The sequence below is a fragment of the Streptomyces sp. NPDC058289 genome, from assembly GCF_042880975.1.
GTDB classification, from domain to species: Bacteria; Actinomycetota; Actinomycetes; order Streptomycetales; family Streptomycetaceae; genus Streptomyces; species Streptomyces stoeckheimensis.
Genome location: NZ_JBHVYI010000004.1, coordinates 113,052 through 168,998, shown reverse-complemented (window position 1 = coordinate 168,998; position 55,947 = coordinate 113,052). Strand labels below are relative to the sequence as shown.

The window sequence follows — 55,947 nt, the reverse complement described above, 5'->3', positions numbered from 1 at the left end:
CGTCCGGGACGCGCTCAGCGACTGGCGGCGGGACGCGGTGCTGATCGGCCTGCTGCCGGTGATGTGCTGGCCCGCGCTGATCGGGGCGCTGGTCACCCGCCCGGCGCTGTTGCAGGGCGTGCTCCTGGTGGTGCTGTGCCTGCCCGTGCTCGTCGCGCTCCGGGAGCTGTACGTGGTCCGGCGCGTGCGGGGCCTCCTGCGGGACCCGGAGCTGCGCTGGACCCCGTACGACGTCGAGGTGGTGCGCGGGCGCGGGCTGCCTCCGCTGCTCGCCCTGGGCGGGGCCGGCGCGGGAGAGGTGTTGACCCTGGGGCCACTGGGGCTGCGGGTGCTGGCGCCCAAGGCGTGGCACCGCTGCGACCCGGCCCTCCCGCACCCGCCCGCGGAGCCGGACGCTTCCGGCCCGCCGGGGGAGCGGTTCGTGTGGCTGGCCGGGGACCCGGGGCCGGGGGCCGTGGTGTGGGCGCCGTGCGCCCGGGAGCTGGGCCGGGCGCGCAGGCCGTGGCGGCGGGGTGGGCTCGGGCGGAGGCGGCCGGTCGTGGCCCCGGCTGCGGCTACGGCTGCGGCTGCGGCTACGGATGTGGATGCGGCTATGGCAGGTTCAGGGTGGCGCGGTGGGTGCGCCAGCGGTCCATCAGGTTCAGGAGTTCCGTCTGCATGAACTCGAAGAACGCCGCCGTCTCGGCGATCCGGGCGCCCGCGGGGGAGTCGGTGCCGAGGCTGGCCGCGCCGTCGCGGAGGGTCTTTTCCCAGAGGGTCAGGATCTGGTCGCGGCGGGTGAAGGTCTCGTACCAGAGCTCGTTGTGCAGCACGTACCGATCGCGCCGCGAACCCGGCTCGCGCTCCCGGCTGACCATGTTGACCTGGGACAGGTAGGAGACGGCTCCCGATACCGCGGCGGGGCTGATCCGAAGGGCCTCGCCCAGTTCCGCCGAGGTCATCGCGCCGCCGTCGCTCGCGAGCAGCCGAGCGAAGACGCGCGCCGCCATCCGCTGCATCCCCGCCTCGGTCAGCTGCGCGGCGAACCGCTCGACGAAGCGTGAGACCGCCTCCTCGTCTCGGGGGCCTCGCCGTTCCCGGGGTTCCGCCTCGTTCATCACGTCGTCGTTCACGTCTTCCGCCACCCTCCCGACTTTACGTGATTCCCTACCTTCACAAAATTGTGAAAGAAGCGTACGTTCGAAAGCATGACGAAGGCAATCAACGCCGCCGGACTCCACAAGGCGTTCGGTCGCACCCACGCACTGGACGGCCTCGACCTCGCGGTCGCCACCGGAGAGGTGCACGGATTCCTCGGCCCCAACGGCGCCGGCAAATCCACCACGATCCGGGTCCTGCTCGGTCTGCTGCGCGCCGACTCCGGCGTCGTCGAACTGCTCGGCGGCGATCCGTGGGCCGATGCCGTCGAGCTGCACCGCCGCATCGCCTACGTGCCCGGCGACGTCACCCTCTGGCGCAACCTCTCGGGCGGCGAGGTCATCGACCTCTACGGGCGCCTGCGCGGCGGCCGCGGCGGCCGCGGCGGCCGCGCAGGCGGAGGCGGCCTCGACCCGGCGCGCCGTGCCGAGCTGATCGAGCGGTTCGAACTCGACCCGACCAAGAAGGGGCGCACGTACTCGAAGGGCAACCGGCAGAAGGTCGCCCTCGTCGCCGCCTTCGCCGCCGACGTGGAGCTGCTCATCCTCGACGAGCCCACCTCCGGCCTCGACCCGCTGATGGAGGAGGTCTTCCGGAGCTGTGTCTCCGAGGCCCGGGCCGCCGGCCGCACCATCCTGCTCAGCTCGCACGTCCTCAGTGAGGTCGAGACCCTCTGTGACCGGGTCAGCATCATCCGCAAGGGGCGAACGGTCGAGACCGGCAGCCTCGCCGAACTGCGCCACCTGACCCGTACGTCGATCAGCGCCGAGCTCGCCGCACCACCCAACGGGCTCGCGCACCTGCCGGGCGTCCACGACGTGCAGGTGCAGGGGCAGAAGATCCGGCTCCAGGCCGACACGGACAAGCTGGACGCCGTACTGCGGTCCCTGGCCGCCTCGGGGGTGCGGTCCCTGACGGCGACCCCGCCGACCCTCGAAGAGCTCTTCCTGCGGCACTACGCCCGGGCCGAGGAGACGGAGGCGCTGCGATGAAGCACCGTCAACTGGCAGGGACCGGAGCCCTGCTGCGCCTCGCCCTGCGCCGCGACCGCGTCATGATGCCGGTCTGGATCCTGGCCGTGGCCGGCCTGGTGCTCAGCCTGCCCGCCTCCCTCGAGTCGGTGTACGGGACGCCGGCCGAACGGGCCCGCCTGCTCTCCACCATGAGCGCGAACGGCTCGCTCCGCGCCCTCTACGGCCCTGCCTTCGGTGATTCGATCGGCGCGCTGACCGCCTGGCGGGGCGGGGTCTTCGCCGGGCTGCTCGCCGGGGTCATGAGCCTGATCATCGTGGTCCGGCACACCCGCGAGGAAGAGGAGACGGGCCGTCAGGAGCTGTTGTCGGCGGCGATGGTGGGGCGCCGGGCCCCGCTGACGGCGGCCCTGCTGGCGGCCCTGGCCGCCAATGCCCTGGTCGCCCTCCTCGTCACGGCCGGCCTCGCCGGGCGGGGTGCGGGCGGAGCGCTCGCCCTCGGGCTCGGGATCGGCGCCACCGGGATGCTGTTCGCGTCGGCGGCCGCCGTCACGGCGCAGCTCACCGAGAGCGCACGGCTCGCCAAGGGGCTCGCCGGGGCGTTGCTCGGCGCGGCCTTCGTCCTGCGCGCCGCGGGCGACGCGGGCTCCGCGGACGGTTCGTCGGCGCTGACCTGGATCTCACCGCTGGGCTGGCTGGAGCACGTACGGGCCTTCGCGGCCGAACGCTGGTGGGTGCTCGCCCTGTTCGCGGCGGCCTTCGCCGTCCAGACGGCCGCGGCCTACCTGCTCGCCGGCCGTCGCGACCTCGGCATGAGCTTCCTGGCGGTCCGCCCGGGCCCGGCCGAGGGCCGGCTCGGCAGTGCCGGGGCGCTGGCGTGGCGGCTGCAGCGGGGTGGACTGCTCGGCTGGAGCCTCGGATTCCTGGTGGCCGGCGTGGTGTTCGGAGGAATGGCGGACGGGGCCACCGAGCTGGTCGGTGACAACGCCAAGACCCGGGAGATCATCGAGCGGATGGGCGGCGCGGGCGGAGGGGCGGGCCTCACCGACGCCTTCCTGGCGACGATGGCCGGGATGCTCGGGCTGGTGGCTTCCCTCTTCATCGTGTCGGCGGTACTGCGCCTGGGGGCCGAGGAGTCGGGGCAGCGTGCGGAGCCCGTACTGGCGCATGCCGTCGGTCGCCTGCGCTGGGCCTTCGGTCATCTGGCCGTCGCCTTCGGCGGCTCGGCGCTGATCCTGCTGCTGGGCGGGCTCGGCCTGGGCCTCGGCCATGGCGCGGGTCTCGCGCAGACCGTCGGGGGCTGCCTCGCGCAACTCCCCGCGGTGTGGGTGATCGGGGCCGTCGCGGCCCTCCTGTACGGCGCGGTCCCCGGCTACGCGTCGGCCGGCTGGGCGGTGGCCGGGGCTGCCCTGGCCCTCGGCTGGATCGGCCCCGCGCTGAACCTCCCCGGGGCGGTCCTCGACCTGTCCCCCTTCGCCCACCTGCCCCGGATCCCTGGCTCCGAGGCCCTGACCTGGGCTCCTCTGCTGACGCTGACGGCGTTGGCGGCGACTCTCCTGGCGGCTGCACTGACCACCCTGCGCCGCCGGGACCTGGCGGCCTGAGCCCCGATATTCCTTGATCCACGTCACTCCGAAAAGTTGTCCACAGCTGTGGACAACTTTTCGGAGTGACCTAAGCGGGGGTCACCAGCCGGGTCTCGTACGCGAACACCGCCGCCTGTGTGCGGTCCCGCAATCCCAGCTTGACCAGGATCCGGCTCACATGCGTCTTGATGGTGGACTCGGCGATGATCAGCCGATCCGCTATCTCCGCATTGGACAACCCCTGTGCGATCAGCACCAGCACCTCGGTCTCCCGCTCCGTCAGCTCCGTCACCGCCGCCGAGCCCACCTGCGACCGGGTCTCCGACAACTTCGAGAACTCCGTGATCAGCCGCTTGGTCACGGAGGGCGCCAACAGCGCCTCCCCGGCGGCCACCACCCGCACCCCATCGGCCAGTTGGCGGGCCGAGGCGTCCTTGAGGAGGAACCCGGACGCGCCCGCCCGTAGCGCCTGGTACACGTACTCGTCGAGGTCGAAGGTCGTCAGGACCAGCACCTTCGCGTCCGTGTCGGCGGCCACGATCTCCCGTGTCGCCTCCAGGCCGTTCATCTCCGGCATCCGGATGTCCATCAGCACCACATCCGGCTTCAGCGCCGCCACCTGGGCGATGGCCTCCCGCCCGTTCACCGCCTCCCCGGCCACTTCGATGCCGTCCATCGCGTTCAGCAGGACGGAGAAGCCCTCACGGACCATCATCTGGTCGTCGACGATGAGCACTCTGATCGTCATGCCGGATCCTTCGCCAGATCCGGACGGCTGCCGGCCACGGGTATGAACACCGCCACCTCGAACCCCCCGGAGGCCAGCTCCCCGGCGGTCATCTCCCCTTCCAGCATGGCCACCCGCTCGCGCATCCCGGTCACCCCCTGCCCCGCCCCCGGAGAGGGCCGCACATCCCCGGTGCCGGCCTCGTTGACGATGCGCAGTCCCAGCCCGCCCAGCACGTACGAGACCTCGACCGCGGCGCCGGCGCCCGGCGCGTGCCGCAGGGTGTTGCTCAGGGCCTCCTGGATGATCCGGTAGGCCGACAGCTCCACGCCCGGCGGCAGTTCGCGGACCGCGCCCGTCACGGTCTTGTCCACGCTCAGTCCGGCCTCCCGCACATTGGCCAACAGGCCGTCCAGCGAGGCCAGCGTCGGCTGCGGGGCGTCCGGCGCCTCGTAGTCCGCGGAGCGGACGACACCCAGCACCCGGCGCAGCTCGGTCAGGGCCGCCACCGCGTTCTCCCGGATGGTGACGAACGCGGCCTCCAGCTCCGGCGGCGGGTTCTTCACCCGGTAGGGCGCGGCCTCCGCCTGGATGGCCACCACCGACATGTGGTGGGCGACCACGTCGTGGAGCTCCCGCGCGATCGTGGTCCGCTCCTCCAGCAGGGTGCGCCGGTCCCGCTCGACGGCGGTGACCTCCTGTTGCGCGGTGACCTGCTGCTCCGCCTGCTTGCGGATGTTGCGGATGCTCACCGCCAGCAGGGCGATCGCCGAGGCGAAGGCCATCGGGCCGACGTTGATGGATTGGCCGCGGCCGAGCACGATGGACGTCCCGATGCCGATCGCCAGCGTGATCACCCACATCCAGCCGGCCGTCCGCGGACTGGTCCGCATCGCCACCAGGGTCACCGTCGCGAGGTACGAGAAGAAGGTGGCGGGGATCCAGGGCCAGTTGGGATCGGAGCCGCTGACGACCGAGAACACCATGGTGACCGCCACGGCGACCCAGAACGCCCCCAGCGGCCGCACCAGGGTCATGACGATCGGGGTGGCCGCGAGCAGCCCCATCACCAGGGAAGCGGCCTGGGGCAGGCCGGTGGTGATCGAGGTGAAGACCACCACGAAGAACGCCACCACGCAGACGGCCGCGTGCGGCAGGTGGGCGGCCTCGAGCCGTATCCGCTTCGGGAGCCGCCGGGTCAGCGGCCCGTCCGTGCGCATCGGGGGCAGGGGACGGTAGGCGAAGGCGTCGATGATCAGAGCCTGGCGCAGGCTCTGGATGAAGCCCGAAGCCAGCCGGATCTCTGGGGTCCGGGGGGTCGCCCCGTGGGTCGTCTCGGTCATGTTCCCCACGGTAGGCGGGCCCCGGCCTGGTCCGCGTCGCCGCTGAAGGGGATTTCCAGGGGTCCCTCTCAAGTACTACCGGGGCTGTTTCAGTAGCCCGTCGGACGGATCAGGCCCGTCTCGTACGCGAACACCGCGGCCTGGGTGCGGTCCCGCAGACCCAGCTTCACCAGGATCCTGCCCACGTGCGTTTTGACCGTCTGCTCGGCGAGGATCAGGTGCTCGGCGATCTCCGCGTTCGACATGCCCTGGGCGACCAGCGACAGGACCTCCGTCTCCCGCCCCGTCAGCTCGTCGATCCGCGCCTTCGACGGCGCCCTGGGAGCCCCCAGCCGGGAGAACTCGGTGATCAGCCGCTTCGTGATGTTCGGAGCGAGGAGCGCTTCGCCGGCCGCGATCACACGGACAGCCTCCGCCAGCTGATCGGCGGAGGCGTCCTTGAGGAGGAAGCCCGAGGCGCCGGCGCGCAGCGCCTCGTACACGTACTCGTCGAGGTCGAAGGTGGTCAGCACCAGCACCTTCACCGCGGAGCCCGGGACACCGGTGATGAGGGAGGTGGCCTCGATGCCGCCCATCCCGGGCATCCGGATGTCCATCAGCACCACGTCCGGCGCCAGTTCGGCGACCTTGGCCACGGCCTCGGCGCCGTCGACGGCCTGCCCGACGACCTCGATGTCGGGCTGGGCGTCGAGGAGCACGGTGAAGCCCTGGCGGACCATCATCTGGTCGTCGGCGATCATCACCTTGATCGGGGCAGCAGTCATGAGTCCTTCCTTTTCGTCTCAGGTCCGGCGGAGGCCACGCCGCTCGGGGACACGGGATCCATCGGGAGCACGGCGCTCACCTCGTACCCCCCGTCGGGGCGGGGGCCGGCGGCCAGCTCGCCCCCCAGCATGCCCGCTCGCTCCCGCATCCCCAGCAGTCCGTGCCCCGCTCCCATGGTCGGCGGGGCCGGCCGGGTGGGCGCCGTGTTGGCGACGCACAGGTGCACATCACGGGGCCCGTAGGCGATTCCCACCTCCACGCGGGAGCCGGGCGCGTGCCGCAGGCAGTTGCTCAGCGCTTCCTGCACGATCCGGTACGCCGTGAGCTCCACCCCCGGGGACAGCGGCCGTCGGATGCCCGCGATCTCGGTGGTGACCTCCAGCCCGGCCGCCCGCACGTTGTCCACGAGGCCGCCCAACTCGGCCAGGGTGGGCTGCGGATGGTGCAGCTCTGCGTCCTCGTCCGGGTGCTCGGAACGCAGCACCCCCAGGACGCGGCGCAGCTCCGTCAGGGCCTCCACGGCATTCGCGCGGATCCCGGCCAGGTTCTCCTTGAGCTCCTCCGACGGGTTCTCCACGAGATAAGGGGCCACCTGCGCCTGGATGGAGATCACCGACATGTGGTGCGCGACGACGTCGTGCAGTTCGCGGGCGATCCGGCTGCGCTCCTCCAGCAGGGTGCGCCGGGCGCGCTCCTCCTCGGTGAGGGTCTCCTGCTCGACGAGCTGGGTCCGGGCCAGCCGGGTCGCGCGCAGGGCGTAGCCGAGGAGGCCGGTGAAGGCGAACAGGAGGATGGCCCCGGGGGTGCCGGTACCGCTGTGTTCGGGCCTGAACAGTCCCTCCGCCAGCCCGGTGCACGCGACGCCGACGGTGACCGCCCCGACGGTCACCCGGGGCGGCACCCGCAGGGCCACCAGCAGCAGCACCGGGGCGAAGGCGAATATCCCGGCGGGCAGCCACGGCCAGCTCTGGCCCTGCCCGACGTGGTCGTGGATCTGCCAGGCGAGCAGTCCCGCGGCGGTCAGGCCGAGCCAGTACCCGGCCATCGGCCACCGCATCGCGATCACGATGGACCCGCCGACCAGGGTCGCCAGCAACGGCCGGACGGAACCGTGAACCTCGTAGTGGTTGCTGAGCTGCTCCGTGGTGACGGCGAAGAAGGCCACGGCCAGATAGAGGACCACCACGTGCGGGAGCCAGGCCAGCCAGCGCGGCTTGGACATCCTCGGGAGGGGATCGGTCTTCAGGTCCAGGAGCCCCAGGGCCACGCTCCGCAGCACGGCCGAAGCCCTGCCGGGAGTACCTCCCGGTTGCCCGCCGGCCGCGATCGCAGCCACGGCCGGGTGCTGTGCCGGCGCGGGGACCGGGGCCGGACTCGGGGGCTCGCTCTGCTCGTTCACGTCGTCCAGCCTAGGCACGGAGGGTCTCCTTGGAGCGGGCCGCCGGGCCGGTGACTGCGCTCTCGCCGACCGGAGTTGGGGCAGGGCGGGCACCAAGCGAGGAGTTCCCCCGGGTCGGGGCGGACGAGGCGACGATCAGCGAGGGGGTGGTCGGCGTCACGGAGGATCCGCGCCGGGGGCGGCCGCCGGCCTGCTCGTAGGTGTGGAAGGCGGCCCAGCAGACCGCCAGCGCGGCCGCGAACACGGGCAGCCAGAGCAGTCGCACGGCTATCCACTCCGCGGAGGCCGGCACGGTGTGCAGGCCGGGCAGATCGGTGGAGACCAGCAGTCCCACAGCGGTGACGGCCATCATCGCGGTCTGGTGCCACAGGAAGATCGTCATGGCGGACAGATTCACCAGCGCCACCTTCGCCCAGGCCCGCGGCCGGCTCATCATCCGGGCCAGCGGCTCCCGCAGCAGCAGTGCCAGCCCGCACTGGGCCAGGCCGAACGCGACGGCGGCCAGCGTCGGCGGGTTCAGATTCGAGATCGCGGCTCCGGGGACGCCGACCATGGAAGCGGGGTACCCGCCCCAGAGGATCAGTGCAGCCGTGGCGGCGATCCCGCCGCCCAGCAACAGGGCGGCCGGGGTGCGCCGGGTGAAGGCGCCCCGGGACCAGGCGGCGCCCAGGGTGTAGGGCACCAGCCAGCCGGCGGCCACATTGACCCAGCCGATCCATCCGGGCCCGCCGAACCCGAAGCGCCAGACATCGACCGAAGCCACCACCGCCAGTGGCCACAACGGGCTCAGCCGGGCGACGAGCGGGGTTGCGGCAGTGAGCGCGGCGAACACGAGGAGGAACCACAGGGGGGAGAGGACGAGCTTGAGCAGGGTCCGGACCGTGTCCGTCCCGACACCACCGAGCAGCATGGCGCCGGACGCCACGCTCCAGAGGACCAGGACGGCGGCGACCGGCCGGAACAGCCTGCCGAGCCGCTGCCCGACCCACCGCCCGTACGGGACTCCGCGGCCGCGCGCCGACTCGTACCCCTGGGCGGCGACGTGTCCGCCGACCAGGAAGAAGACGGCCAGGGTCTGGAACACCCAGGAGACCGGGGCCAGTCCGCTCATGTGGGCCAGCGGACTGGTGGTGCTGAGGCCGCCGTCGGCACTGGTGAGCGCGGTGACCAGCCAATGGCCCAACACCACGCCGAGGATGGCGAAGGCACGGAGCGCGTCCACGGCCCGGTCCCGGTGGGCGGGGGTTGCGGCGTCGATGCGGTCCGCGAGAACGGACCAGCGGGCAAGCGGTTCACGCACGCGCATGGGAGACCTCCGTGACAGCGAGGGTGGACGGGGCGAGGAGTGCGGTGAGGCCGGTCGAGCCGGAGGCGGCAGCGGCTGCGGCGGAGGCGGGAGCGGGGCCCGAGCCGGTCCGCGCCGCCGGGGAGGCGCCGAGCACGATCCCGGCCAGGCTGTTCAGGGACTCGGTGCCCGGCTTGAGGTAGTCGCTGTGGCCGCCGGAGCCGGCCGCGAAGGGCAGGGCTCCGAACGCGGGGTCCACGGGATCGGTGCCGAACCCGATCCCGCCGACACGGACGTGCGGGACGCTGGAGATCCAGTCGGCGCCGCCCCGGCCGGCCCAGACCCGGGCCCGGGTCGGCAGGTGCGCGGCGGAGTCGGCCCCCGTGCCCGGACTGCCGAACAGTGCCATGTCGGTGACCTCGGAGCCGGTCCCGGTGCGGGCGCAGACGACGGACCCGTAGGAGTGGCAGAGCAGCGAGAGGCGGGCCTGCGGGGCGGCCAGCCGGGCCAGCCGGGGCAGGAAGGAGCCCAGTTCGGCGGCGGCCTCGTCGGCGCGACCCGTGGTCAGGACGGCCGGGCTGACCGTGCCGGGGGTGTCGTACCCGAGCCAGGCGACCACGGCGGAGCGGGGGTGTTCGGCCCGCAGACGCTGCGCGAGGGCGACGGCTCCGGCGCGGAACCTCTGGTAGGTGTCCAGCGTCGTGTCCGACCCGGGGACCAGGACCGCGACCCGGTCGGCGCTTTCCAGATCGCCGAACACCTCTATCGCCCGGCCCTTGCCGCGCCCGTCGAAGACGAGGAACCGGGCACCGCCGCCCGCCTCCATCGCCCGGAGCTTCGCCGCGCGGCCGGTGCGGCCGGCGTTCTCGGCCGTACGGGCCGCCTCGGAGAGGTTGGCGAGGTTGGCGGCGAACCGGTCGGGAAGGGCGGCGCTCTCGCCGAGGACGGCCGGAGCCGGCGCGGGGACGTTCGGGGAAGCGGCGGCGGAAACGGGCAACACCACGGCAGCGGCGACGATCCCGGCCAGCAGCGTGCGGCGCAGACGACCGCTGCGGCGGCCGTCGGGACGTGCGGTGGGTCGGCGGGTCATGGGTCCGTTCCTTCGTTCGTGCCAGAGGGGCGATGCTGCGTTGTTCTCTGGTCACGAAGTTAGGAATCGGGAGCCCTCGTCGGCGTCCCACTGGAGAGCCCACTTCCCAAGTAGCTCTCAGGTATGACAGGGGCTACTCAGGGGTCAGTCCGGGCGAGTTGACCCCTGCCGGACCCGCTCAGTCGGCCGCCAGCGATTCGGCGAACGTCTCCGCGAGCGGTTCGACGAAACCGGCGCGCCAGCGCGGTGCCGGGTCCTGGCCCGGGCTGGTCCAGTACTCCCGCGCCCCGGCGATCTGCCCGTCCCGTACGGTCCACAGGGAGACGGCGCGGTAGACGACGTGGTCCTGGGGTATCTCCACCTCGGTCACGACGAGATCGCCGTCCGCGAGGATCCGGAGCACCTCGACGGATCTCTCGTCCGCGTAGTCGTCATCGCTGATGACGGCGATGAAGTTGGCGCGACCGACGATGCGTTCGCTGCTCACGGGCCACTCGATCACCGCATCCTCGGCGATCAGCAGGGCCACTCCGTCCCAGTCGCGTGCCTCGATCCGCTCCCACAGTCGTGCCACTACCCTCAACGGCTCCATGTGCCGCAGTGTGCGGGGTACCGGTGGTGGCAACAAGCTTTGCTTGCAGGCTTATTGACTTCGAAATAATCAGCGACGGCGGTACGTGAGCGGAGCTGCGGTGCTGCCGTCGAGCTCCCGCACCAGGGTCCCGTTGGCGAGCAGCCGCAGCGTGCTCCGGCCGCCCGGCGAACACGAGGGCGGCGTACCGGAGATCACCGTGGAGGGGTCGAGCCCGACGCTGTCGGCGGTGGCGGAGCGCAGCGGCGCGGTCCAGGCGCAGCTGAGTCCGGGGGCCTGGAGGGTCAGGGACATGACGTTGGCGCCGCTCGTGCCGGGGGTGAGGGTGAGCTTCCAGCTCTGCCCGCCGTAGACGGTGCGCCAGGTGCCGGCGTAGGCCTCGGGAAGCGTGGCCGGAGGGGCGGAAGGGGAGGGAGTGGCGACGGCGCCGGACGCGGTCGCGTCCCCGGTGGTCCGCGCGCCGGAGGAGGAGCCGGACGGGGACGATCCGGACGGCGAGGCGCCGGAGCCGGCGCGGGGCGCACCGTCGCCGGATCCGCTCATGACGGTGTACACCGTGCCTCCCGCCGCCACGGCGACGACCGCGGCGACGGCGACGAGCAGGGCCGTGGAGACGGACCGGGAGCGGGCGCCGCGCCGGGAGTCGGACCCGGACCCGGAGTCGGCGTCCGCCCCGGCGTCCGCCCCGGGCACGGGGGTCAGCGTGGGCGCAGGCGCAGGCGCAGGCGCAGGCGCAGGCGCAGGAGCGGGCGGGCTCGCGACCGACTGCCCCGCGGTGCGCTGGGCGGGCACGGTCACGGGCTCGGGCCGGTCCGGGCCCGCGTCCACGCGGTCCAGCAGGGCTATGGCGTGCTGCCCGAGCCGCGCGACGAGGGGCGCGGGCAGCCAGGGCTCCGGGGTGCCCTCCCGGTCCGCGGCGAGCCGTTCGAGCAGCTCGGCGGGGGTGGGCCGGGCGGCCGGGTCCTTGTGCAGGCAATCGCGTACTACGTCACGCAGTTCGGCCGGTACGCCCGCCAGGTCGGGTTCCGCTTCGGTCACGCGCATCAGGAGTGCGGCGATGCCTCCGGGCTGGTCCGGGTCCCCGAAGGGCAGCAGGCCGGTGGCGGCGTAGGCGAGTACCGCGCCGAGGCCGAACACGTCGCAGGCCGCGGTCACGGGCGTGCCGTTGATCTGCTCGGGGGCGAGGAAGCCGGGGGAGCCGAGGAGTTCGCCGGTCTGCGTGAGGGCGGGGTCGGCGGTGGCGCCCAGGGCCCGGGCGATGCCGAAGTCGATGACGCGGGGGCCGTCGGCGGTGAGCAGGATGTTGCCGGGCTTCAGGTCCCGGTGGACGAGGCCGGCGCGGTGGATGTCCTGGAGGGCGCACGAGAGCCCCTCGCCCAGGATCCGTACGGAGGCGGCCGGCAGCGGGCCGAAGTCGCGGCCGACGGCTTGGCGCAGGCTCGGCCCGGCGATGTAGGCGGTGGCCAGCCAGGGGATCTCCGCGTCGGGGTCGGCGTCGAGGACGGCGACGGTCCAGTCCCCGCCGACGAGGCGGGCGGCGTCGGCCTCGCGGCGGAAGCGGGTGCGGAAGTCGGGGTGGGCGGCCAGGTGGGGGTGGATCAGCTTCACGGCGGCGGTGCGGGTGCCCGTACGGGTCCGCGTGCCGGTGGGGGCTCCGGTTCCGCTTCCGTTTCCGGTGCCCGTGGCATTGCCCGTGCCGGGGTCGTGGTCCTCGGCGCGGCCGAGATAGACCTGACCCATGCCGCCGGTTCCGAGGCGGGCGAGCAGGCGGTACGGGCCGATGTGCTCTGCATCGCGCGGGTGCAGTTGTTCCATGACAGGTGGCCCTCCCCCTGGGACTCGCCGGAGCCCGACAATAGTGCGGCCGGGCGCGCTGCGGGTTGCGGGGGTGGGGTTGCCGCAGATAGGCCGCAGGGTCGGGGCTGCCCGTGGCCGGGGCACACCCGATGCGGAGACTCCACCAGGCTTACGGGCGGGGCGTGTTGGCATGCTGGACCGACGCGGGACCGCTCCGCGGGACAACGGCCGGGGCGGTGGGACGATCCAGGGAGCAGCCAGTGCAGTTGCGCAACGTCGAGATCGTGGACGTCGACGCCTACGTCAGGATGCGGTGCGATCCCGTCATGATGGCCGACCTCGGCGGACCTCTGCCACGCGAAGGCATGGAGGGCAAGGTCCGGCGAGACGTCCAGAAGGCGGTCGCGGATCTCGACTGGATCAAGATGATCATCCCTGATCCGGCCACGCCCGAAGTGGTGGCGGGAACGGTGACCCTGTGGTCCCACGACACCGAGGACGGGCCCATGTCGGAGATCGGCTGGATGGTCCTGCCCGAACACCAGGGGCGCGGACTGGCCAAACGGGCCGTCCGCACCCTGCTCGACCAGGCGCGGGACGAGGACCGTTGGGGACTCGTGCACGCATTTCCCGCAACGGGCAACGGCGCTTCGAACGGCATCTGCCGCTCTCTCGGCTTCCGCTTCATCGCCCGACGCGATGTCACGTTCGCGGACCGGGTCCTGTCGGCCAACCGCTGGGTCATCGACCCTCGCGCCACCCCGCCCGGACTGCTCCCGGCGGACAGGCCCTAGGCCGGGGCGTCGGGTGGGGCCGGGAGGGTGTCCAGGGCGGCCGACAGGCGTTCCAGGACGCGGACCGTTTCGGCGAAGCCGTCCTCGCCGAGGGCCTCCTCGAGCCGGGTGGCCAGGGCCGCGTGGCCCGGGCCGATCCTGGCGACGGCGGCGCGGCCCGCCTCCGTGGGGCGCAGCAGCTTCGCCCGGCGGTGGGCCGGGTTCGGGACGTACTCGGCGAGGCCCTTGGCGGCCAGCAGATCGGCGATGCGCTGCACGCTCTGACGGGTGATGCCCATGGCCCGGGCGATGCCGGCGACGGGCAGCGGCTCGCGGAGCACGGCCCCGATCACCTGCCACCAGGCTGCGGTCAGCCCCGCCGGGCGGGCCAGCTCCTCCGATACGGAGAGGAACTGGCCGTTGAGCCGGAACACCCCGAGGGCCGTGCGGCTCAGGAGGTCCTGCCGGGTGCGGAGGGAGTCCTCCCGCGGACCCCTGCCGCGCGAGGGCGCGGGGGGTGCAGCGGGCGCGGGAGGCGCAGCGGCCGCGCCTCCGGACGGAGGCGGGTCCGTCGGGGAGGGCTGCGCGGTGGGCCGCGGCGGGGGCTGGTTACGCATCGCTCGGTTCCCGCTCCTGCTCCGGCTCGGGCTGCGACGCCGCCATCAGGACCGGGTACGCGCTCTCGTCGGAGTCGTGGAACAGGCGGTACCAGGCGTCGAGCACGTGCGGCTCGTACACCCCGAGGCGGGCGAAGACCTCGCGCGCGAACGCCACCGGTTCCGTGGGGCCGGCCGTGATCAGGTCCCCGTCGGTGACCGCGTCGGCCTCGACGTAGCGCTCCGCGCCCGCGTAGCCCGGCTGGCCGCCGAGGTAGAAGGGGGCCGCGCTGGTGTGCGTACGTCCGTCCAGGACTCCGGCGCGGGCCAGGCCGGCCGTGGCTCCGCAGATCGCCGCGACCGGGACGCCGGCCGCGAGGAACTCCTCGGCCTTCGCCGCGAAGGGGGCCAGCTCGTCGCCCGCGTCCCACAGCCCGGCGCCGGTCAGGATGAGGAGTGCGGACTCTTCGGGGCGCAGGTCCGCCAGGGCCAGGTCGGGCTGGATGCGGAGGCCGCCCATCGTGGTGACGGGCCGTCCGGCGGCGACGCCGACCGTGCGGACCTCGTAGCCGTGCTGGGTCAGGTGCGCGGTGGTGTGGCCCGTCTCCCAGTCGGCGTAGGTGTCGTACACCGCCACGTGGACCGTGCGCACCGCGGCGCCCGCGGGCTGGGCCCCTGCCCCGGTCTGCGTCCCGGTCTGGGCCTGCATCTCCGCCTGCATCTCCGCCTGCATCTTCGTCTGGGTCTCGCTCATCGTGCTCGCCTCCAGTGTCGCCGTCACCGCTGCGTCCTATGACAGTATGCTGACATGACGACAGCATGCTGTCAATCATTCCCCAGACAGACTGCCGAGACCCGCCCCCCACCCGCATACAGACCGCCGATATCCCTCCCCACCTGCACACTTCTACGGTTGCGGCCATGACCCCTCACGTCACCTCGGGCGCCTCCGTCAAGGCCGCCGACCGCGCCCACGTCTTCCACTCCTGGTCCGCCCAGGCCCTGATCGACCCGCTCGCCGTGGCCAAAGCCGAGGGGTCGCACTTCTGGGACTACGACGGCAAGCGCTACCTCGACTTCGCCTCCCAGCTGGTCAACACCAACATCGGCCACCAGCACCCCAAGGTCGTCGCCGCCATCCAGGAGCAGGCGGCCAGGCTCTGCACCCTGGCCCCCGGTTTCGCCGTGGACGTCCGCTCCGAGGCCGCACGCCTCATCGCGCAGCGGACCCCCGGCGACCTCGACAAGATCTTCTTCACCAACGGCGGCGCCGAGGCCGTGGAGAACGCCGTCCGCATGGCCCGGCTCCACACCGGCCGGCAGAAGGTGATGTCCACCTACCGCTCGTACCACGGCGCCACCTCCGCCGCGATCAACCTGACCGGCGACCCGCGCCGCTGGCCCTCCGACGCGGCCGCCGCCGGCGTCGTGCACTTCTGGGGACCGTTCCTCTACCGCTCGCCCTTCCACGCGACCACCGAGGCCGAGGAGTGCGCGCGCGCCCTCACCCACCTCGCCGACACCATCGCCTTCGAGGGTCCGGCGACGATCGCCGCGATCATCCTGGAGTCGGTCCCCGGCACGGCCGGGATCATGACCCCGCCCCCCGGCTACCTGGCCGGCGTGCGTGAGCTCTGTGACCGCTACGGCATCGTCTTCATCCTGGACGAGGTCATGTCGGGCTTCGGCCGGACCGGCAAGTGGTTCGCCGCCGAGCACTTCGACGTCACCCCCGACCTGATCACCTTCGCCAAGGGCGTCAACAGCGGTTACGTCCCCCTGGGCGGCGTCGCGATCTCCGGCGCGATCGCCGAGACCTTCGCCACGCGCCCCTACCCGGGCGGGCTGACCTACTCCGGTCACCCCCTCGCCTGCGCCGCCGCCGTCGCGACGATGAACGCCATGGAGGAGGAGGGCATCGTCGAGCACTCCGCCCACCTCGGCGAGAACGTGATCGGCCCGGCCCTCGCCGAGCTCGCGGAGCGCCACCCCTCGGTCGGGGAGGTGCGCGGTCTGGGCACCTTCTGGGCCCTGGAACTCGTACGGGACAAGGAGACGCGCGAGCCGCTCGTTCCCTACAACGCGGCGGGCGCCGACAACGCGCCGATGGCCGAGTTCGCCGCGGCCTGCAAGGCGTCCGGGCTGTGGCCGTTCGTCAATATGAACCGCACCCACGTCGTCCCTCCGTGCAACATCACGGAAGCGGACGCGAAGGAGGGCCTGGCCCTGCTGGACGACGCGCTGACCGTCGCCGACCGGCACGTTTCGGCCTGACGGAGGCCTCGTCGACGCCTGACGGGGCTCGAGCGAGCCTGGCGGGCACCCCCGGGACCGAGGCAGGAGGGGAGTCCCGGACGGGCCGCGAACAGCCTCCGAACAGGCTCCGAGCAGCACGTACGACCCTGCGCGGGTGCCCCGAGCGGGCCCCGCGCAGGGGTAAATGATCAAGAAGGGAAGCGTGCCCCCGTCCGGATAACGGGCGCTAAATCCACATAGCGGCCACAAACCGATCGGTTTCAGCCGCACTGCCTGGCCTAAGGTGTCCGAAGCCCACAGATGGAGACGGACCCCTATGCCAGGCAGCGGCGCTGTCACCCGCAACACACTTCGCCAGCAGATCGCGGACGCGCTGCGTGACGAGGTGCTCGCGGGACGCCTGGCGGCCGGCAGCGAGTTCACCGTCAAACAGATCGCCGAGCAGTACGAAGTCTCCGCGACCCCCGTCCGCGAGGCCCTCGTCGATCTCTCCGCGCAGGGCCTGCTCGACTCGATCCAGCACCGCGGCTTCCGCGTCCGAGTCTTCTCCGTGGATGATTTCCGGGGCATGATCGAGGCTCGTACGTTGATCGTGGAAGGAATCTTCCGCAGGCTCGTGGAGCGCGGCACCGCCCCCGGCTCCGGGGAACGGCTGGTCTCGGTGCGCCGCCGGGCGGAAGAGGCGCGGCGGGCAGCGCTGAGCGGCTCGCTCGAAGTGCTGATCGGCTACGACCTGCGCTTCTGGAGGGAGCTGAGCGGGCTGGTCGGCAACATCTACATCTCCGAGTTCCTGCACCGGATCCGGGTGCAGTGCTGGGTGTTCTCCGTGCCCTACCTGAAGGCGGAGCCGGACCTGCGCGCCGACCTGTGGGCCGGCCACAACGAACTGATGGACGCGGTGACCCGCGCGGACGCCGAGGAGGTACGACGCCTCGTGCACGCGTACAACCAGCACGGCCTCGACTGGGCCGCGGGTCTGAAGGCGGCCGGCGCGTGAGCGGCGAGAGCGCCGTGGGCGCCGACCGGGAGAGCCGGGCCCATGCCGACGCCCATGCCGACGCCCAGGACGGTACGCGCTGGCTCGGCGCCGTCGGCCTGTCCGTCGTCATCCCCGCTCCCGTCCCGGAACACACCCTCACCGTCCTGCGCGAGCACCTCGACGCCCACTGCGGCACGGGCCCCGGCGCCTGGGAACTCATCCTGGTCACCGACGACGCGGCCGCCCCGGCGACGGCCGCCGCCGCGGAACCCCGGATCCGGCTGATCCGCCCCGACGACAGCGACAGCGACGTCGACAGCGACGACGGCGACGACAGCGCCGTCCGGGGACGCGGCAAGGGCGCAGCCCTCCGTGCCGGAGTGCTCGCCTCCGCGGGCGACCGGGTGCTGCTCACCGACGCCGCGCTCAGCGCCCCGCTCTACGAGCTGGCCCGCCTCGAAGAAGCCCTGGACCCGGGCACGCCGCAGGCGGACGACGCACCCCCCGCCGTGGTCCTCGGCCGTTCCCGGAACGGCCTGGTCCGCACTCTCGGCATCCCCGGCATACCGGGATTCCGCGCGGACACCTGCGCCTTCGCCCTCTTCGACGGCGACCGCGCCCGTGCCGCCTTCGGGGCCTCCACCCTCGACGGACCGGCCATCGACGCCGAGGTCCTGCGCTGGGTCCGCCGCCAGGGCTGGCACGTGGCGGAGGTCGAGCTCCCGGCACGCCGCGCCGACGCCCCGGCCCCGACAGAGGCCCAGACCCAGACCCCGACCCTGACCCCGCGCCCCGACCGCCGCCAGGCCCTCGCCGACCTGTTCCGCCTCAACGCCGGCGGCCTCGCCGTGGCCGGCGCCTTCCTCCTGCTCTCCCTCTACGTCTTCCAGGGCCTGTGGACGGACCTCGACGGCGCCTACCTCGCGGACGCGCTCCAGGACCAGAACCAGTGGGAGTGGTTCGTCGGCGTCACCACCGACAACATCACCCACCTCCGCAACCCGCTCTTCACCCTCTCCCAGGGCATGCCCGACGGCGTGAACCTGATGGCCAACGCCACGATGCTCGGCCTGAACGTCCCGCTGATCCCGGTCACGCTGCTGTTCGGCGAGACCGTCACCTTCGCGCTGGTCCTCACGCTCGGCATGGCCGCCAGCGCCTGGACCTGGTATTGGCTGATCCGCCGCCGGTTCGTGCGCAGCCGCTGGGCGGCCGCCGCGGGCGGGGCGCTCGCGGCCTTCGCGCCGCCGATGGTCTCGCACGCCAACGGCCATCCGAACTTCGTCGTCCTCTTCATGATCCCGCTGATCATCGACCGGGCCCTGCGCCTGTGCGAGGGCCACCGCGAAGGTCACAGCGTGACGCGTGACGGGGTACTGCTCGGGCTCTTCGCGACGTACCAGATCTTCATCGGCGAAGAGCCGCTGCTCATCGCCGCGCTCGGCATGCTGCTCTTCTGCCTGGCCTACCTCGTCGTCGACCGCCGCCGCGCCCTCGCGGCCGCGCGTCCGCTGGGATCCGGTCTGGTCGTCGCGCTCGCCGTGTGCCTGCCGCTGGTGGCCGTACCGCTGTACTGGCAGTTCTTCGGCCCGCAGAGCTACCACTCGGTCCTGCACGGGGACAACGCCGGGAACAGCCCGCGCGCCCTGATCGAGTACGCCTCCCGCTCCCTCTTCGGCGACCCCGAGACGGCCGGCAAGCTCTCCCTGAACACCACGGAGCAGAACGCCTTCTACGGCTGGCCCCTGCTCGCCTTCGGCGTCGCCGTGTGCGTGTGGCTGTGGCGGAGCAAGGCCGTACGGGCCCTCGCGCTCACCGGCTTCGCCGCGCTCCTGCTGTCCCTCGGGCCGTGGGTGCCCGTACCCCGCACGGAGATCGTGCTGCCGGGACCCTGGCGCCTGATGATCAAGCTGCCGCTCTTCGAGTCGGTGATCGAGGGACGCGTGGCGATGGTGTGCGCCCCCATCCTCGGCATCCTGCTGGCCCTCGCGCTCGACCGGATCCTCCGGCTGCGCACCCGCGAGCTGCGCACCCTGGGCCTGCTGGCGGCGGCGGCCGCGCTGATCCCGGTCCTGCCGCTGCCGCTGACCGTACGGGACCGCGCGCCGGTGCCCGCGTTCATCACCTCCGGGGACTGGAAGGGCTACGTCAAGGACGGGGAGGCACTCGTTCCGGTACCGCTGCCGGACCCGGGCCAGGCGGACGCGCTGCACTGGCAGGTGGAGGCGGACTTCGGCTTCCGGCTGGCCGGCGGCTACTTCAACGGCCCGTGGGGACCCGACCGGATCGGCATCTACGGGGCCACCCCGCGGCACCTCTCGAACCTCCTGCGCGACGTCCGCTACGGCGCGCAGCCGCCCGAGGTCACCGCCTCCTGGCGGCTCCAGGCCCGCCAGGACCTGGAGTACTGGAAGGCCGGCGCGGTCGTCCTGCCCTTCCAGGACCGGGACACCGAGCTGCGGGATCTGATCACCGGGCTGCTGGACCGGGAGCCGGAGCAGGTGCGCGACGTGTGGGTCTGGAGGGTGGGCCCGGGGGAGCCGTAGACGCGGATCCGGCGCGGATAGGGCTCGGATCGGGGACGGATCGAGCTCGGCTCGGGCTCGGATCCGGCGCCCTCGGCATCCCAAGGTTCTGCTCACCCCTTCGCTGAGCGTGTCCGGCGCACTACGCTGGCCCGATCGGCGACAACGACTGATCGGAGGCCGAGTGGCCTGTGACCTGTGGCTGGTCCCCCTTGTCGACGTGCTGTGCCACAGCCCCGACAACCCCTTCGCGGAAGAGATCGCCTCGTACGACAAGGCGCTGGGCGAGGCCGGACTGCCGTCCGTGCCGGTGTTCGCGTACATGCCGGGGCTTTCCGGAGACGTCGCCCCGGTGGCCGGTTTCGACTACGACGCCCTGCACTTCCTGCGGCGGGCGTACCTGCTCCAGATCTGCGGCCTGCCGGTGACCCCGGTGGACGAGCTGGGCGGGGACTACGAGCAACTGCTGGAGATGTTCGAGCCCACGGCGCAGCAGTCGCACCTGGTGTGGCACTACGACCACGCGGGGGCCTACGTCCCCGTGGACTTCGCGTACCCGCTGGCCAACGAGGAGCTGCTGGCCGGGGGCGGGCCGCTGGGGTCCGCGCAGGGCCTGCTGCGCGAGCTGTCGCTGGTGGCTCCCGCGATCGGGATAGATCCCCGGAACCCGCCGCTGGCCCCGGCGCCGCCGGGGCGGCCGACGTCGCTGGAGGAGCCGGCCGGGCCGATCCCGTACGACGACAGTCCCTTCGCGCGGGAGCGGCACGTGTGGCTGGGTCTGCACGCGGCGGCGACCCGGAGCCTCGGCCAGGGGTCGATGATCATCTTCAGCTGACGCGGTCCGTACGGGGCGGGGCATGTTCGGGCGGGTGCCCGGGGGGAGCGGGAAGCGGGCCGGCGGGACGTACGCGTCCGAGCGGGATCCGCCCGCGCCCAGGGACTGCATGACCAGCGGGGCGGGGCCGGAGCTGAACTCGACCATCCACTCCGCGGTCTCGGACCGCACGAGCTCGGTCACGTCCTCCGAGAAGCGGCGCAGCACGGTCAGACACCGCTCCGCGGCCTCGCTGGCGGTGCCCTCGGTCGGGCCCAGGATCTCGCGCACGTTCTCCGTGGCCCAGTCGAACTGCAGGGTCTGCAGTCGCCGCTGCACGGCCTGCGCCGTCGCCACGTCCCGCATCCAGCCCGAGGTCAGGCCGAAGAACCGGTCGCAGGCCAGGCAGGCCGCGCCCAGGAGCAGCGCGAGATAGCCGTACGAGGCCGCTCCGGGCACCGAGCCGGTCAGCTCCAGCAGCGGCATCGAGGCGCCCGTGACCGCGCCGACGGCGGCCCCGATCCGCAGGATCCGGGCCCCGCGGCGCTTCCACGCCCGGTCCGACAGGTACCACTCGGCGGTGCGCAGCGCGTCGGCCTCGACCCGTCGGTAGAGCTCGTCGAGCCGCTCCGCGGGCTCGCCCCAGTCCCCGAGAGGGAACGGCCGGCCGGTAAGGTCGCCGTCCTCAGCGGGATCCCGGGGTGGCCCCTCGGGCTGCATCTCCGGCTGACTCACCCGGGCACTCCCTCTGCCTGCGCTGAACGTGTGGTGGTGCGCGTGTGCGCAATGGTGCGCATGCTCTTCCTACCTTCGAATGAGACGCGATGGGCAACGATTCCCGGGATTTCCGCCCGCAAGGGGGGCGTCATCAGGTACGCGCACGCCCCGTCTCTCACTCGAAAGAGTTGGTCCTCACGGCGTAGGGCGCAGCGCCCGGGGAGCACGTAGGCTCGGATTGACCAAGCCGCCGGCGCTTGGCCCGACGCTACGGAGTGAGTGACCTGTGATTCCCGGTGGTGGTCAGCCCAACATGCAGCAGCTGCTCCAGCAGGCCCAGAAGATGCAGCAGGACCTTGCCGTGGCGCAGGAGGAGCTGGCGCAGGCCGAGGTCGAGGGTCAGGCCGGCGGCGGCCTGGTGAAGGCGACCGTCACCGGTTCCGGTGAACTGCGTGCACTGGTGATCGACCCGAAGGCCGTGGACCCCGAGGACACCGAGACGCTCGCGGACCTGGTGGTCGCGGCGGTCCAGGCGGCCAACGAGAATGCGCAGGCGCTCCAGCAGCAGAAGCTGGGCCCGCTGGCGCAGGGGCTGGGCGGCGGCAGCGGCATCCCCGGCCTTCCGTTCTAGTCCCTTCCCGAGCCTCCCCGGCTCGGTAGCCCTCCCGTACCGAAAGAAGGCAGTCCGTTGTACGAAGGCGTGGTCCAGGACCTGATCGACGAACTGGGCAGGCTGCCCGGCGTCGGGCCCAAGAGCGCGCAGCGGATCGCCTTCCACATCCTGCAGGCCGAGCCCACCGACGTCCGCCGCCTCGCGCACGCGCTGCTCGAGGTCAAGGACAAGGTCCGGTTCTGTGCGGTGTGCGGGAACGTGGCGCAGGAGGAGCGGTGCAACATCTGCCGCGATCCGCGCCGCGATCTGACGGTCATCTGCGTGGTCGAGGAGTCGAAGGACGTCGTCGCGATCGAGCGGACGCGTGAGTTCCGGGGTCGGTACCACGTCCTCGGCGGCGCGATCAGCCCGATCGAGGGCGTCGGCCCGGACGATCTGCGCATCCGGGAGCTGCTGGCGCGGCTCGCGGACGGCTCGGTCACCGAGCTGATCATCGCGACCGACCCGAATCTGGAGGGCGAGGCGACCGCCACCTACCTCGCCCGCATGATGAAGCCCATGGGCCTGAAGGTCACCCGCCTGGCCAGCGGGCTCCCCGTCGGGGGAGATCTGGAGTACGCGGACGAGGTCACGCTCGGGCGGGCCTTTGAAGGAAGGCGACTTCTCGATGTCTGACGCAACCCTGCACGCCCTGGGACTGGATCCGGACGATTTCGCGGCTTCGATCGCGGATCAGATCGAGTCCTTCATCGTCGCGGTCACCGAGGTGGCCAAGGGCGAGGACCCGGACAGCGCGGTGCCCTTCCTCCTCCTGGAGGTGTCCCAGCTGCTGCTGGCGGGCGGCCGGCTGGGCGCGTACCAGGACGTCCTGCCCGACGAGCGCTACGAGCCCGACCTGGGCCCGGAGCCGGACGTCGACGACCTGCGCGAGCGGTTCGCCGTGATGCTGGAGCCGGTCGACGTCTACTCGGAGGTCTTCGACCCCTACGAGCCGCGCAAGGCCCCGGTCCCGCACCGGATCTCCGACGACCTCGCCGACGTGGTCGCAGACCTGCGGCACGGGCTCATCCACCACCAGGCCGGCCGGATCACCGAAGCGCTGTGGTGGTGGCAGTTCTCGTACTTCACCAACTGGGGCCCCACGGCATCGGCCACGCTGCGCGCCCTCCAGTCGCTGATCGCGCACGTCCGCCTCGACCAGCCGCTGGCCGCGCTGGACGGGCTGGACACGGACGAGGACCTCGCCGAGGACGAACTCGCGGAGCAGGCCGGACAGGTCATGGCCGAGGAGCTCGGCGGACTCGGCCGGCGTTGACATCCACGAAGCCCCATCGGACCAAAACCCCATTGATCACAAAACCCCATCGGCGGGGGAACCCGTCTGCTGATCTTTTCGTCTCATGATGTGGTACGAAGCGGTCGTATCCCGGCCGCTCGTTAGACTGCACCAGCAATGAGACGGACTGAGCGAGGAGCGCACGTGGGCCTTGTCGTGCAGAAGTACGGAGGCTCCTCCGTAGCCGATGCCGAAGGCATCAAGCGTGTTGCCAAGCGGATCGTGGATGCCAAGAAGAACGGCCACCAAGTGGTCGTCGTGGTTTCCGCGATGGGCGACACGACGGACGAGCTGATCGATCTCGCCGAGCAGGTGTCCCCGATGCCTGCCGGGCGCGAATTCGACATGCTGCTGACCGCCGGAGAGCGGATCTCCATGGCCCTGCTGGCCATGGCGATCAAAAACCTGGGCCACGAGGCCCAGTCGTTCACCGGTAGCCAGGCAGGCGTCATCACCGACTCGGTGCACAACAAAGCGCGCATCATCGATGTCACGCCGGGCCGAATCCGCACCGCGCTGGACGAGGGCAACATCGCCATCGTCGCCGGCTTCCAGGGCGTGTCGGCGGACAGCAAGGACATCACCACCCTCGGCCGGGGCGGCTCGGACACGACCGCCGTCGCGCTCGCCGCGGCGCTGGACGCCGAGGTCTGCGAGATCTACACCGACGTCGACGGCGTCTTCACCGCGGACCCCCGCGTCGTGAAGAAGGCCAAGAAGATCGACTGGATCAACTCCGAGGACATGCTGGAGCTCGCGGCCTCCGGCTCCAAGGTGCTGCTGCACCGCTGCGTCGAGTACGCGCGCCGCTACAACATCCCGATCCACGTCCGCTCGTCCTTCTCGGGACTGCCGGGCACCTGGGTCAGCAACGAGAATCCGCAAGGGGACGAGCCGGTGGAGCACGCCATCATCTCCGGAGTCGCTCACGACGTCTCCGAAGCCAAGATCACGGTCGTCGGCGTCCCGGACAAGCCGGGTGAGGCCGCGGCCATCTTCCGCGCCATCGCGGACGCCGAGATCAACATCGACATGATCGTGCAGAACGTGTCCGCCGCCTCCACGGGCCTGACGGACATCTCCTTCACCCTCCCCAAGGCCGAGGGCCACAAGGCCATCGACGCCCTGGAGAAGGCGAAGGGCACCATCGGCTTCGAGTCCCTGCGCTACGACGACCAGATCGGCAAGATCTCCCTGGTCGGCGCGGGCATGAAGACCAACCCGGGCGTCACCGCCTCGTTCTTCCAGGCGCTGTCCGACGCGGGCGTCAACATCGAGCTGATCTCCACCTCGGAGATCCGCATCTCGGTCGTGACCCGCCAGGACGACGTCAACGAGGCCGTCCGCGCCGTGCACACGGCCTTCGGGCTCGACTCGGACAGCGGCGACGAAGCCGTCGTCTACGGAGGCACGGGACGTTGAACACGGCCGCGGCCCGGTCGACCCCGGCTCCGGCACTCGCCGTGGTCGGGGCGACCGGAGCCGTCGGCTCCGTCCTGCTCCAGATGCTGTCCCAGCGGGCCGACGTCTGGGGCGACGTACGCCTGATCGCCTCCTCGCGCTCGGCCGGCCGCAGGCTGACCGTGCGCGGTACGGAGGCCGAGGTGCTCGCCCTCACCGAAGACGCCTTCGACGGCCTCGGTGAGGGCGACATCGCGCTCTTCCTGACCCCGGCCGAGGTCTCCGCCCGGTGGGCTCCCGTCGTCACCGCCCGCGGAGCCGTCGTGGTGGACCAGTCCGCGGCCTTCCGCGAGGACCCCGACGTCCCTCTGGTGGTGCCCGAGGTGAACGGGCACGCGGCCCGGATCCGGCCGCGCGGGATCGTCGCCGGGCCCGACTGCGTGACCGCCGCGATGATCGCGGCGCTGGGCGCGCTGCACGCCGAGTACGCGCTGACCGAGCTGGCCGTCTCCACGTACCAGGCCGCGAGCGCGGCCGGCCGGGCCGGCTCGGAGGCGCTGCGCCGCCAACTGTCACTCGTCGCCGGCAGCTCCCTGGGGGAGCATCCCGGGGACGTGCGCCGGGCCGTGGGCGAGGACACCGGGCCCTTCGCGGGTCCGCTCGCGCTCAACGTGGTGCCGTGGTCCGGTGAGCTGCGCGAGGACGGCTGGTCCTCGCACGAGCTGGCCGTACGGGCACAGACCCGCCGGATCCTGGACCTGGCGGAGCTGCCGGTGTCCGTGACCTGCGTACAGGTACCCGTACTGACCGGGCACTCGCTGACCGTACGGGCCCGGTTCGAGGGCGCCGTCGAGGCGGTGCACGCCCGGGAGATCCTGGAATCGGCGCCCGGGGTGGTCCTCGTGGACGACCCGGCCGCGGGGGAGTTCCCGACCCCTTCGGACGCCGCGGGAACGGATCCGGCCTGGGTGGGACGGGTGCGGCGCTCGCTCGACGACCCGCGTTCGCTGGAGTTCTTCGTCTGCGCGGACAACCTCCGCCAGGGTGCTGCGCTCAATGCCACACAAACTGCGGAGCTCATCGCGGCTGATTTTGGCTCTTTCACTTTGTAGGATCATCGTTAATCCCTTGATCGAGTGGATGGCCCGACGGCTGTCGTCGTACGACGATGCGCGCCCGGGTGAGCGGCTACGCAAGAAGACGATGAGAATCCCGCCGATGAATCTGCCGTGCGCGTACAACCCTCACGGGGGGACGCGAGTCCAACTGGCGTGGCAGAAGCATTGCTCGAACTCCCCGTCATACCGGCGCGCACCGGGACGATCCCGATCCCGTTGCGCCTGCGCTCCCGCACGCCCGGTGGGTTCCCGGTGATCGTTCCCGTTCCGCCCGCCGCGACGGCGCCCGGAGCACCCCTGCTGCCCGGGGTGCCCGCTGCACCCGACGTCCGCTCGTCCGGACCGGCCAAGGACGGCCGTGTGCCCGGGCCGCGCGACAGCACGGAGGGCACCACAAGCACGCACGAGGTGGCCGAGGTGGTCGAGGTGGTCGCCGGGACCACCGTCGACTACCTCACGGAGACCTACCAGGCGCACTACCGCTCGCTGCTGGGCCTCGCCGCGCTGCTCCTCGACGACACCGCCTCCTGCGAGGACGTCGTCCAGGAGGCCTTCATCCGCGTCCACTCGGCCCGCAACAGGGTCCGGGACCGGGACAAGACCCTGGCCTACCTGCGCCAGACCGTTGTCAACCTTTCGCGCTCCGCCCTGCGCCGCCGCATCCTCGGCCTGAAGCTTCTGTCGAAGCCGATGCCGGACATGGCGAGCGCCGAGGAAGGCGCGTACGACCTGCTGGAACGGGACGATCTCATCAAGGCGATGCGCGGGCTCCAGCGACGCCAGCGCGAGGTGCTGTCGTTGCGCTACTTCTCGGACATGACGGAAGTACAGGTCGCCGAGATCCTCGGCATATCGCTCGGTTCGGTCAAGGCGTACGGATCGCGGGGCATTGCCGCGCTGCGGGTGGCGATGGAGGCTGCGCAGTCATGAGTGACGACCGGAAGAAGAACGAGGGCCAGGACCAGGCTCAGGACCGGGAGCTGCCCGGCCTGTCCGGCGCATCTGCCTCCGGGGGTCCGGAGGCCCTGCGGGCGCTCGTACTCGGCAAGGCGAGCACGCCGGCCACTCCGGACACGGCGAGCACGCCGGCCACTCCGGACACGGCGAGCACGCCGGACAAGGCGAGCAAGCCGGCCACGCCGACCAAGCCGGACACGGCTGAGGCGCCGGACGCGGCGGAGGCCGCCGGTTCCGAGCAGGGCGGCACCGAGTCCGCTGCCGAGCCGGCTGTCGCCGAGCCCGCCGTCCCCAAGCTCGCCATCGTCAAGCCCGCCGTCTCCGATCCCGTGGCCGAGGAGGACGTGCTGCGCGATCTGCTGCACGGGGTCGTCGGTGGGCTCGAGCCCTCGGGCAATGCGCTGGAGCGGCTGCGGTACGCGGTCCCCGCGCGCCGGGTCCGCAACCGGCGGATCCTCGTCGCCGCGGCGGCGGCCGTGGTGGTGCTGGGCGGCGGGATCCCGGTCAGCCTGCTCCTGACCTCCGGGACGGGCGGGAGCTCCGACCGTTCCACCATGGCGGGTCACGGCCAGAAGGGCGGAGCCTCGAAGGACGGGTCCGGCCTGCACCAGAACGGCTCCGGCTCCCGTCCCAAGCCCAAGAAGACGTCCGACAAGGACAAGGACAAGGACGGCAAGGACAAGACGGACGACGGCGACGCCAGCACCTTGCCGCCCCTGCCGAACGGTGGCCTCCCGAGCGTCGGCGGGCCGAACATCACCCCGCCCCGTGCCACCTCGCCCATCCCCGGCACCACCGGCTCCGTCGGCGGCGGTCTCCCGCCCGGTTCCGTGGTCGTGCCCAACTGCGCCCAGAGCCAGATCTCCGTGGCGGGCAGTACCCGGGCCCCGTCGGCCGGCGGCAAGGTCTCCGGCAGTTTCAAGGTCACCAACGTGTCGGCGAACAGCTGTACCGTCCGCGGCCCGGAGTCGCTGGCGGCGGGCCCGGCGTACCAGGGCGGTGCCCCGGTGGCGGTCGTCAACCACGTCACGGGCGATGCGGCGACCGGGCTGCTGCCCGACCCGTCGGTGGAGACCCTGCGGCTGGTGCTCGCGCCGAACGCGCAGTACGAGGTCCGCTTCGCGTGGGTGCCGCCGGAGGGCGGCTGCCCCGGTGCGAACGGCGGTGGGGACAACCCGCCGGACGGCGGCTCCGGGGACACCTCGGACAGCGGGACGGGCACCGACACGGGCCAGGGGCAGGTGGCGCTCCCGCCGCTCGGTGCCCTGGTGGCCCACACGCCCAATCCGGATGGTCCCGACGGCCCGACGACGCAGCTGACCATCGCGGATGCGTGCGGCGGAACGGTCTACCGGACGGGCGTCATCCCGGTGAAGTAGACCCGGACGTTACGCGGAGCCGGCCCCGGCCGGGGCGGGCTCCGCCGGGTCCTGCTCCGCCGGGGTCTCGGTGAGGAGGCCCGCCTCCGTGTCGCGCAGGGTCTCCACCTCGCGCCGGTACAGCCGGAACCACATGAAGAGCACGAATGCGGCGAAGACGAACCACTCGCCGGTGTAGCCGAGGTTCTGGAAGGCCTTCAGGTCCAGCCCGGTGTTGGCCGGAGCCTGCGCCGGCACCGGAGTCAGCCCGTCGGCGGGCGTCTGCACGGTCAGCCAGGCGTCGTACAGGCCGTACGGCACGATGTTGACGAGCGAGGCGGCTCCGATCACGCCGAGCTGCCCGGCCGGCAGCCCGCCCGCGGAGTGGACGCCCTTGCTGGTGGAGTTCTCCGAGGCCTGGAGCGCCCCCGTCACCTCGACCCGTCCGGTCGGCGGGGCCGGGGCCCGGCCCGCGTCGGCGGCTCCGGGCAGCCAGCCCCGGACCACGGGGACGGCCTTGCCGGTGTCGGTCTTGAGCAGGGTCAGGACGTAGAAGCCGGACTTCCCGTCGAGCCGCCGCTCGGGGACGAGCAGCTGGTCGGCGTACTCCCCGGAGACCGAGGCGAGCCGTCCGGAGGTGCGCTTGTCCACCGGGAGCAGCGAGTCCAGCGGCGCGGCCCCCTGTTCGGCGGGGCGTGCGCTGGTCGCCTCCTCGTGGGTGTCGACGCGGTCCTCGAACCGGCCGAGCTGCCAGGTCCCCATGAACAGGCAGAAGGGAACGCCGAGCGCGACGAAGACGTTGATCCCCCACCAGCGCGGGGTCAGGAGAAACCGGTGCACCCCACCACCGTACGGGGGGTGCACCGGATCACCGGTGCCGGGGCCGGTGCCGGGACCCGGCACCGGTCGGCCCACCCCCTAGCCCGGCAGGTGCTTCAGCGCGAAGTCGATCTCCATCCGGACCTGCTTGATCCGCTCCTCCACGACGAGCGAGCCGTGCCCGGCGTCGTAGCGGTACACCTCGTGCTCGGCCCCGCGCGCCGCCAGCCGGTCCACGTAGTTCTCGATCTGCTTGATGGGGCAGCGCGGGTCGTTGAGGCCCGCCGCGATGTGCACGGGCGCCTTCACCGCGTCCACGTACGTCAGCGGCGAGGAGGCCTCGAAGCGCTCCGGTACCTCTTCCGGGGTACCGCCGAAGAGGGTGCGGTCCAGGGACTTCAGCGCCTCCATCTCGTCGTGGTACGCCGTCACGTAGTCGGCGACCGGTACGGCCGCCAGCCCCACCGCCCAGGCGTCCGGGTGCGTACCGAGGCCCAGCAGCGTCAGGTAGCCGCCCCAGGAGCCACCGGACAGCACCAGGCGCGCCGGGTCCGCGAGGCCGGAGCCCACCGCCCATTCCCGTACGGCTTCGACGTCCTCCAGCTCGATCAGGCCGACCCTGTGCTTGAGGGCGTCGGTCCATTCGCGGCCGTAGCCGGTCGAACCGCGGTAGTTGACCCGCACGACCGCGAAACCGTGGTCGAGCCAGGCCGCCGGGGTCGCGGCGAAGGCGTCGCTGTCGTGCCAGGTGGGCCCGCCGTGGATCTCGAAGATGGTGGGGAAAGGTCCGTCGCCGTGGCCGACGGGCCGCTGGGCGAGGGCGTGGATCCGCCCGCCGGGGCCCTCGACCCACACGTCCTCGACCGGTACGGAGCCGGGCGGCCGGAAACCGGGAGGGTCGAGCACGACCCCGCCCGCGGTCGACCTGATGACGGAGGGCTCGGCGGCGGAGGACCACTGGTACTCCACCGACCCGTCGGGCCGCGCCGTCGCACCCGACACCGTGCCCGGCGGCGTGTCCAGCCGTACGAGTTCCCGCGCGGCCAGGTCGTAGCGGAAGAGCTCGCTGCGCGCCTCGTAGCCGTGCTCGATCAGCAGCGCGGACCCGTCGGGGTACCACTCGGCGCCGACGTCGCCCGGCAGGTCGACGGCCAGCCCCTCCTCGGTGCCCGCGGCCACGTCCCACACCATCGGCTCCCACCGGCCGCGCCGCTGGTGGCCCACCAGCAGCCGGGTGTCTCCCGCGACGGGCGCGAAGCCGAGCACCATGAGGCCCAGCTCCTCGGTGCCGCCCTCGGAGTCGTCCAGCTCGGCGACGGTGGCGCCGTCCAGGGTGATCACCCGCAGGGCCGAGTGCATCGCGTCGCCGTGCTCGGTGTGCTCGACGGCGAGCAGGGTCCCGTCCCGGGACAGGTCGCCGACGCCGGCCGACTCGCGGTGCCGGTAGACGACGGTCGGCCCCGTCCCGTCGGGCCGGACCACGTGGATCGTGGTCCCGTCCTCGTCGGTGGAGCGCCCCACGACGGCCGTCCCGTCCCGCCCGATGGCCAGCCCGGCGGGGTAGGAGGCCTCCAGCCCGGGGGTGGCCGGCTCGTCGGGGCCGCCCGCGAAGGGCTGGCGGACCCAGGTGCCGAACTCGTCGCCGTCGGTGTCGGAGAACCACCAGACCCACTCGCCGTCGGGGGAGAGGGTGCCGTCGGTGGTCCCGTTGGGCCGGTCGGTGGCCTGCCGCTGGGCGCCGGTGGCGCGGTCCCAGGCGTAGAGCTCGTAGGTCCCCGTGGCGTTGGAGACGAAGAGCGAGCGGTCGGGCGCGTCCTCGGCCCATTCGGGCAGTCCGACGCGCGGGGCCCGGAAGCGCTTCTCCCAGTCGGGCACGGGGGCGTCGTTCGTCGCGGTTTCGTTGGTACCGGCGGTTTCGTTGGTGTCGGCGGTGGCGTCAGTCATGCACCCCATGTAACCGGATCGGCCGCGGCCCGTCCCCGAGATGCCGACGGGGCCGAACGGGCGCAGGGTGGTCTGCGTACGAAGTTTTGTCGTTCTGTCCGTTCCGGACCGAGGAGCAGCGGTCATGGCGAAGAAGGCGCACAAGGGGCAGCACGCCCACCAGGACTCCGAGCGTGCGATGGCGAAGAACACCGCGGCCGAGGCGCGCGCGAAGGCCGCCGTCCGCGATGTGCAGTCGGTCGCCGCGAAGACCCGGGGCATGCAGCAGAAAGCCCAGGCCAAGCGGGGTTGAGCCGTAGGCTGGCGCCATGCGGATGATCGTCCGGGGCGCCCGGCTGCTGCACAGCGAAGGCCTGCACGACGTCGAGGTCGCGGAGGACGGGCGGATCGCGCGCGTGCTCCCGTACGACGACCAGAAGGAGCCGCCGGCGACGGGGGTGCTGATCGAGGCGCACGGCGGTCTGCTGAGCGCGCCCTTCGTCGAGCCGCACATCCATCTCGACACGGCCCTGACGGCCGGAGACCCGCGCCCCAACGTCTCCGGGACCCTCTGGGAGGGCATCGCCTGCTGGAGCGAGCGCAAGAAGACCCTGACCCGCGAGGACGTGATCGCGCGGGCCACCGAGGTGCTCCGCTGGCAGGCGGCGCAGGGCGTCCTGCACGTGCGCACCCACTGCGATGTCACCGACCCGGCGCTGACCGCGCTGGACGCGCTGCTGGAGGTGCGCGACCGGGTCCGGGACGTCATGACCCTGCAGATCGTCGCCTTCCCGCAGGAGGGCATCGTCTCCTTCCCCGGCGGCGAGAAGCTGCTGCGCGAGGCCGTCCGGCGCGGAGCCGACGTGGTCGGAGCCATCCCGCACTTCGAGGACACCCGGGAGGACGGGGTGGCCTCGCTGGCCGTCGCCTTCCGGCTCGCCGAGGAGCAGGGGCTGCGGGTGGACGCGCACTGCGACGAGATCGACGACGAGCAGTCCCGTTTCGTGGAGGTGCTGGCCGCCCACGCCCTGCGCTCGGGGCTGCGCGGGCACGTGACGGCCTCGCACACGACGGCGATGGGCTCCTACGGTGGCGCGTACAGCTTCAAACTCCAGCGGCTGCTGTCGCGTTCCGGCATCAACCTCGTCTCGAACCCCTTCGCCAACCTGAACCTCCAGGGCCGCTTCGACGCCTACCCGAAGCGCCGCGGCCTCACCCAGGTCAAGGAGATGCTGGCGGCAGGGGTGAACGTGGCCTTCGGCCACGACGACGTGATGGACCCCTGGAACGCGCTCGGCACCGGCAACCCGCTGCAGACCGCCCTCGTCGGGATCTACGCCGCCCAGCTCACGGGAGCGGACGAGATCCCCGTGGCCTTCGAGATGGTGACGGAGCGCGCGGCGCGCGTCCTGGGCCTCTCGCCCTCGGAGTACGGGATCCGCCAGGGCAACCAGGCCTCCTTCGTGCTGCTGCCGGCCGAATCGGCCACCGAGGCGATCCGCCGCCAGGTCCGCCCCCGCTACGTCGTCTCGCGCGGCACCGTCCTCGCCGAGACCCCGGCGGCTCCGCCCCGGCTGCTGGCCTGGCCGGGAGAGGAGGGGCCCTCGGAGGTGGACTTCCGACCCCGCCTACGCTGACCTGCCATGACCTTTGTGACATGGACTCTTGACTCTCCGTCCGGCCGGGCCGCGCTGGAGATCGCCTCCGAGTACACGGACGCGGCGCTGCTGAACCACTCCGTCCGCTCGTACGCCTTCGGGGCCGAGTACGCGGACCGGCACGGGCTCTCGTACGACCGCGAACTGTTCTACGTCAGCGCGCTGGTGCACGATCTCGGGCTGACAGCGCCCTTCGACAGCCACACCCTGCCCTTCGAGGAGGCGGGCGGCCACGTCGCACGCGTGCTGACGGCGGGGCTGGGCTGGCCCGCGGAGCGGCGGGCGCGGGCCGAGGAGATCATCGTGCGGCACATGCGCGAGGACGTCACGGCCGCCGAGGACGTGGAGAGCCACCTGCTCCAGATCGGTACGACCGCGGACGTCTCCGGGGTCGGCGTCGGCGACGCCGACCCCGTCTTCACGGCCGCGCTGCTCACGGAGTACCCGCGCCTCGGCTTCGGCGACGCCTTCTTCGCGCTGGTCAGCGACCAGGCCGCGCGCAAGCCGCAGTGCGCGGCGGCGGCCTACGTGGCGAGCGGCGCGAAGGAGCGCATCGCGGCGAACCCGCTCGACCGGCGGGGCTGACCGGAGGGGCAGGGGGGCGCCGGGGTCGGCGGAGTCAGAAGAGTCCCAGCGCGTTGTCCAGGGACCAGACCTGCCAGCCCATCGCGAAGAAGGCGACGCCGGAGATCAGGGCCATCATCAGGTTCTGCCCCTGCTCGCCCCAGTCGTGGATCATCAGGATCAGGTAGACCAGGTTGAGCAGCAGCCCGGCGAGCAGGGCTATCGGGGTCAGGAAACCGACGATGAGGCCGAGGCCCAGGGCCAGTTCGGCGTAGGCGACGAGGTAGGCCATGAAGCGCGGGTAGGGCTTGACGACGACGTCGAAGCCGCGCGTGACGAACCCCCAGCGGTGCTTCTCGGCCACGCCGGCCGCCCAGCGGATGCCGCCTCCGCCGAACCAGTCCTTCTTGTCCTTGTGCCGCCAGCTCTCCAGCCACCACAGCCCGAGCCCGATCCGCAGAACGGCGACCCATTCGGGCCCGCCGAGCCAGATGGTCTGCATCCTCGGTTCCTTCCTTCGTTCCCTCGCAAAGATCTGACGATGTGTCAGTTTCGAGGGAAGGGGAGGGATGTGGCAAGGGGTTGGCCGAGCGGATGGTCGAGGGATGGGGAGGGTGCGGTGCTCAGCGGCACGCGACGGAGACCGCCTGGGCCTGGTTGTTGCCGAAGCCCCCGCGGTTCCACGGCTGTTGGAGCGGCTGCGTGCGCCCCGAGGCGTCGGTGGCGCGGACCAGGAGGGTGTGGCTGCCCGGGCTGGCCGTCCAGTCGGCGTGCCAGCCCTGCCAGGCGTACGGGTGGCCGCCCTGCGGCAGCACCTCGGCGTCGGCCCAGCTGTCGCCCCCGTCGGTGCTCAACTCCACGCGCACGACCGGCCCGTAGCCCGACCAGGCGCGCCCGGCGAGCCGCACGGGACCGGGGTCGAGGACCCGGGTGCGGGACATGAAATCGGGGAATCCGGGCGGGATCAGCAGGGCGCGCGGGGCGATCCGGGTGACGGGCTCGCCGGGTTCCTCGGCGCTCTGCTTGTACCGGTAGGCCGTGGCCTGCTGGTACCCGCCGAACGCCGTGTCGACGAGTTCGATGTCGCGCAGCCACTTCACGTGGGCCATGCCGTACCAGCCCGGTACGACCAGCCGGAGCGGATGCCCGTGCTGCGGCGGCAGGGGCCCGCCGTTCATCGTGTGGGCGAGCAGGACGTCCTCGCCGACGGGCAGCGGCAGGCTGCGCCGGTAGTCCTGCTCGACGCCCCGCTCCACCCCGTGGTCGGCGCCCGTGAACACCGCCTCCACGGCGTCCGGCGCCACCCCGGCCTCCGCGAGCACCGCGCGCAGCGGCACCCCCGTCCACTCGGCCGTCCCCACCGCCTCCACCAGCCAGGGCTGGCTGACCGGCCGCGGGGAGAGCCGGGCCCGCCCGTTGCCGGCGCACTCCATGGTGACCCGATGGGTCACGGAGGGGAGGGCGCGGAGGTCGCGCAGGCTCAGCTCCAGGGGGGTTCGGAGGTGGCCGCGGAGGGTGAGGCGCCAGGGCTCGGGGGCGGGGGCGGCGTTGGCGTCTGTGGTCGCGCCCGTGCCCGTGTCCGGGATGTCGTAGTGCACGAGGACGTAGTGGAGACCGGCCGGTGTGACCTCGTACCGCAGGGCCTCCAGCGGGAGCCCGTGGTTGCGCGCGGCGAGCGCCAGCTCGTCCTGGCCGACGCCCTCCCCGGGGGCGGCGATCCGGCCAGGGGGGCTGATCCCGGTGAGGGGGCGCTCCTCCATGGGCTCATGGTCCCGCGGTGGGGGCGAAGCGGCTACTCCGCCGTTCCGCTGCCCCGCTACTCCGCGTGCGGATCGGTTCAGCGGGCGGTATGAATTGATCTGTCCCTTATGTGATCGGAGTGAAGCGTGGACGACTATCCACTGCTCAACCTGTTCTGGACCATGCTCTGGCTCTTCCTGTGGGTCATGTGGTTCTTCCTGCTGTTCAAGGTGATCACTGACATCTTCAGGGACCACGAGCTGCACGGCTGGGGCAAGGCCGGCTGGCTGATCCTGGTGCTCCTGCTGCCCTACATCGGCGTCCTCGCCTACCTGATCGTCCGCGGGAAGAGCATGAGCCAGCGCGACGTGAAGCAGATGCAGGCGAACGAGAAGGCCTTCCAGGACTACGTCCAGAAGGCTGCGGGTCCCCGCAGCAGCCCGGCCGAGGAACTCGCCAAGCTGTCCTCCCTCAAGGAGAGCGGCCACCTGACCCAGCAGGAGTTCGACAAGGCCAAGGAGAAGCTCCTGGCCTGAGGGCTGCCCCCTCCCTGGCGGCCCTGCCCGGCTTGCCCGCCGAACGGGGGCCTGACCGCGATCTCGCGGTCAGGCCCCCGTTCGGGCGTTCCGGGTCAGGCCGCGGTGGCGTCCGTGTCCTCCAGCAGGTCGATCAGGGATGAGCGGGCCCGGGCCACGCGGGAGCGGACCGTGCCTATCGGGCAGCCGAGCATGAGCGCCGCCTCCGCATACGGGAGACCCATGAGCTGGGTGAGGACGAAGACCTCGCGGCGCTCGGCGGGGATCGCCGCCAGGAGCTCCGCGAGCGCGACACCGTCCTCGAAGCCGGGCACGTCGCGGGGCTGGCTCTGCTCGGCCGCGGTCTGCCAGTCGTCTCTGTCGGCGATCTTGGGGCGGGCCGCCTTGTGGCGCAGGCTGTCCACCACGGTGCGCCGCGCGATGGAGAGCAGCCAGGTACGGGCGGAGGAACGGCCCTCGAAGCGGTGGAGGCTGCCGAGGGCGCGCAGGAAGGTCTCCTGGGTCAGGTCCTCGGCGGACTGCGGGTCCGCACTGAGGTAGGCGACGTAGCGGCGTACGTCGCGGTGCAGGGCGCGTACGAACTGGTCCACCGCGACGGGATCGCCGTCGCGGGCGGCCAGCGCGAGGAGGGTGACGGCCTCGTCGGGGCCGGCGGCGCGGCGGGTGGGGGAGGGGGAGGTGGTGGAGGGGGTGGTGGGGAGAGCGGTGGGGGTGGTGGTCGGGCGGGTGAGCAGGGCAGTGGTCATCGCCTGGTGTCCTTCTGGGAATCCGGCCGGATTCGATGCCGCAGCGCGGGCGTCGCGGGGTCGCGGGCGTCGCGGGAACGCGGGCAGCGCTGTGCATGTGGTGACAGCAGTGACCCAAGTGCGCCCGGAAAGCCTGGAGCGCGGCATCGGGAGGCCGGGGAACGGGTTGTACGGCCTGCCGGACGGCATGACCGATGCCCGAGGCGCGGTACGGGTACGGGTGATCCGCCCGTGGCGCGTCGGGGAGCCGGCTGTCAGACGACAGCGATCCCGTGAGGTGGACCCCGTGAGGTGAGGGCGTCGGCGAGCAGCAGCCTGCGGGGCGTCCGGACCCGGTGGTTCCGGGCAGGGCGGACGCGGGGCCGGTGCGTGGGCGCGGGGAGCCGGAAGAGCAGGCGCACTGGTACGAGGAACCGGGCGGCGACGGCGCGCAGGACGCGGAAGGCGCCGCGTTCGCCGTGCGCGAGCCAGAGGCCGCAGATCAGGGCGGCCAGGAGGTGGCCCGCGAGCATGCCCGTCGGTGACATGGAGCCCATGGCGTGTGCGGTCGGCATCGGGAGGGCCGCCGCAATGGGCGCGGAGCTGTCGGTCATGCCGTGCATGCCGTGCATGCCGTGCATGCCGTGGGTCCCGGCCATCCCGTGTACGTCGTTCTGCATGACGTGCCGGGCGGCACTGCCGGTGCCCGGCAGCGGAGTTGCCTGCGGGCGGAGCAGGGGTGGCACGTCGCAGAGCAGGTACTGGGTCCAGCGGCGGCCCAGGGAGGCTAAGGAGGCCAGGGAGGGTAGGGAGGGTAGGGAGGCTAAGGAGGTGCCTGGTTCCTGCGGACGCGTTGCCGCGGCCTGGGCCAGTGAGAACCCGCCGTGCAGGGCCGCTTGGGCGCCGACGGTCGCGGAGACGACGGCCGCGAGGCCGCGCTCCCGACCGGCGAGGACCCAGCCGGTTGCCGAGGTTCCGGCGAACGCCGCGGTCATGCCCCACCAGGGGACGGAGGTTCCCGACATGAGGATGTGCCCGAGGGACGAGAGCAGCACGCAGGTGGCCGCGAACATCGCGGCCCGTACGGCTCGGCAACATCGACCGGGTGTCATGGCGGGGCCATCGTTGCACCGGGCAGGCGGGGGCGACAGGGGGCATCAGGTTTTCTCATCGGCCGGAAATCGAGTCCTGGTGGGGTGTGGTGCAGGCCACAACAGGCCCTGGGAACTCAGGCGTTCACTGGGCCGACTCCTGTCCCGGATCGCGGGCTGAGGGCTGAGGGCTGAGGGCTGAGGCCGGGGGCTGAGGGCCGAGGGTCGAGGGCTGAGCACTGAGGGCTGAGGCCCGGGGGCGAGCAGTGGGAACGGGGTGGGTGAGCAGTGGTGGAGAGGGGCGGGGCGGCGAAGGCGACTGGGGCGTTGGTGGCCGAGACCGCAAGTGGGCTCACCGCTTTGCTCACCGGCGCCATGGCCTTTTCCATGCTCCAGCTCTTCCTGCTCGGTGCGCTCGGGCCTCGCCTGGTAGGGGAGTTGGGGGTTTCGCCCGCCGTGCTCGGCTGGACCACCACGGTCGGCTTCGGGACGGCGGCCGTGTTGTCGCCGCTCGGCGGGAGGCTGGTGGACCGGATCGGCCCGCGCCGGTCCCTCGTACTGCTGCTGGCGGTGTCCGCAGCGGCGCTCGCGCTGATCGGTGCCGCGCCCGGCCCCGGGTTCCTGCTCGCTGCCGTCGCGTTGGGCGGGCTGCCCCAGGCCCTGGCCAATCCGGCCACCAACAAGGCGATCCTCGCTGCGGTGCCTCCCGGCCGCCGGGGGCCGGTGACCGGCATGAAGCAGTCGGGCGTCCAGCTGGGCGCCTTCGCCGCCGGGCTGCCGCTCACGGCACTGGCCGGCGGGGTCGGTTGGCGCGGGGCGGTGTGGACGGCCGCCGCCACTGCCGCGCTGGCGGCGTTGTGGGCGCTGCGCGCCCTGCCCGCAGACCCGCAGGCGGCCCCGGCCGGACCCCGCGCCTCGCTCGTCCCGCGGGGTGACATCGCCTGGCTGGCGGTGTTCTCCCTGTTCCTGGGCTGCGGGATCGCCTCGGTCAACACGTACGTGGCCCTCTTCGGGGCGCAGCGGCTCGGCATGGGTCCCACCGCGGCCGGTGCCCTGGTCGCGGTGCTCGGCGTCGCGGGCATCGCCGGGCGGGTCGGCTGGTCCAAGGCGGCCCGGCCGGGGCGGGCCGAGTGGCTGCCGGGTGGCCTCACGGCCGGCGCGGTGGGGGCGGCCGTCCTGCTGGTCGCGGCGCCGAGCGTACGTCCACTGGTGTGGGTGGCCGCGGTGGCCGTCGGGGTGTTCGCGGTATCGGCCAACGCCGTCTCGATGGTCCTGGTCATGCAGCGCTCCGGCCCTGGTCGGGCCGGGCGGGACTCCGCCCTCGTGGCTGCAGGGTTCTTCACCGGCTTCGCCGTCGGCCCCCTCCTCTTCGGCCCGCTCGCGAACGCGGGGCGCTACGAGACGGGCTGGGTACTGGTGGCGGGCGAGTTCGGTGCGGCTTGTGTGGTGGGGGTGACTTGGGCGGTGCGGGGGCGGGGGCGGGAGCGGCGGGGGGAGCCGGGGCGGGGGCCGGGGCGGGAGCAAGTGGGGCGGGGGCGTTGATGGTTCCGGGGGGCGTCCCGGCAGTCCAGTGTCCTTTCGGTGTGGGCCGGTCCCTCAAGGGCGCTCCCTTTGGTCGCGTCGCTTCGCGATGGCCTTCGGCCACCCTTGACCGACCGACCCACACCGAAACGCCACAAGACTTCCGGGATCCCCCCGGGGAACGGCCGGGGGGAGGAGAGGGGAGGAGCGGCCTCGTCTGAGATGCGCAGCCCCCTTCGGCCGGTGGCCATCTGGACACGGATCCGGCAGGACCGTGACCTCAGCCCCAACAGACGCGCGGGGCGATCAGAGCATCCAGGGCCGGGCGTCTGGACACCCTTCCCGAGACCGTCGACCGCCGGCATGAGTGTGAGGTGGACGAGAAGGACCTCAGGGTCGGTAGGCGCGACAGATCGCTACACACTCCCACTCGGCTAAGCGACTACCGACCGGACGTGGCTGATCTACAAGGACGGCGGAGGGGGGAAGGACCGGTGACGGAGGGGCGAGGTGGGGGTGTGCGGGTGGTGGGTGAGTGGGCGGGGCGGGCGTTGGCGGAGGTGGTGGAGCAGGTGGCCGTCACAGCGGACGCTGTTGGTGGGGGGCGGTTTCCGCTGTATGCGGATCCGGACACGGGGGAGTGGACGACGACCGGACGGGGGTCCTGGGCCGGTGGGTTCTGGGCGGGGCTGTTGTGGCTGAGGGCACGTAGCACGGGCGCCGGAGGCGACAGGGCTGCCGCCTTGGCCTGCACTGCGCGGCTGGCCGGCTGGGTGGATGCCGACACCTCCACGCGCGGGCTGATTCTTTGGTACGGGACCGCCCTGGCCGTCGAGGACGCGGGGGCGGAGGAGTTGCGTGCGCGGGCGGCGGGGGCCTGCTTGGCGGCGGTGGACGAGGAACTGGGGCTGTTGCCCTGGGGGTCGGCGTTCGGGGGGCCTCGCCTGCTGGCTCGGCTGGACGGGCTGCCGGGCACGATTCCGCTGCTCGCCGGCATCGGGCCTGCGGCGGCGGCCTCGCACCTCCAGCGACACCTGGCCCTGTGCCTTCCCGGGACGGAGGTCTGCCCGGCCCGTGACCTCGTACCGGCCTGGTCCTACGACGGAGAGACGGGCTGGCGGGCGTGTGCGGAGCCGGCTCCGGGATGGAGTCGGGGACCGGCCTGGCTGCTCCTTGCGCTGGCCGACGTACTACACAGGCCCGCCGTTGCCGCGTGCTTGCCGGGGGACCCGCGGGCGCTGGCGGAGCGTCTTGCCGACGCGTGGACGGGGCCGGGCACGCCCCTCGTACCACCCGCCGAAGCAGCCTGTCCTGACGGTCCTCCGGACACCTCCGCCGCGGCCGTCACGGCCGTCGCTCTCCTGAAGCTGTCCCTGCTCCCCGGTCCCCGGGCCGAGGCGTACGCGCACCGCGCGGCGAAGATCCTGGAGCACCTGGTCGACCACCACCTCTCCCGCGGCCGACTGCTGAACGGCTGCTACGACGCGGACAAAGGACTCGCCGTCCGCCACCAACTGGTCTGGGGCGACTTCTTCCTGGCATTGGGATTGGCGGGACTGACCGGGCGCGTAGACCTCCGCACCGTCTGACCTTCAACCCTCGCCCCCGTCGTCCGTTGCCCCCGCCCCCGGCCGGTCGTCAGTCGCTAAGCCGACAGGGAGAAGGAGTGACCGTTGGCGGCCTATGTCCAGCCACGGCCGGTCGGTAGTCGCTTAGCCGAGTGGGAGTGTGTAGCGATCTGTCGCGCCCACGGACTCCGAGGTCCTTCTCGTCGTCCTCACACTCATGGTGGCGGTCGACGGTCTCGGGAAGGGTGTTCAGGCGCCCGGCCCTGGATGCTCTGATCGCCCCGCGCGTCTGTTGGGGCTGAGGTCACGGTCCTGCCGGGGCCGTGTCCAGATGGCCACCGGCCGAAGGGGGCAGCGCTGCCGACCTCACCACGGAAACCGACTGCCCGAGAGGACCCCATACCTGATGTCCATATGACCTTCGATCGTTGCCGTACTCGGTACCTTCGCCGGCGCCCTGACCGCCGGACTCCTCCAGCTCCGTTCGGCACGTACTGCACGCACCGAAAGCCACCGCCAGGACCAGCTCGGCGCCGTCACCGACTTTGCGGCCGCCCTGGACGCACACTGCTCGGCGACGTTCCATCGGGAGCGTCTGGCCCTGACCGAGGCGGGCACCGGGCACCAGTTGGAGGCCCAGACGAGGTCCCACGACACATGCCACGTACGCGCTGCGGAAGGCCGTCGACCGGACCGAGCTGGACGCCCGGCGGCATGCGGCCAAGGAAGCATCCCGCGCCAGGCGGGAGGATTGGGTCATGCCAAGTGAGTCGGACGAGATCGAGCTGAGCGAAGACGAACTGCGTGAGATCGCGGGCTACGCGGCAGATTGCGCGCGGAGGGTCCTGCCGATCTTCGAGCAGGACCATCCCGGCGATGCCCGCCCTCGCGAGGCCATCGAGGCGGCAGATGTATTTGCCGGGGGCGGCCGCCGCACGGCCGCTTTGCGGCAGTGCGGGTGGGCGGCCTTCAAGGCGGCACAGGAAGCCGATTCGCCTGCGGCGATCGACGCGGCACGAGCGGCGAGCCATGCGGCCGGCGCCGCCTACCTTCACCCGAAGGCAAGCGCCCACCAGATCAAGCACATTCTGGGCGCCGCAGCCCACACGGCACGCGCAGAAGAACTGGCCTCGGGAGAGAACGCCCAGATCGCTGCCCAGACCCTTGAATGGGCACGCCATCACGCACCCCCCGCGGTCTCCCAGGTACTTGCCCGCATGCCCGCCCCACCCGCCGGAGGCGGCCGCGTAGGAGAGTTCATCCGCGCCCTCGACGCCGCCCTGAGACCAACCCCTAAGACCAACCCCTAAGACCAACGCCTGAGGTCGTCCGCCCCTCCGCCGTCCTTGTAGATCAGCCACGTCCGGTCGGTAGTCGCTTAGCCGAGTGGCAGTGTGTAGCGATCTGTCGCGCCCACCGACCCTGAGGCCTTTCTCGTCCACCTCACACTCATGCCGGCGGTCGACGGTCTCGGGAAGGGTGTCCAGACGCCCGGCCCTGGATGCTCTGACCGCCCCGCGCGTCTGTTGGGGCTGAGGTCACGGTCCTGCCGGATCCGTGTCCAGATGGCCACCGGCCGAAGGGGGCTGCGCATCTCAGACGAGGCCGCTCCTCCCCTCTCCTCCCCCCGGCCGTTCCCCGGGGGGATCCCGGAAGTCTTGTGGCGTTTCGGTGTGGGTCGGTCGGTCAAGGGTGGCCGAAGGCCATCGCGAAGCGACGCGACCGTAGGGAGCGCCCTTGAGGGACCGGCCCGCACCGAAAGGACACTGGACTGCCGGGACGCCCCCCGGAACCCCACGAAGCCAGCGCCCACCCCGCAGCCCAAGCCACCAACCCGCACCCCCAGTCCCGACCAGCTCCCCCCCCGCCCTACCCCCCGTATCCCCCCAACACCCTCCGGGCCACCCCCGTGATGTGCAGTTCGTCCGGGCCGTCCAGGATTCGGGCCGTGCGGCCCGAGCGGTAGAGGGCGGGGAGGGGGGTGTCGGGGCCCAGGCCGGCTGCGCCGTGGATCTGGATGGCCGCGTCCGTCACCTGCTGGAGCATGCGGGCGGCCGCCACCTTGGCCAGGCCCACCTCCACGTGCGCGTCCCGTCCGGCGCTGATCCCGGCCACCGCCTCGTGGACGAGCGGCCGGGTGGTGCGCAGCGCCAGGAGCGACTCGAAGACGTGGCTCTGCACCAGCTGGTGGCTTCCGAGCGGACCGCGCGACCCGGTACGGGAGTTCACGCGTTCGCACATGAGGTCGAACGCGCGCTGCGCCTGGCCGAGCCAGCGCAGGCAGCGCAGGGTGCGGCCCAGTTGGAGCCGTTCCGCGGCGATGGCGAGGGCCCGGCCGCGTTCGCCGAGGAGGTGGTCGGCGTCCACGCGCACCCGGTCGAACTCGATCTCCCACTGGCCGGCCGCGCCGAGCACCGGCAGCTCCCGCACCACCCGGAAGCCCGGCGCAGACGTGGGGACGACGAGCAGCGACAGCCCCGTACGGTCTCCCGATCGGCCGTCGGTGCGGGCCAGGACGGTGACCAGATCGGCTTCGGCGGCGTGCGAGGTGAACCACTTGCGGCCGCTGACGGTCCAGCTGCCGTCTGCTTGTTCCACCGCACGCGTGGCGGTGAGGTACGGGTCGGTGCCCGGGGTTTCCGGGTCGGTCATGGCGTAGCAGGCGCGCAGTTCGCCGGCCGTCAGCCGGTGCGGGTACAGGGTGCGTACCCGGTCGGTGCCGTGCCGCCACAGCATCGTCGCGTCCAGCAGGGGCGCCGACCCCAGCGCCGCCGGTCCGTGGTCGCTGGCCCCCTCGGCCTCGGCGAGCTGTGCGTAGCGGGCCAGGTCGAGCCCTTGGCCGCCCAGTTCCTCAGGGATCGGGAGGGCCCAGAGGCCCGCCTCCTTCGCCCCGGCCTGGAGCTTCCGCAGGGCCGCCGCCGCGGCGGGGCCGCCCGCGTCGAGGACGGGCTCGCGGGGCATGACGTGCGTTCGGACGAACTCTGAGACCCGGTCCTTCAACTCCAGGTCACTGCACGCCGGGTCACTCGGAGCGCGCGCCGGGTTCCTCCTATTCTCCGTCACTTGCTTCTCCACCACGTTCCTCCACCACGTCCCTCCACCACATTCCTCCAGCACACCGGGAACCCGTGGGAACGGCAGTCCGACTGCCTTCCCGTGGAACTGGTCGGGCGGGCCCGCCCCTTGGTTCCCGCGTACGGGATCACCTGCGGCGCCGGCCGATCGCCGGGCCGGGAGAAGAGGAGAGGCATGGCGTCACCCGCCGTCACCCAGACCGCTCGGCCGCTCGACGGGCTGCGGTTCACCACCTCGGGACCGCCCGCGCTCGCCGGCCCCATGGCCGAGCACCTGAGGCTGCTCGGAGCGGTCGCCGCGGGTCCCGGGCCGGCTGCGGGGGGCGACCTCGAGGCGGCTCGCGTCACCTTGGCGGACTCCGGTCCGGGCCTCCCCGCCCGCGCGACCGTCGCCTGGGCTTCGCCGGAGGCGGCCCTGAGGGGCGTCACCGACGAGGCGACCGCGCAGGCCGCGACCGGGATCATGGCCGTGCACGGCCGCCGCGACGGCCTGCCGCGGGGGCTCGCCGTCGACTACGCCACCGCCGCGACGGCCGTCCTCACCACGCAGGGGCTGCTCGCGGCCCTGCTGGCCGGGGCCAGGGGGTGCCAGGGCGCCGCCGCGCAGCCGCACACGTACGTGGACCGGGCCGGGCTGCTGGTCGTGTCCCAGTACCTCGCCGCGAGCGGCGCCGACGAGGGCGAAGCCGCCGAACTCGCTCCCGGGGGGCCGCCCTTCACTGCGGCCGACGGCACGCTCTTCGAGTTGGAGACCCTGGATCCGGGCGCCTGGGCCGGGTTCTGGCGGGCTCTGGACGCCCCCGCCGACGCGGTACGGGCCGGATGGCGGCCCTTCCAGTTCCGGTACGCCACCGCGTGCGCACCCTTCCCCGGAGCCCTGCACGCCACCACCCGGGCCCACGGCTGGCAGCGGATCCGCGCCGCGGCGGCCGGTTCTGGGGCCGAGGTCTGCCGGTTGCGGAGCCTGGAGGAGCGGGCCGCCGAGCACGACGGAGCCGCCCCCTGGACCTTGGCCCCGTACGGCCCCGGCGGCCGTGCCCGCCCGAATGCGGCGCCCTCCACGCCGGGCCCGCTCGCCGGGATGACCGTCCTGGAGGCCGGGCGTCGCGTCCAGGCGCCGCTCGCGGCCCATCTGTTGGGGCTGCTCGGCGCCGAGGTCGTCCGGATCGAGCCGCCGGGCGGCGACCCGCTGCGCGGCATGCCGCCCGCCTGTTCGGGGATCTCCGCACGCTGGCTGGCCCTGAACCGGGGCAAGCGTGCCGTGGAGATCGACATCAAGTCGCCCGGCGACCGGCTGCGGCTGGCCGAGCTGGCGGCCGGAGCCGACGTGTTCCTGCACAACTGGGCCCCGGGGAAGGCCGCCGAGCTGGGTCTGGACTCCGCCGACCTCGCGCGGGCGAACCCGGCGCTCGTGTACGCGTACACCGGCGGCTGGGGCACGGGCCGCATCGCCGACCCGCCGATGGGCACGGACTTCATGGTGCAGGCCCGCACCGGCGTCGGCGAGGCCGTCCGCCCCGAGGGCGAGGTGCCCGCGCCCTCCCTGATGACCCTGCTCGACGTGTTGGGCGGGCTGCTCGGCGCCGAGGCCGTCCTCGCGGGCCTGCTGCTGCGCGAGCGCACCGGACGCGGGGTCCGGGTGGACTCCTCGCTGCTCGGCGCCGCAGACCTGCTCACCGCCCCGGCCCTGCTCCGCGCCCGGCGCGGGGAGCAGGGCCGCCGGCCTGCGGGCTTCCGTACGCCCCTGCGCACCGCCGACGGCTGGATCGCCCCGGCCGATGCGGACGCCCGCGCCGCGGCCGCCGGCGCCGGTACGCAACGGTTCGCGGAGCTGACCACCGAGGACGCCCTACGGACGCTGCGGGCGCGCGGCCTCGGCGCTACCGCCGTCACCACCGACCTCGCCGACCTGCACCACGACCCGCGCTTCGCCGGCTCGATCAGCCGGGACGCGCACGGTGCCCCCGCCGTTCCCGACCCCTGGAGCTTCGTATGACCGTCGCACTGCACGATCTGCTGCCCGTGGGCCTGCGCCGCTCGTGGGCGGTCGACGGAACCTGCCCCGACCTCGACCTCTACAGCCTCTTCCGGGCCCGCCAGATCTCCGACCTGCACCACACCGCGGTCATCGATTCCAAGGGCAAGCTCTGCTACACCGCGCTCGACCGCAAGGTGCGATGTCTGGCCACCGGCCTCGCGGAGCTCGGCGTACGGCCCGGCGACGTGGTCGGCGTCCAGCTCCCGAACGGCCGCAACGCGGTCATCGCGGACCTGGCGCTGGCCGCCCTCGGAGCGGTGGCCCTGCCCTTCCCCGTGGGCCGGGGCGGCCAGGAGGCCCGCTGCCTGCTGCGCCGTGCCGAGGCCGTCGCGGTGATCGCCGCCGTGGAGCACCGGGGCCACCAGCACGCCGCCGACCTGCGGGACCTGGCCCCCGAACTGCCTGCGCTGCGCCATGTCATCGCGGCCGGCGGGGCGGCGGGCACGGAGCCTGAAGGAACGATTCGGTTCGCGGCGCTGCTGCGCTCCGACCCGGCCGCCTTCGTACCCGCCCGGCCCGACCCCGACAGCGCCGCCCGCATCCTGGTGTCCTCGGGTTCCGAGGCGGAGCCGAAGATGATCGCGTACTCCCACAACGCCCTCGCCGGGGGCCGGGGCAACTTCCTCGCCTCGCTGATGCCCGACGGGACGCCGCCGCGCTGCCTGTTCCTCGTACCGCTCGCCTCCGCCTTCGGCTCCAGCGGCACCGCGGTCACCCTCGCCCGGCACGGCGGAACCCTGATCGTCCTCGACCACTTCACGCCGGAGGCGGCCCTCGCGGCGGTGCGCGAGCACCGGCCCACGCACGTCCTCGGGGTGCCCACGATGATCCGCATGATGCTCGACCGCCTGGAGGCCGAGGCAGCCGGGGGCGGCGCCGCCGAGGTATGGCCGCTCCCCGCACCCACCGCCCTGATCCTCGGCGGCGCCCCCCTCGACGAGACCACGGCCGAGAGCGCGAGCCGCGCCTTCGGCTGCCCGGTCGTCAACCTCTACGGCTCGGCCGACGGGGTCAACTGCCACACCGGACTGGGCGCGACGGCACCGGAGTCCGAGGGCACGGGCATCGCCGCCGGCCGCCCCGACCCCCGGGTCGCCGAGATCCGGATCACCGACACCGAGACGCACGAACGGCTCCCCGACGGCGCGATCGGGGAGATCATCGCGTGCGGCCCCATGACCCCCATGTGCTACGTCGCCTCGCCGGACCTGGACGCCCTGTACCGCACGCCCGAGGGCTGGGTCCGTACCGGCGACCTCGGCTTCATCGACGAGGACGGGGTCCTGCACGTCGTCGGCCGCCTCAAGGACATCGTCATCCGCGGCGGCGCCAACATCAGCCCCGCCGAGGTGGAACGGGAGCTCTCCTCCCACCCCCTCGTCCGCGACGTCGTCTGCGTCGGAGTCCCGGACGAGGTGATGGGCGAACGCCTCGCCGCCTGCGTCGTCCCCCGCGGTGCGCAGTCCCCCACCCTCGACTCCCTGGCCGGACACCTCGCGCTCCGCGGCCTCGACCGCCGCAAGCACCCCGAGCGCCTGCTGCTGATGGCGGAGCTCCCGCTCACCCCGGCCGGCAAGCCCGACCGCGCGGCCCTGCGCGCCCGCCTCGCGAACGGCGCGCCCGTCGCGGGGGCCACCCAGGCTGGCCCCGAGCCCGCCGGCAGCGCCCGTACCGAGCCGGCCACCCCGGCCCGTGCCGGGGCGAGCGCCGGTGCCCCGGCCGCTGCGGCACCCGCCGGGGTGGGCGCGTAGACGAGGGCGGGGCGGCCCCCGGTGGGACCGCCCCGCCCTCCCGGCGTACCGGGGCCCCGGCCCCGTCCGCCGACGCCCCGCTCCGCGCTATCCGGCGGAGCCGCCCGCCTTGGCCATGGCCTTCTTCAGTTCGACCCCCGCGTTGCGGTAGACCGGCAGCAAGTCCAGGTCGTTCCCCGGATAGTTGACGATCTCCACCTGGCGCGCACCGGAGTCGGGCAGGACGATGCCGGTCGACATGTGCGCGTTGTCCAGGACCAGCGTCGGCTTCTTCGCCGACAGCTCGGCCAGCTGCGCCGGGGTCACCGCCTCGGGGCCGTAGGTGCCCACCGTGGTGGCGCCCGCCAGCTTCGCGGACCAGGCGGTGAACACCTGGCTCACGACCGCCGGGCTCTTGCCGCCGGGCCAGGCGGCCTGGACGTCCTTCGCGACCTGCCCGTACTCGGCGTCGAAGTCCGCCGTCCACTTCGCGGCGGCGGCCTGCGTACCGAACAGGGCGCCCAGTCGGGTGACTTCGGCCCTGACCTTGTCGGCGTCGTTGTCGAGGTTCACCTCCACCAGCTTCGCCTTCGACCCGGCGGCCTCCTTGATCTTCGCGGCGTACGGCTCGAACGGCGCGTAGAGCACGAAGTCGGCCCCGGCGACGGCGGCGAGGTCGGAGGGCTTGGGGTCGTAGTCCGGAGCGTGGTGCACGGACTGCGGCACGATCACCTTGACGTCCTGCGCGCCCGCTGCCTTGGCGAAGGCACCTTCCCAGGTGGTCGTCACGACGACGACCGGCTTGCCGCCCTTGGAGGTGTCACCACCACGCCCACCGTCGTCGGTGTCGCTGTCGCCGCAGCCGGTGACCAGGGCCAGTGCCAGGCCCAGTGCCGTGCTCAGTGCGAGGAGGGAAGTGCTGCGGACGCGGGTTCGCGGCGCCATGAGCGGATTCTCCGTTCGGGTACGAGGTGCACCGCGAGGACGAGCGCCCCCGCGGTCAGGACGAGGACGGGCCCGGGGGGCCAGTCCAGCCGGAGGGCGATGAGAAAACCGGTCAGGTTCACGAAGACGCCGATGCCCACCGCCCACCCGGTGATCGATTTCAGCGAGGTGCCCAGCCGGCGCGCGGCCAGGGCGGGCAGCAGGGTCAGCGCGTCGACCAGCAGGGCGCCGGTGAGCTTGATGGCGCCGGCGACCGCGACCGCGACGAGCACGAGCAGGACGGTGGTCAGCGCCCGCACCGGCACGCCGGAACACTGCGCGAGCTCACGGTCGTACAGCAGCAGTGCCACCTCGCGCCGCCGCCACCAGAACAGGCCGGGCACGAGGACGGCCAGCACGCCGAGCACCACGAGATCGGCGCCGCCGACGGACAGGATCGAGCCCCACAGCAGCGCGAACGCGCCCGAGGCGTTCACCCCGGAGACCGCGAGGAGCAGTAGCGCGGCGGCGATCGCCAGGCTCATCAGCAGCCCCATCGCCCCGGACAGCCCGTCCGGGGTCCGGGCCAGTGGCGCGACTCCGGCTCCGGCCAGCGCGCAGGCCACCAGCGCGCACAGCATGGGATCCAGTCCGGTGAGCAGTCCGACGGCGATGCCCAGCAGTGCCACGTGCATCATCGCGAAGCGCACCGGCATGATGTCCAGCCCGACGATGACCACACCGATCACGGGCAGCCCGACGGCGGCCAGCAGCAGGGCGAAGCCCGCCCGCTGTACGGGGGCCAGTTGCAGCAGGGTGCCGAGGTCGGCGGTCGCGAGGGTGGCGGCCGCGAGGGTGGCGCTCACCGGACCTCCCGCAGCCGTCCGGCGGCCATCTCCAGGACCCGGTCGCAGCGTTCAGCGAGCGCCCGGTCGTGCGTCACGACGACGAGCGTCACGGGCAGTGCGGCCAGTACGTCGGCGGCCTCGTCCTGCCCGGCGAAGTCCAGGGCGGCGGTCGGCTCGTCGGCGAGCAGTACGCCGGCCCCCGCGGCCACGCAGCCGATCGCCCGGGCCAGGTACATCCGCTGCAACTGCCCGCCGGACAGGGTGTGCAGCGGCCTTCCGGTCAGCGGCCCCACTCCCAGCCGGTCGGCGGCCTCGGCGGCCGCCCGGGGGTCGCCGCTGCTGGCGAGGAGTTCGCCGCCCAGGAGCGGGAAGCGTCCGGCGGCGGGCTTCTGCGGGATCCACGCGCACGCCCGCCGCCGCCAGGCCGGGTCGCCCGCGCGACCGCCGACCAGGATCTTCCCGCTGACCTGCGGGTGCAGTCCGAGTACGGCGCGCAGCAGGGTGGTCTTGCCCGATCCGTTGGTGCCGGTCAGCGCGACGCGCTCGCCGGCGGCGATCTCCAGGTCGACGCCGGCCACGGCCTCGACCCGCCCGTGCCGGCAGCCCACCCCCTCCATGCGCACGTCCAGCCCGCCCATCCCACATCCCTCCGCTGTCACCGGCCGTCTCTCCGCGTGGAGTTGGTCGGCCGGAAGGGGCTCGTGGTTCCTGCGATCGGCGATCTGCCGGGAGCGGGTGGACACGGGGGTCAGGGCGGTGGCGGGTTCGCGCCGTCCAGCCGGGCGGGACCGGCCATTCCGCACGGGTGTTCCGTTTTCTACAAGCGCCCGGGCCCGCCCCGGGCCATGATCGCGCCGCCACCTCCCGTGGTGATCAACACGTAGGTGATCAAAGGGAGTCGAGCCATGCCCGAGAACGTCCGCACCCCTCGTCGCACCCTGCGCAGCGCCACCCGACGGAGCGCCCTCTGGCACCGCGCCCTGGCGACCGCCGTGGTCCTGGCGGCGACCGGGACCGTCCTCGCCGCCGCCCCGCAGCCCGCCCAGGCCGCGTTGCCGGCGCAGTCGATAGCCGACCCGGTGCACTACTGGAACGACGTGCTGCAGAACGTCTTCCGCAGAGTCGGCGGCGGCCCCGTCCCCATGGCGCGCTCCGCGGCGATGATGAACGCCGCGATCTACGACGCGGAGTCCTCGTACCAGTTGAAGTGGAAGGGCAAGATCACCTCGGAGCCGTACATCAAGGCGGAGAACTACGTGGGCTGGGCCGAGGGCCCGGACGAGGAGGAGCGCGTCATCGGCCGGACGGCCTACAACATCCTCCTCGGCCTCTACGGCAACAAGCAGAGCCGCTACGCGGACCAAACGCAGTACCTCGACGCGCGCTTCCGCGAGCGATTCGGCACCGAGCCCACCGCCGGCGACTTCCTCGACCTGTCCGTGGTCGGCGCGGTGGTCAAGCAGATGACCGACGCCCGCACCGGCGACGGCTCCGACAACCCCCAGGTCTACGTCGGCGACAACAAGCCGGGCGCCTGGCGGCCGACGAGCTACCCGGACATGCCCGATGCCTCCTGCGACGAGGACAGCGACGCGATCAGCCCGTTCTACGGCCAGGTCAAGCCGTTCTCGCTGGCCTCCGGCTCCCAGTTCCGCCCCACCACCCTGACCCAGTTCGGCTCGTACGAGGCCCTGGTGGCGAGCGACGCGTACAAGCAGCAGGTCGAGGCGGTCCGCACGGCCGGCGCCGACAAGCCCACCGCGGCCACCCCGGTGATCAGCCGGACCCCGGACCAGCTCGCCGCCGCCTGGTTCTGGGCCAACGACAACAACGGCACCTACAAGCCGCCGGGCCACATGCTCCAGGCCACCCGCGAGGTCGCCAAGGCCCGTGGCCTCGGGGTCTACGCCAACGCCCGCCTCTTCGCCCTCGTCTCCCTCGCCATGGCCGACACCGGGATCGCGGTCCGCGACGCCAAGTTCGCCACGCCCATCGACCTGTGGCGGCCCGTCTCGGCGGTCCGCGAGGGCGGCCTCGACCCCCAGTGGAAGCCGCTGCTAAAGAGCCCGACGGGCGTCAACGTCAGCCCCTGCTTCCCCGCGTACGTCTCCGGCCACGCCTCCTTCGGCGGAGCCTGGGCCGGGGTCATGAAGCGCTACTTCGGCAGCGACAACATCTCCTTCGACCTCACCACCGACGAACCGCAGGCTCCGATCAAGACCCGCCACTTCACCAGCTTCAGCGCGGCCGGCAAGGAGGACGCCGACAGCCGCATCTGGCTCGGCGTCCACTACCCGTGGGACGCCACGGACGGCCTCGCCCTCGGCGAAAAGGTCGCGAACCAGGTCTTCACCACCAAGCTCCGCACCCTCTGAGTCCCTCCCGGCCGGATGCCGTAAGCCTTTCGTCATCCGGCCGGGCCTGGTCCCGCCCCGCGCCCGCGCGTTGAATGCCCATGACGGCCGGATGCCCATGATGCCCGGCCTGCCGCACGCGAGGAAGGGCCCGACGAGTGACACAGAACCAGCCGCAGAACCCGGCGAAGAAGCGGGGCGTACGCAGGCTCCTGACCGTCCTGGCCCTCCCGGCTGCCCTCCTGCTGGGCCTCGGCCTGTACTGGTTCCAGCCGTGGAAGCTCTGGCAGGACGCGACGGTCCACGAGTCCCTCCCGGCGGCGGCCCCCTCCGCGGCCGCACCCTCGGCCGCCCTCTCGCCCACCGCCTCGCCCACCGCCCCGGCGGCCCCGCAGACCCTCGCCCAGGGCTCGCTGATCAGCCACGAGCACACCACCACGGGCACCGCGAAGCTCATCCGGCTCCCGGACGGCTCCCACACCCTGCGCCTGGAGAACCTCGACACCAGCAACGGCCCGGACCTGCGGGTCTGGCTGACGGACGCCCCGGTGAAGGAGGGCACGGCGGGCTGGCGGGTCTTCGACGACGGCAAGTACGTCAGCCTGGGCAAGCTCAAGGGCAACAAGGGCGATCAGAACTACGCGATCCCGGCCGACGTGAACCCGTCCGACTACGCCGGCATCACCATCTGGTGCGACCGCTTCGACGTCTCCTTCGGCGCGGCGCCCCTCACGACCGTGTGACCGGCGACGGCCCGGAGCAGAAGAAGGCGGAGGCCCTCACCGCCCTCGAGGCCACCACGCCGGAGACGCCCGCCCTCAACGGGAAGATCGAGATCACCGGCCGCCCCCCTGGTGACACTGCCGCGGCCGGGCGGCCGCCGCCTCGTAGCGGGAGAATGCCCTCATGACGACCCCCGCGACCCCGATGGACACCGTCACGCTGGAGCGCCGCATCACGGCCCGCCCCGAAACCGTCTTCGGCTTCTTCACCGACCGGGAGAAGTGGCTGTCCTGGATGGGCGCCGACGGTACGTTCTCCTTCGAGCCCGGCGGCTCGTACCGCACCCGGGTCACCGGGGAGGACGTGGCCTCCGGCCGCTTCCTGACGGTCGACCCGCCCGCGCGGCTCGTCTTCACCTGGGGCTGGGAGCAGGGCGGCCCGCCCGTCGCGGCCGTCTCCACCAGGGTGGAGATCACCCTGGAACCCACCGACCGGGGCACCCTGCTCCACCTGATCCACAGCGGCCTGCCCACCTCGGAGGCGTGCGAGGCGCACGCGGAGGTCTGGCAGCACTACGTCGACCGCCTCGCCCTCCGCGCCGAAGGCGTCAACCCCGGCCCGGACTCATGGACGCACCAGCCCAGGGTCTGACCGTCCGGTGCCCCCTCAGTTCCCCGGCGACAGTTCGCCGCTGAGCGTTCCGTGCATGCGGGCGCTGTACTCGTTCAGGCCCGTGATCTCGACGCTCTTGCCGCGTTGGCGGTACTTCTCCTCGATGGCATCGAGTGCGGCGACGGAGGACGCGTCCCAGACGTGGGCGCCGGAGAGGTCGATGACGACCTTGCCGGGGTCGCCCGCATAGTCGAACTGCCCGACCAGATCGTTGGACGAGGCGAAGAACAGTTCGCCGGTGACCGAGTACACCACCATGCCCCCGTCGGGGTCGGTCACGGAGGTGACGTTCGCCAGGTGCGCGACCCGCTTGGCGAAGATGACCATCGCGGTGACCGACCCGGCCACGACGCCGACGGCGAGGTTGTGCGTGGCGACCACGCAGGCCACGGTCAGCACCATGACGGTGATCTCGCCGGCCGGCATGCGCTTCAGCGTCTTCGGGGCGATGGAGTGCCAGTCGAAGGTGGCGAAGCAGACCATCACCATGACGGCGACGAGCGCCGCCATCGGAATCTCGGAGACGACCGGCCCGAAGACGATGCACAGCACCATGAGGAACACGCCGGCGAGGAAGGTCGACAGCCGGGTCCGGGCCCCCGACACCTTCACGTTGATCATCGTCTGCCCGATCATGGCGCAGCCGCCCATGCCGCCGAAGAACCCGGTGACGATGTTCGCGATGCCCTGGCCGACGGACTCCCGCGTCTTCGAGGACCGGGTGTCGGTGATCTCGTCCACCAACTTCGCCGTCATCAGCGACTCCATCAGCCCGACCACCGCCATGGCCAGCGCGTACGGGGCGATGAGCGTCAGCGTGTCCAGGGTGAACGGCACGTCCGGCAGACCGGGCACGGGCAGCGACGACGGCAGGGCGCCCTTGTCCCCGACGGTCGGCACAGCGATCCCCGCGGCCACGGTGATGGCGGTGAGGATGACGATGGACACGAGCGGGGCCGGGACCACCTTGGTGACCTTCGGGAAGAACACCATCAGCCCGAGCCCGCCGGCGAGCAGCGGGTAGACGGCCCACGGCACGTTCCGCATCTCGGGGACCTGGGCCATGAACACGAGGATGGCGAGGGAGTTGACGAAGCCGACCATCACCGAACGCGGTACGAACCGGATCAGCTTCGCCACCCCGAGGGCCCCGAGCACGATCTGGAAGACACCGCCGAGGATCACAGCCGCCACCAGGTAACCCAGCCCGTGCTCACGGTTCAGCGGCGCGATCACGAGCGCCACGGCACCCGTCGCGGCGGAGATCATGGCAGGCCGCCCGCCGACGACCGAGATCACCACGGCCATCGTGAACGAGGAGAACAGCCCGATCGCCGGATCCACCCCGGCGATGACCGAGAAGGAGATCGCCTCGGGTATCAGCGCCAGAGCGACGACCAGACCACCCAACACCTCGGTCCGCAAGACCTTGGGCGACACCCACGCAGGCCGCGCGGACAGGGGAGCGGGGGAGGAAGACACGGGCACGGACCTCAGGTTCGGCGAGAACACCCGAGCCGACGGGCGGGGTGCGCGGAGAACAGTCTCCAGAGACGCAGGAAGGGCCTGACCCGCGATGCGGATCAGACCCTTGACCTGGTCTTACGAAGTCGGGGTGGCGGGATTTGAACCCACGACCTCTTCGTCCCGAACGAAGCGCGCTGCCAAGCTGCGCTACACCCCGATGTCCACCCTTGCAGCGCTTGCTGCCCTGGCGACATCGATTACTTTAGCGGACCCTCGGCCGGAGACGAAATCCGGTTTTCGCGCGGCGGGCGGTAGCGGTCCGCCGCGACCAGGGCCAGGCCGAGGGCGTAGAAGGCGAGGCCCAGGACCACCGCGTTCAGCGCGACCTTGGCGTAGCCGTACTGGGCGGCGTCGATGAAGGGGTACGTGTAGCGGCTCGGGACGCCGGGGGAGAGCAGGGCGCCGCGGATCAGCGCGAAGACCACGTAGAGCAGGGGGTACGCCAGCCACTGCGCGGCGTAGCGCGGGCGCAGGGTGCGGGGGGCGGTCAGGAAGAGGAAGTCCAGGACCGCGCCGATGGGGGTGACCGTGTGGAGGAGCTGGTTGGAGACGGCCTTCGCCCCGGAGAGCTTGTCGAGGGTCTCGAGCACGTTGAAGGGGCTCGACGGGTTGGCCAGGATCAGGTGGAAGACCAGACCGGTGATCAGGATGAAGAGGAGGACACCGCCCCGCCAGAAGGGGGCCACGTCCGGCTCGCGCCGGCGGACGCGGTGGGCGGAGAGTCCGAAGACGACCGCGACCAGGATGTTCGTCCAGATCGTGAAGAAGCTCAGGACCACGGGCACGCTGCCGTACGCGCACTCGATGACCAGGCCGGTGCCGGCCGCGGCCGCGATCAGCGCGCGGAAGGCGACGGTCGTGTGACGGAGTGCGCCGGGTGTGATCATCTTGTCAACGTACCCGGCGCGACCGCCCGCCCTAGGCCTTCGGGGTGAGCGTCAGCAGTGTCGCCTCGGGCGGGCACGCGAAGCGCACCGGGGTGAAGCGGTTGGTCCCGCAGCCCGCCGATACGTGGAGGTACGCGCGCTGCCCCTGCGTCTCGTGCGTCGAGAGGCCCTTCACCCGCTTGGTGTCCAGGTCGCAGTTGGTGACGAGCGCCCCGTAGAAGGGGATGCACAGCTGCCCGCCGTGCGTGTGGCCGGCCAGGATCAGCGGGTACCGGTCGGCGGTGAAGGCTTCGAGGACGCGCAGGTACGGGGCGTGGACGACCGCCATCGAGAAGTCCGCGTCCGCCTCCGGCCCACCCGCGACCTTCGCGTACCGGTCGCGCTTGATGTGCGGGTCGTCGAGGCCGGTGAAGGCCAGCTCCAGCCCGTCGAGCTTGAGCCGTCCCCGGGTGTTGGTGAGGTTCAGCCAGCCGGCCGCGTCGAAGGCGTCCCGCATCCCCTCCCACGGGTTGTGGACGGCTCCGACGACCGGTGCGTTGCCGTTCAGCCCGTGCCGACCCTGGGTCTTCTCGATCAGGTAGCGCCCGGGATTGCGCATCCGGGGCCCGTAGTAGTCGTTCGAGCCGAAGACGTACACGCCGGGGAAGTCCATCAAGGGGCCGAGCGCGTCGAGCACTTCCGGCACGCCCTCCGTGTCGGAGAGGTTGTCGCCCGTGTTCACCACGAAGTCGGGGCGCAGCCCGGCGAGCGACTGGAGCCAGGCGCGCTTCTTGCGCTGCCCGCCGACCATGTGGATGTCCGAGACCTGCAGGACGCGCAACGGGCGCATTCCTTGCGGGAGCACGGGGACCGTGACCCGGCGCAGGCGGAAGGACCGCGCCTCGAAACCG

Annotated in this window: 51 protein-coding genes, 1 tRNA gene and 1 pseudogene (2 of these 53 running past the window's edge); 27 read left to right on the top strand and 26 right to left on the bottom strand. The window is 72.5% G+C overall.

The features are described 5' to 3' along the window. Positions 1-661, top strand: the 3' portion of a protein-coding gene (locus tag ACFVX6_RS03440) for a hypothetical protein (RefSeq protein ID WP_389687466.1). The gene continues 92 nt to the left of window position 1, outside the view; only the last 661 of its 753 coding nucleotides appear in the window; the start codon falls outside the window, past its left edge; its stop codon occupies positions 659-661. Here the strand turns inward: ACFVX6_RS03440 and ACFVX6_RS03435 are convergent. Further along, positions 591-1,097 (bottom strand): GbsR/MarR family transcriptional regulator, encoded by a 507-nt coding sequence (locus ACFVX6_RS03435; protein WP_389687487.1) that lies wholly within the window; start codon positions 1,095-1,097, stop codon positions 591-593. The two genes, ACFVX6_RS03440 and ACFVX6_RS03435, sit on opposite strands and share 71 nt — an antisense overlap. Positions 1,098-1,187: 90 nt before the next feature. On the opposite strand from ACFVX6_RS03435, the gene ACFVX6_RS03430 reads away from it, so the two are divergent. Both ACFVX6_RS03430 and ACFVX6_RS03425 read left to right on the top strand, forming a co-directional pair. Further along, positions 1,188-2,129: an ATP-binding cassette domain-containing protein gene (locus ACFVX6_RS03430; protein WP_389687464.1), complete on the top strand. Its 942-nt coding sequence runs from the start codon at positions 1,188-1,190 to the stop codon at positions 2,127-2,129. After that, positions 2,126-3,712, top strand: coding sequence for an ABC transporter permease (locus ACFVX6_RS03425; RefSeq protein WP_389687462.1), 1,587 nt, complete (start codon positions 2,126-2,128; stop codon positions 3,710-3,712). Before ACFVX6_RS03430 ends, ACFVX6_RS03425 begins: the two co-directional genes overlap by 4 nt. A gap of 70 nt (positions 3,713-3,782) precedes the next feature. On the opposite strand, the gene ACFVX6_RS03420 is transcribed toward ACFVX6_RS03425, so the two are convergent. The 8 genes from ACFVX6_RS03420 to ACFVX6_RS03385 form a co-directional block, all read right to left on the bottom strand. After that, on the bottom strand, positions 3,783-4,442 hold the full coding sequence (locus ACFVX6_RS03420) for a response regulator transcription factor (protein ID WP_266956400.1): 660 nt from the start codon (positions 4,440-4,442) through the stop codon (positions 3,783-3,785). Continuing rightward, on the bottom strand, positions 4,439-5,764 hold the full coding sequence (locus ACFVX6_RS03415; RefSeq protein ID WP_389687460.1) for a sensor histidine kinase: 1,326 nt from the start codon (positions 5,762-5,764) through the stop codon (positions 4,439-4,441). Before ACFVX6_RS03415 ends, ACFVX6_RS03420 begins: the two co-directional genes overlap by 4 nt. Positions 5,765-5,853: 89 nt before the next feature. After that, the gene (locus ACFVX6_RS03410; protein ID WP_389687458.1) at positions 5,854-6,528 is read right to left on the bottom strand and encodes a response regulator; all 675 of its coding nucleotides are present in this window, start codon (positions 6,526-6,528) and stop codon (positions 5,854-5,856) included. Continuing rightward, a complete protein-coding gene (locus ACFVX6_RS03405; RefSeq protein WP_389687456.1) occupies positions 6,525-7,946 on the bottom strand; it encodes a sensor histidine kinase in 1,422 nt (473 codons plus the stop codon). Before ACFVX6_RS03405 ends, ACFVX6_RS03410 begins: the two co-directional genes overlap by 4 nt. Beyond that, positions 7,939-9,234 (bottom strand): acyltransferase, encoded by a 1,296-nt coding sequence (locus tag ACFVX6_RS03400; protein WP_389687454.1) that lies wholly within the window; start codon positions 9,232-9,234, stop codon positions 7,939-7,941. The genes ACFVX6_RS03405 and ACFVX6_RS03400 overlap by 8 nt, the downstream gene beginning before the upstream one ends. Further along, a complete protein-coding gene (locus tag ACFVX6_RS03395; protein WP_389687448.1) occupies positions 9,221-10,303 on the bottom strand; it encodes an alpha/beta hydrolase in 1,083 nt (360 codons plus the stop codon). Before ACFVX6_RS03395 ends, ACFVX6_RS03400 begins: the two co-directional genes overlap by 14 nt. A gap of 178 nt (positions 10,304-10,481) precedes the next feature. Beyond that, positions 10,482-10,895: a nuclear transport factor 2 family protein gene (locus ACFVX6_RS03390; protein WP_389687446.1), complete on the bottom strand. Its 414-nt coding sequence runs from the start codon at positions 10,893-10,895 to the stop codon at positions 10,482-10,484. 69 nt (positions 10,896-10,964) lie between these two features. Continuing rightward, positions 10,965-12,710, bottom strand: coding sequence for a serine/threonine-protein kinase (locus ACFVX6_RS03385; RefSeq protein ID WP_389687444.1), 1,746 nt, complete (start codon positions 12,708-12,710; stop codon positions 10,965-10,967). A gap of 242 nt (positions 12,711-12,952) precedes the next feature. On the opposite strand from ACFVX6_RS03385, the gene ACFVX6_RS03380 reads away from it, so the two are divergent. After that, the gene (locus ACFVX6_RS03380) at positions 12,953-13,486 is read left to right on the top strand and encodes a GNAT family N-acetyltransferase (protein ID WP_389687442.1); all 534 of its coding nucleotides are present in this window, start codon (positions 12,953-12,955) and stop codon (positions 13,484-13,486) included. Here the strand turns inward: ACFVX6_RS03380 and ACFVX6_RS03375 are convergent. Continuing rightward, entirely contained in the window at positions 13,483-13,920 is a 438-nt protein-coding gene (locus ACFVX6_RS03375) for a MarR family winged helix-turn-helix transcriptional regulator (RefSeq protein ID WP_389687485.1), read from the bottom strand. The genes ACFVX6_RS03380 and ACFVX6_RS03375 overlap by 4 nt on opposite strands. A 154-nt stretch (positions 13,921-14,074) precedes the next feature. Further along, the gene (locus tag ACFVX6_RS03370; protein ID WP_389687483.1) at positions 14,075-14,770 is read right to left on the bottom strand and encodes a type 1 glutamine amidotransferase family protein; all 696 of its coding nucleotides are present in this window, start codon (positions 14,768-14,770) and stop codon (positions 14,075-14,077) included. A 212-nt stretch (positions 14,771-14,982) separates the two neighbouring features. Between ACFVX6_RS03370 and ACFVX6_RS03365 the strand changes: the two genes are divergently transcribed. From ACFVX6_RS03365 to ACFVX6_RS03350, 4 genes are all read left to right on the top strand, one after another. Next, the gene (locus ACFVX6_RS03365; protein WP_389687440.1) at positions 14,983-16,335 is read left to right on the top strand and encodes an aspartate aminotransferase family protein; all 1,353 of its coding nucleotides are present in this window, start codon (positions 14,983-14,985) and stop codon (positions 16,333-16,335) included. Between the two features lie 298 nt (positions 16,336-16,633). Continuing rightward, positions 16,634-17,314 carry a GntR family transcriptional regulator gene (locus tag ACFVX6_RS03360; RefSeq protein ID WP_389687438.1) on the top strand — a complete coding sequence of 227 codons (681 nt, stop codon included), beginning with the start codon at positions 16,634-16,636 and terminating at the stop codon, positions 17,312-17,314. Beyond that, a complete protein-coding gene (locus ACFVX6_RS03355) occupies positions 17,311-19,842 on the top strand; it encodes a glycosyltransferase family 2 protein (RefSeq protein WP_389687436.1) in 2,532 nt (843 codons plus the stop codon). Before ACFVX6_RS03360 ends, ACFVX6_RS03355 begins: the two co-directional genes overlap by 4 nt. Before the next feature lie 163 nt (positions 19,843-20,005). Further along, on the top strand, positions 20,006-20,656 hold the full coding sequence (locus ACFVX6_RS03350) for a hypothetical protein (protein WP_389687434.1): 651 nt from the start codon (positions 20,006-20,008) through the stop codon (positions 20,654-20,656). A 15-nt stretch (positions 20,657-20,671) separates the two neighbouring features. Here ACFVX6_RS03350 and ACFVX6_RS03345 read toward each other — a convergent pair. Continuing rightward, positions 20,672-21,370, bottom strand: a pseudogene (locus ACFVX6_RS03345) (SLATT domain-containing protein); the annotation flags it as partial. 268 nt (positions 21,371-21,638) lie between these two features. Between ACFVX6_RS03345 and ACFVX6_RS03340 the strand changes: the two are divergent. From ACFVX6_RS03340 to ACFVX6_RS03310, 7 genes are all read left to right on the top strand, one after another. After that, positions 21,639-21,983 (top strand): YbaB/EbfC family nucleoid-associated protein, encoded by a 345-nt coding sequence (locus ACFVX6_RS03340; RefSeq protein WP_112450812.1) that lies wholly within the window; start codon positions 21,639-21,641, stop codon positions 21,981-21,983. A gap of 57 nt (positions 21,984-22,040) precedes the next feature. Next, positions 22,041-22,640: a recombination mediator RecR gene (recR, locus tag ACFVX6_RS03335; RefSeq protein WP_243330636.1), complete on the top strand. Its 600-nt coding sequence runs from the start codon at positions 22,041-22,043 to the stop codon at positions 22,638-22,640. Further along, positions 22,633-23,280, top strand: coding sequence for a DUF5063 domain-containing protein (locus ACFVX6_RS03330; RefSeq protein WP_389687431.1), 648 nt, complete (start codon positions 22,633-22,635; stop codon positions 23,278-23,280). The genes recR and ACFVX6_RS03330 overlap by 8 nt, the downstream gene beginning before the upstream one ends. Before the next feature lie 165 nt (positions 23,281-23,445). Continuing rightward, the gene (locus tag ACFVX6_RS03325; RefSeq protein WP_389687430.1) at positions 23,446-24,723 is read left to right on the top strand and encodes an aspartate kinase; all 1,278 of its coding nucleotides are present in this window, start codon (positions 23,446-23,448) and stop codon (positions 24,721-24,723) included. Next, positions 24,720-25,814: an aspartate-semialdehyde dehydrogenase gene (locus tag ACFVX6_RS03320; protein WP_389687428.1), complete on the top strand. Its 1,095-nt coding sequence runs from the start codon at positions 24,720-24,722 to the stop codon at positions 25,812-25,814. Before ACFVX6_RS03325 ends, ACFVX6_RS03320 begins: the two co-directional genes overlap by 4 nt. Before the next feature lie 222 nt (positions 25,815-26,036). Further along, positions 26,037-26,750 (top strand): SigE family RNA polymerase sigma factor, encoded by a 714-nt coding sequence (locus ACFVX6_RS03315; protein WP_389687481.1) that lies wholly within the window; start codon positions 26,037-26,039, stop codon positions 26,748-26,750. Beyond that, complete coding sequence (locus ACFVX6_RS03310; RefSeq protein WP_389687426.1) at positions 26,747-28,156, top strand: hypothetical protein; 1,410 nt, start codon at positions 26,747-26,749, stop codon at positions 28,154-28,156. The genes ACFVX6_RS03315 and ACFVX6_RS03310 overlap by 4 nt, the downstream gene beginning before the upstream one ends. Before the next feature lie 9 nt (positions 28,157-28,165). Here ACFVX6_RS03310 and ACFVX6_RS03305 read toward each other — a convergent pair whose 3' ends face one another. Both ACFVX6_RS03305 and ACFVX6_RS03300 read right to left on the bottom strand, forming a co-directional pair. Beyond that, the gene (locus ACFVX6_RS03305) at positions 28,166-28,975 is read right to left on the bottom strand and encodes an SURF1 family protein (RefSeq protein ID WP_389687424.1); all 810 of its coding nucleotides are present in this window, start codon (positions 28,973-28,975) and stop codon (positions 28,166-28,168) included. Between the two features lie 78 nt (positions 28,976-29,053). Beyond that, positions 29,054-30,898 carry a prolyl oligopeptidase family serine peptidase gene (locus ACFVX6_RS03300; protein ID WP_389687422.1) on the bottom strand — a complete coding sequence of 615 codons (1,845 nt, stop codon included), beginning with the start codon at positions 30,896-30,898 and terminating at the stop codon, positions 29,054-29,056. Between the two features lie 124 nt (positions 30,899-31,022). Here ACFVX6_RS03300 and ACFVX6_RS03295 point away from each other — a divergent pair, with 124 nt between their 5' ends. Genes ACFVX6_RS03295 through ACFVX6_RS03285 form a run of 3 tightly spaced genes read left to right on the top strand, consistent with a single transcriptional unit; the run spans position 31,023 to position 33,120 of the window. Beyond that, positions 31,023-31,190: a hypothetical protein gene (locus ACFVX6_RS03295; protein WP_250744890.1), complete on the top strand. Its 168-nt coding sequence runs from the start codon at positions 31,023-31,025 to the stop codon at positions 31,188-31,190. A 16-nt stretch (positions 31,191-31,206) separates the two neighbouring features. Further along, the gene (gene codA / locus ACFVX6_RS03290; protein ID WP_389687420.1) at positions 31,207-32,514 is read left to right on the top strand and encodes a cytosine deaminase; all 1,308 of its coding nucleotides are present in this window, start codon (positions 31,207-31,209) and stop codon (positions 32,512-32,514) included. A gap of 6 nt (positions 32,515-32,520) precedes the next feature. Then, positions 32,521-33,120 (top strand): HD domain-containing protein, encoded by a 600-nt coding sequence (locus ACFVX6_RS03285; protein WP_389687418.1) that lies wholly within the window; start codon positions 32,521-32,523, stop codon positions 33,118-33,120. 34 nt (positions 33,121-33,154) lie between these two features. Here ACFVX6_RS03285 and ACFVX6_RS03280 read toward each other — a convergent pair whose 3' ends face one another. Both ACFVX6_RS03280 and ACFVX6_RS03275 read right to left on the bottom strand, forming a co-directional pair. Further along, positions 33,155-33,601 (bottom strand): DoxX family membrane protein, encoded by a 447-nt coding sequence (locus ACFVX6_RS03280; protein WP_266879885.1) that lies wholly within the window; start codon positions 33,599-33,601, stop codon positions 33,155-33,157. Positions 33,602-33,722: 121 nt separating this feature from the next. Continuing rightward, positions 33,723-34,859: a sulfite oxidase gene (locus tag ACFVX6_RS03275; protein WP_389687416.1), complete on the bottom strand. Its 1,137-nt coding sequence runs from the start codon at positions 34,857-34,859 to the stop codon at positions 33,723-33,725. A 126-nt stretch (positions 34,860-34,985) separates the two neighbouring features. On the opposite strand from ACFVX6_RS03275, the gene ACFVX6_RS03270 reads away from it, so the two are divergent. Next, on the top strand, positions 34,986-35,375 hold the full coding sequence (locus tag ACFVX6_RS03270; RefSeq protein ID WP_389687414.1) for a PLDc N-terminal domain-containing protein: 390 nt from the start codon (positions 34,986-34,988) through the stop codon (positions 35,373-35,375). A 95-nt stretch (positions 35,376-35,470) separates the two neighbouring features. Here ACFVX6_RS03270 and ACFVX6_RS03265 read toward each other — a convergent pair whose 3' ends face one another. Together ACFVX6_RS03265 and ACFVX6_RS03260 are read right to left on the bottom strand one after the other, a co-directional pair. Next, complete coding sequence (locus tag ACFVX6_RS03265; protein WP_389687412.1) at positions 35,471-36,121, bottom strand: sigma-70 family RNA polymerase sigma factor; 651 nt, start codon at positions 36,119-36,121, stop codon at positions 35,471-35,473. A 254-nt stretch (positions 36,122-36,375) separates the two neighbouring features. Further along, positions 36,376-37,212, bottom strand: coding sequence for a hypothetical protein (locus tag ACFVX6_RS03260; protein WP_389687410.1), 837 nt, complete (start codon positions 37,210-37,212; stop codon positions 36,376-36,378). A gap of 354 nt (positions 37,213-37,566) precedes the next feature. On the opposite strand from ACFVX6_RS03260, the gene ACFVX6_RS03255 reads away from it, so the two are divergent. The 3 genes from ACFVX6_RS03255 to ACFVX6_RS03245 all read left to right on the top strand — a co-directional run bounded on the left by ACFVX6_RS03255 (position 37,567) and on the right by ACFVX6_RS03245 (position 41,590). Further along, positions 37,567-38,733: an MFS transporter gene (locus tag ACFVX6_RS03255; protein ID WP_389687479.1), complete on the top strand. Its 1,167-nt coding sequence runs from the start codon at positions 37,567-37,569 to the stop codon at positions 38,731-38,733. 722 nt (positions 38,734-39,455) lie between these two features. Beyond that, complete coding sequence (locus tag ACFVX6_RS03250) at positions 39,456-40,301, top strand: sugar ABC transporter permease (RefSeq protein ID WP_389687408.1); 846 nt, start codon at positions 39,456-39,458, stop codon at positions 40,299-40,301. Between the two features lie 737 nt (positions 40,302-41,038). Continuing rightward, entirely contained in the window at positions 41,039-41,590 is a 552-nt protein-coding gene (locus tag ACFVX6_RS03245) for a putative immunity protein (protein WP_389687406.1), read from the top strand. A gap of 559 nt (positions 41,591-42,149) precedes the next feature. On the opposite strand, the gene ACFVX6_RS03240 is transcribed toward ACFVX6_RS03245, so the two are convergent. Further along, complete coding sequence (locus ACFVX6_RS03240) at positions 42,150-43,286, bottom strand: acyl-CoA dehydrogenase family protein (protein ID WP_389687477.1); 1,137 nt, start codon at positions 43,284-43,286, stop codon at positions 42,150-42,152. 243 nt (positions 43,287-43,529) lie between these two features. Here ACFVX6_RS03240 and ACFVX6_RS03235 point away from each other — a divergent pair, with 243 nt between their 5' ends. Then, positions 43,530-45,350 (top strand): CoA transferase, encoded by a 1,821-nt coding sequence (locus ACFVX6_RS03235; RefSeq protein WP_389687404.1) that lies wholly within the window; start codon positions 43,530-43,532, stop codon positions 45,348-45,350. Beyond that, positions 45,347-47,143: a class I adenylate-forming enzyme family protein gene (locus tag ACFVX6_RS03230; RefSeq protein WP_389687402.1), complete on the top strand. Its 1,797-nt coding sequence runs from the start codon at positions 45,347-45,349 to the stop codon at positions 47,141-47,143. Before ACFVX6_RS03235 ends, ACFVX6_RS03230 begins: the two co-directional genes overlap by 4 nt. Positions 47,144-47,230: 87 nt before the next feature. Here ACFVX6_RS03230 and ACFVX6_RS03225 read toward each other — a convergent pair whose 3' ends face one another. Genes ACFVX6_RS03225 through ACFVX6_RS03215 form a run of 3 tightly spaced genes read right to left on the bottom strand, consistent with a single transcriptional unit; the run spans position 47,231 to position 49,532 of the window. Then, positions 47,231-48,067: an ABC transporter substrate-binding protein gene (locus tag ACFVX6_RS03225; RefSeq protein WP_389687400.1), complete on the bottom strand. Its 837-nt coding sequence runs from the start codon at positions 48,065-48,067 to the stop codon at positions 47,231-47,233. Then, positions 48,022-48,912, bottom strand: coding sequence for a metal ABC transporter permease (locus tag ACFVX6_RS03220; protein WP_389687398.1), 891 nt, complete (start codon positions 48,910-48,912; stop codon positions 48,022-48,024). Before ACFVX6_RS03220 ends, ACFVX6_RS03225 begins: the two co-directional genes overlap by 46 nt. Beyond that, complete coding sequence (locus ACFVX6_RS03215) at positions 48,909-49,532, bottom strand: metal ABC transporter ATP-binding protein (protein WP_389687396.1); 624 nt, start codon at positions 49,530-49,532, stop codon at positions 48,909-48,911. Before ACFVX6_RS03215 ends, ACFVX6_RS03220 begins: the two co-directional genes overlap by 4 nt. A gap of 267 nt (positions 49,533-49,799) precedes the next feature. Between ACFVX6_RS03215 and ACFVX6_RS03210 the strand changes: the two genes are divergently transcribed. The 3 genes from ACFVX6_RS03210 (at position 49,800) to ACFVX6_RS03200 (ending at position 52,622) form a co-directional block, all read left to right on the top strand. Then, entirely contained in the window at positions 49,800-51,269 is a 1,470-nt protein-coding gene (locus ACFVX6_RS03210) for a vanadium-dependent haloperoxidase (RefSeq protein ID WP_389687394.1), read from the top strand. 191 nt (positions 51,270-51,460) lie between these two features. Next, positions 51,461-51,991, top strand: a complete 531-nt coding sequence (locus tag ACFVX6_RS03205; protein WP_389687475.1) for a DM13 domain-containing protein — start codon at positions 51,461-51,463, stop codon at positions 51,989-51,991. A 163-nt stretch (positions 51,992-52,154) separates the two neighbouring features. Continuing rightward, the gene (locus tag ACFVX6_RS03200) at positions 52,155-52,622 is read left to right on the top strand and encodes an SRPBCC domain-containing protein (protein WP_389687392.1); all 468 of its coding nucleotides are present in this window, start codon (positions 52,155-52,157) and stop codon (positions 52,620-52,622) included. A 15-nt stretch (positions 52,623-52,637) separates the two neighbouring features. Here ACFVX6_RS03200 and ACFVX6_RS03195 read toward each other — a convergent pair whose 3' ends face one another. The 4 genes from ACFVX6_RS03195 to ACFVX6_RS03180 all read right to left on the bottom strand — a co-directional run. Then, complete coding sequence (locus ACFVX6_RS03195; RefSeq protein WP_389687390.1) at positions 52,638-54,131, bottom strand: SulP family inorganic anion transporter; 1,494 nt, start codon at positions 54,129-54,131, stop codon at positions 52,638-52,640. 122 nt (positions 54,132-54,253) lie between these two features. After that, positions 54,254-54,327 (bottom strand) — tRNA-Pro (locus tag ACFVX6_RS03190). A gap of 40 nt (positions 54,328-54,367) precedes the next feature. Next, positions 54,368-55,057 (bottom strand): Pr6Pr family membrane protein, encoded by a 690-nt coding sequence (locus ACFVX6_RS03185; RefSeq protein WP_389687389.1) that lies wholly within the window; start codon positions 55,055-55,057, stop codon positions 54,368-54,370. Positions 55,058-55,088: 31 nt separating this feature from the next. After that, on the bottom strand, positions 55,089-55,947 hold the 3' portion of the coding sequence (locus ACFVX6_RS03180; protein WP_389687387.1) for a metallophosphoesterase. Its footprint extends 80 nt past the window's final position; 859 of the gene's 939 nt are visible here — the last part of the coding sequence; its start codon lies off the right edge, out of view; its stop codon occupies positions 55,089-55,091.

Coding starts and splice junctions, on each gene's coding strand:
- ACFVX6_RS03235 (WP_389687404.1), top strand. CDS start 43,530: ATGGCGTCACCCGCCGTCACCCAGACCGCTCGGCCGCTCGACGGGCTG.
- codA (WP_389687420.1), top strand. CDS start 31,207: ATGCGGATGATCGTCCGGGGCGCCCGGCTGCTGCACAGCGAAGGCCTG.
- ACFVX6_RS03210 (WP_389687394.1), top strand. CDS start 49,800: ATGCCCGAGAACGTCCGCACCCCTCGTCGCACCCTGCGCAGCGCCACC.
- ACFVX6_RS03245 (WP_389687406.1), top strand. CDS start 41,039: ATGCCAAGTGAGTCGGACGAGATCGAGCTGAGCGAAGACGAACTGCGT.
- ACFVX6_RS03215 (WP_389687396.1), bottom strand. CDS start 49,532: ATGGGCGGGCTGGACGTGCGCATGGAGGGGGTGGGCTGCCGGCACGGG.
- ACFVX6_RS03265 (WP_389687412.1), bottom strand. CDS start 36,121: ATGACCACTGCCCTGCTCACCCGCCCGACCACCACCCCCACCGCTCTC.
- ACFVX6_RS03185 (WP_389687389.1), bottom strand. CDS start 55,057: ATGATCACACCCGGCGCACTCCGTCACACGACCGTCGCCTTCCGCGCG.
- ACFVX6_RS03365 (WP_389687440.1), top strand. CDS start 14,983: ATGACCCCTCACGTCACCTCGGGCGCCTCCGTCAAGGCCGCCGACCGC.
- ACFVX6_RS03430 (WP_389687464.1), top strand. CDS start 1,188: ATGACGAAGGCAATCAACGCCGCCGGACTCCACAAGGCGTTCGGTCGC.
- ACFVX6_RS03285 (WP_389687418.1), top strand. CDS start 32,521: ATGACCTTTGTGACATGGACTCTTGACTCTCCGTCCGGCCGGGCCGCG.
- ACFVX6_RS03390 (WP_389687446.1), bottom strand. CDS start 10,895: ATGGAGCCGTTGAGGGTAGTGGCACGACTGTGGGAGCGGATCGAGGCA.
- ACFVX6_RS03400 (WP_389687454.1), bottom strand. CDS start 9,234: ATGCGCGTGCGTGAACCGCTTGCCCGCTGGTCCGTTCTCGCGGACCGC.
- ACFVX6_RS03435 (WP_389687487.1), bottom strand. CDS start 1,097: ATGAACGAGGCGGAACCCCGGGAACGGCGAGGCCCCCGAGACGAGGAG.
- ACFVX6_RS03385 (WP_389687444.1), bottom strand. CDS start 12,710: ATGGAACAACTGCACCCGCGCGATGCAGAGCACATCGGCCCGTACCGC.
- ACFVX6_RS03410 (WP_389687458.1), bottom strand. CDS start 6,528: ATGACTGCTGCCCCGATCAAGGTGATGATCGCCGACGACCAGATGATG.
- ACFVX6_RS03300 (WP_389687422.1), bottom strand. CDS start 30,898: ATGACTGACGCCACCGCCGACACCAACGAAACCGCCGGTACCAACGAA.
- ACFVX6_RS03370 (WP_389687483.1), bottom strand. CDS start 14,770: ATGCAGGCCCAGACCGGGACGCAGACCGGGGCAGGGGCCCAGCCCGCG.
- ACFVX6_RS03260 (WP_389687410.1), bottom strand. CDS start 37,212: ATGACACCCGGTCGATGTTGCCGAGCCGTACGGGCCGCGATGTTCGCG.
- ACFVX6_RS03415 (WP_389687460.1), bottom strand. CDS start 5,764: ATGACCGAGACGACCCACGGGGCGACCCCCCGGACCCCAGAGATCCGG.
- ACFVX6_RS03295 (WP_250744890.1), top strand. CDS start 31,023: ATGGCGAAGAAGGCGCACAAGGGGCAGCACGCCCACCAGGACTCCGAG.
- ACFVX6_RS03420 (WP_266956400.1), bottom strand. CDS start 4,442: ATGACGATCAGAGTGCTCATCGTCGACGACCAGATGATGGTCCGTGAG.
- ACFVX6_RS03330 (WP_389687431.1), top strand. CDS start 22,633: ATGTCTGACGCAACCCTGCACGCCCTGGGACTGGATCCGGACGATTTC.
- ACFVX6_RS03225 (WP_389687400.1), bottom strand. CDS start 48,067: ATGGCGCCGCGAACCCGCGTCCGCAGCACTTCCCTCCTCGCACTGAGC.
- ACFVX6_RS03255 (WP_389687479.1), top strand. CDS start 37,567: ATGGCCTTTTCCATGCTCCAGCTCTTCCTGCTCGGTGCGCTCGGGCCT.
- ACFVX6_RS03200 (WP_389687392.1), top strand. CDS start 52,155: ATGACGACCCCCGCGACCCCGATGGACACCGTCACGCTGGAGCGCCGC.
- ACFVX6_RS03425 (WP_389687462.1), top strand. CDS start 2,126: ATGAAGCACCGTCAACTGGCAGGGACCGGAGCCCTGCTGCGCCTCGCC.
- ACFVX6_RS03395 (WP_389687448.1), bottom strand. CDS start 10,303: ATGACCCGCCGACCCACCGCACGTCCCGACGGCCGCCGCAGCGGTCGT.
- ACFVX6_RS03280 (WP_266879885.1), bottom strand. CDS start 33,601: ATGCAGACCATCTGGCTCGGCGGGCCCGAATGGGTCGCCGTTCTGCGG.
- ACFVX6_RS03360 (WP_389687438.1), top strand. CDS start 16,634: ATGCCAGGCAGCGGCGCTGTCACCCGCAACACACTTCGCCAGCAGATC.
- ACFVX6_RS03230 (WP_389687402.1), top strand. CDS start 45,347: ATGACCGTCGCACTGCACGATCTGCTGCCCGTGGGCCTGCGCCGCTCG.
- ACFVX6_RS03310 (WP_389687426.1), top strand. CDS start 26,747: ATGAGTGACGACCGGAAGAAGAACGAGGGCCAGGACCAGGCTCAGGAC.
- ACFVX6_RS03275 (WP_389687416.1), bottom strand. CDS start 34,859: ATGGAGGAGCGCCCCCTCACCGGGATCAGCCCCCCTGGCCGGATCGCC.